This is a genomic window from Bradyrhizobium sp. SZCCHNS3052 (assembly GCF_032484495.1).
In the GTDB taxonomy this organism is placed as follows: Bacteria; Pseudomonadota; Alphaproteobacteria; order Rhizobiales; family Xanthobacteraceae; genus Bradyrhizobium.
In genome coordinates this window covers 1-56616 of sequence record NZ_JAUETB010000019.1, presented here as the reverse complement: position 1 = coordinate 56616, position 56616 = coordinate 1, and the positions used below count along the sequence as shown (strand labels likewise).

General features: G+C 66.6%; 52 protein-coding genes, 1 tRNA gene and 1 other RNA gene (1 of these 54 only partly in view). 19 read left to right on the top strand and 35 right to left on the bottom strand.

The genetic code is table 11. From position 1 onward, the window contains the following. The 3 genes from hrpB to QX073_RS33140 all read left to right on the top strand — a co-directional run. Positions 1 to 192: the 3' portion of an ATP-dependent helicase HrpB gene (hrpB, locus tag QX073_RS33150; RefSeq protein ID WP_316227036.1), read on the top strand. The gene continues 2283 nt to the left of window position 1, outside the view; only the last 192 of its 2475 coding nucleotides appear in the window; its start codon lies beyond the left edge, outside the window; its stop codon occupies positions 190 to 192. A 161-nt stretch (positions 193 to 353) separates the two neighbouring features. Further along, a complete protein-coding gene (locus tag QX073_RS33145; protein WP_315799204.1) occupies positions 354 to 854 on the top strand; it encodes a TIGR02281 family clan AA aspartic protease in 501 nt (166 codons plus the stop codon). 224 nt (positions 855 to 1078) lie between these two features. Then, complete coding sequence (locus QX073_RS33140) at positions 1079 to 2578, top strand: phosphomannomutase/phosphoglucomutase (RefSeq protein WP_316227026.1); 1500 nt, start codon at positions 1079 to 1081, stop codon at positions 2576 to 2578. Positions 2579 to 2641: 63 nt separating this feature from the next. Here QX073_RS33140 and QX073_RS33135 read toward each other — a convergent pair whose 3' ends face one another. The 5 genes from QX073_RS33135 to QX073_RS33115 form a co-directional block, all read right to left on the bottom strand. Beyond that, a complete protein-coding gene (locus QX073_RS33135) occupies positions 2642 to 4108 on the bottom strand; it encodes a methyl-accepting chemotaxis protein (protein WP_315825863.1) in 1467 nt (488 codons plus the stop codon). A gap of 20 nt (positions 4109 to 4128) precedes the next feature. Continuing rightward, positions 4129 to 4458: a hypothetical protein gene (locus tag QX073_RS33130; RefSeq protein ID WP_316227025.1), complete on the bottom strand. Its 330-nt coding sequence runs from the start codon at positions 4456 to 4458 to the stop codon at positions 4129 to 4131. A gap of 112 nt (positions 4459 to 4570) precedes the next feature. After that, entirely contained in the window at positions 4571 to 5071 is a 501-nt protein-coding gene (locus tag QX073_RS33125; RefSeq protein WP_315715344.1) for an Lrp/AsnC family transcriptional regulator, read from the bottom strand. 130 nt (positions 5072 to 5201) lie between these two features. Beyond that, a complete protein-coding gene (gene nudC / locus QX073_RS33120) occupies positions 5202 to 6146 on the bottom strand; it encodes an NAD(+) diphosphatase (RefSeq protein WP_316227024.1) in 945 nt (314 codons plus the stop codon). Positions 6147 to 6149: 3 nt separating this feature from the next. Beyond that, entirely contained in the window at positions 6150 to 6569 is a 420-nt protein-coding gene (locus QX073_RS33115; RefSeq protein ID WP_316227023.1) for an HIT family protein, read from the bottom strand. A 145-nt stretch (positions 6570 to 6714) separates the two neighbouring features. On the opposite strand from QX073_RS33115, the gene ffs reads away from it, so the two are divergent. The 5 genes from ffs (at position 6715) to QX073_RS33090 (ending at position 10276) form a co-directional block, all read left to right on the top strand. Next, an RNA gene (gene ffs / locus QX073_RS33110) (signal recognition particle sRNA small type) lies at positions 6715 to 6811 on the top strand. A gap of 131 nt (positions 6812 to 6942) precedes the next feature. Beyond that, positions 6943 to 8781, top strand: a complete 1839-nt coding sequence (locus tag QX073_RS33105) for a DNA polymerase III subunit gamma/tau (RefSeq protein WP_316169602.1) — start codon at positions 6943 to 6945, stop codon at positions 8779 to 8781. A gap of 103 nt (positions 8782 to 8884) precedes the next feature. After that, positions 8885 to 9205 carry a YbaB/EbfC family nucleoid-associated protein gene (locus QX073_RS33100; RefSeq protein ID WP_315715348.1) on the top strand — a complete coding sequence of 107 codons (321 nt, stop codon included), beginning with the start codon at positions 8885 to 8887 and terminating at the stop codon, positions 9203 to 9205. A gap of 25 nt (positions 9206 to 9230) precedes the next feature. Beyond that, a complete protein-coding gene (gene recR / locus QX073_RS33095) occupies positions 9231 to 9830 on the top strand; it encodes a recombination mediator RecR (RefSeq protein WP_315715349.1) in 600 nt (199 codons plus the stop codon). Between the two features lie 20 nt (positions 9831 to 9850). Continuing rightward, on the top strand, positions 9851 to 10276 hold the full coding sequence (locus QX073_RS33090) for a hypothetical protein (RefSeq protein WP_315715350.1): 426 nt from the start codon (positions 9851 to 9853) through the stop codon (positions 10274 to 10276). A 159-nt stretch (positions 10277 to 10435) separates the two neighbouring features. On the opposite strand, the gene QX073_RS33085 is transcribed toward QX073_RS33090, so the two are convergent. Continuing rightward, a complete protein-coding gene (locus QX073_RS33085) occupies positions 10436 to 11821 on the bottom strand; it encodes an AmpG family muropeptide MFS transporter (RefSeq protein ID WP_316167268.1) in 1386 nt (461 codons plus the stop codon). 117 nt (positions 11822 to 11938) lie between these two features. Beyond that, entirely contained in the window at positions 11939 to 13174 is a 1236-nt protein-coding gene (locus tag QX073_RS33080) for a DNA recombination protein RmuC (protein WP_316227022.1), read from the bottom strand. 169 nt (positions 13175 to 13343) lie between these two features. Here QX073_RS33080 and def point away from each other — a divergent pair, with 169 nt between their 5' ends. From def to truA, 3 genes are all read left to right on the top strand, one after another. After that, a complete protein-coding gene (def, locus tag QX073_RS33075) occupies positions 13344 to 13871 on the top strand; it encodes a peptide deformylase (RefSeq protein ID WP_316227021.1) in 528 nt (175 codons plus the stop codon). 141 nt (positions 13872 to 14012) lie between these two features. Next, the gene (gene fmt / locus QX073_RS33070) at positions 14013 to 14948 is read left to right on the top strand and encodes a methionyl-tRNA formyltransferase (RefSeq protein ID WP_316227020.1); all 936 of its coding nucleotides are present in this window, start codon (positions 14013 to 14015) and stop codon (positions 14946 to 14948) included. Positions 14949 to 15068: 120 nt separating this feature from the next. Continuing rightward, positions 15069 to 15806, top strand: a complete 738-nt coding sequence (truA, locus tag QX073_RS33065) for a tRNA pseudouridine(38-40) synthase TruA (protein WP_316227019.1) — start codon at positions 15069 to 15071, stop codon at positions 15804 to 15806. 83 nt (positions 15807 to 15889) lie between these two features. Here the strand turns inward: truA and dapE are convergent, their stop codons facing one another. The 11 genes from dapE to rpmH form a co-directional block, all read right to left on the bottom strand. Continuing rightward, complete coding sequence (dapE, locus tag QX073_RS33060; protein WP_315825868.1) at positions 15890 to 17044, bottom strand: succinyl-diaminopimelate desuccinylase; 1155 nt, start codon at positions 17042 to 17044, stop codon at positions 15890 to 15892. 17 nt (positions 17045 to 17061) lie between these two features. Beyond that, the gene (locus tag QX073_RS33055) at positions 17062 to 17712 is read right to left on the bottom strand and encodes a DUF805 domain-containing protein (protein ID WP_316167274.1); all 651 of its coding nucleotides are present in this window, start codon (positions 17710 to 17712) and stop codon (positions 17062 to 17064) included. A 68-nt stretch (positions 17713 to 17780) separates the two neighbouring features. Then, on the bottom strand, positions 17781 to 18626 hold the full coding sequence (gene dapD, locus QX073_RS33050) for a 2,3,4,5-tetrahydropyridine-2,6-dicarboxylate N-succinyltransferase (protein WP_015669883.1): 846 nt from the start codon (positions 18624 to 18626) through the stop codon (positions 17781 to 17783). A 215-nt stretch (positions 18627 to 18841) separates the two neighbouring features. Further along, positions 18842 to 19534: a pyrimidine 5'-nucleotidase gene (locus QX073_RS33045; RefSeq protein ID WP_316227018.1), complete on the bottom strand. Its 693-nt coding sequence runs from the start codon at positions 19532 to 19534 to the stop codon at positions 18842 to 18844. A 220-nt stretch (positions 19535 to 19754) separates the two neighbouring features. Next, complete coding sequence (locus tag QX073_RS33040; protein ID WP_316186630.1) at positions 19755 to 20819, bottom strand: DUF1036 domain-containing protein; 1065 nt, start codon at positions 20817 to 20819, stop codon at positions 19755 to 19757. Between the two features lie 80 nt (positions 20820 to 20899). Further along, on the bottom strand, positions 20900 to 21796 hold the full coding sequence (argB, locus tag QX073_RS33035) for an acetylglutamate kinase (RefSeq protein WP_012047096.1): 897 nt from the start codon (positions 21794 to 21796) through the stop codon (positions 20900 to 20902). Between the two features lie 75 nt (positions 21797 to 21871). Further along, a complete protein-coding gene (locus tag QX073_RS33030) occupies positions 21872 to 22243 on the bottom strand; it encodes a DUF423 domain-containing protein (RefSeq protein WP_316167277.1) in 372 nt (123 codons plus the stop codon). Next, positions 22240 to 22899, bottom strand: coding sequence for a ribosome biogenesis GTP-binding protein YihA/YsxC (yihA, locus tag QX073_RS33025; protein WP_315715361.1), 660 nt, complete (start codon positions 22897 to 22899; stop codon positions 22240 to 22242). The genes QX073_RS33030 and yihA overlap by 4 nt, the downstream gene beginning before the upstream one ends. Before the next feature lie 145 nt (positions 22900 to 23044). Next, a complete protein-coding gene (gene yidC, locus QX073_RS33020) occupies positions 23045 to 24910 on the bottom strand; it encodes a membrane protein insertase YidC (RefSeq protein WP_315715362.1) in 1866 nt (621 codons plus the stop codon). A 22-nt stretch (positions 24911 to 24932) separates the two neighbouring features. Beyond that, entirely contained in the window at positions 24933 to 25343 is a 411-nt protein-coding gene (gene rnpA, locus QX073_RS33015) for a ribonuclease P protein component (RefSeq protein ID WP_315715363.1), read from the bottom strand. Between the two features lie 31 nt (positions 25344 to 25374). After that, entirely contained in the window at positions 25375 to 25509 is a 135-nt protein-coding gene (gene rpmH / locus QX073_RS33010) for a 50S ribosomal protein L34 (protein WP_006609582.1), read from the bottom strand. Positions 25510 to 26022: 513 nt separating this feature from the next. Between rpmH and QX073_RS33005 the strand changes: the two genes are divergently transcribed. The 3 genes from QX073_RS33005 (at position 26023) to hisC (ending at position 29007) form a co-directional block, all read left to right on the top strand. Continuing rightward, positions 26023 to 27498: a HAMP domain-containing sensor histidine kinase gene (locus tag QX073_RS33005; RefSeq protein ID WP_315715364.1), complete on the top strand. Its 1476-nt coding sequence runs from the start codon at positions 26023 to 26025 to the stop codon at positions 27496 to 27498. 271 nt (positions 27499 to 27769) lie between these two features. Then, a tRNA-Arg gene (locus QX073_RS33000) sits at positions 27770 to 27846 on the top strand. A gap of 93 nt (positions 27847 to 27939) precedes the next feature. Next, complete coding sequence (hisC, locus tag QX073_RS32995) at positions 27940 to 29007, top strand: histidinol-phosphate transaminase (protein ID WP_316227017.1); 1068 nt, start codon at positions 27940 to 27942, stop codon at positions 29005 to 29007. A gap of 87 nt (positions 29008 to 29094) precedes the next feature. Here the strand turns inward: hisC and draG are convergent, their stop codons facing one another. The 10 genes from draG to QX073_RS32945 all read right to left on the bottom strand — a co-directional run bounded on the left by draG (position 29095) and on the right by QX073_RS32945 (position 40969). Beyond that, on the bottom strand, positions 29095 to 29985 hold the full coding sequence (gene draG / locus QX073_RS32990) for an ADP-ribosyl-[dinitrogen reductase] hydrolase (protein WP_316227016.1): 891 nt from the start codon (positions 29983 to 29985) through the stop codon (positions 29095 to 29097). A gap of 12 nt (positions 29986 to 29997) precedes the next feature. After that, positions 29998 to 30822: an NAD(+)--dinitrogen-reductase ADP-D-ribosyltransferase gene (locus QX073_RS32985; RefSeq protein WP_316172746.1), complete on the bottom strand. Its 825-nt coding sequence runs from the start codon at positions 30820 to 30822 to the stop codon at positions 29998 to 30000. A gap of 64 nt (positions 30823 to 30886) precedes the next feature. Next, positions 30887 to 31708: a TIGR04222 domain-containing membrane protein gene (locus QX073_RS32980; RefSeq protein WP_316172745.1), complete on the bottom strand. Its 822-nt coding sequence runs from the start codon at positions 31706 to 31708 to the stop codon at positions 30887 to 30889. A 2-nt stretch (positions 31709 to 31710) separates the two neighbouring features. After that, positions 31711 to 32265 carry a hypothetical protein gene (locus tag QX073_RS32975; RefSeq protein WP_315752198.1) on the bottom strand — a complete coding sequence of 185 codons (555 nt, stop codon included), beginning with the start codon at positions 32263 to 32265 and terminating at the stop codon, positions 31711 to 31713. Between the two features lie 93 nt (positions 32266 to 32358). Continuing rightward, the gene (locus tag QX073_RS32970) at positions 32359 to 33441 is read right to left on the bottom strand and encodes a M48 family metallopeptidase (protein ID WP_316227015.1); all 1083 of its coding nucleotides are present in this window, start codon (positions 33439 to 33441) and stop codon (positions 32359 to 32361) included. Beyond that, positions 33442 to 34632, bottom strand: coding sequence for a vWA domain-containing protein (locus tag QX073_RS32965; protein WP_316201546.1), 1191 nt, complete (start codon positions 34630 to 34632; stop codon positions 33442 to 33444). Next, positions 34629 to 37007, bottom strand: a complete 2379-nt coding sequence (locus QX073_RS32960; protein WP_316227014.1) for a DUF5682 family protein — start codon at positions 37005 to 37007, stop codon at positions 34629 to 34631. The genes QX073_RS32965 and QX073_RS32960 overlap by 4 nt, the downstream gene beginning before the upstream one ends. 1 nt (position 37008) lies before the next feature. Beyond that, positions 37009 to 38112, bottom strand: a complete 1104-nt coding sequence (locus tag QX073_RS32955; protein WP_315825874.1) for an AAA family ATPase — start codon at positions 38110 to 38112, stop codon at positions 37009 to 37011. Positions 38113 to 38141: 29 nt separating this feature from the next. Next, entirely contained in the window at positions 38142 to 39536 is a 1395-nt protein-coding gene (locus QX073_RS32950) for a DUF5691 domain-containing protein (RefSeq protein ID WP_316227013.1), read from the bottom strand. Positions 39537 to 39538: 2 nt separating this feature from the next. Next, positions 39539 to 40969: an SWIM zinc finger family protein gene (locus tag QX073_RS32945; protein WP_316227012.1), complete on the bottom strand. Its 1431-nt coding sequence runs from the start codon at positions 40967 to 40969 to the stop codon at positions 39539 to 39541. A gap of 895 nt (positions 40970 to 41864) precedes the next feature. On the opposite strand from QX073_RS32945, the gene QX073_RS32940 reads away from it, so the two are divergent. Further along, the gene (locus QX073_RS32940) at positions 41865 to 42188 is read left to right on the top strand and encodes a hypothetical protein (protein WP_315715405.1); all 324 of its coding nucleotides are present in this window, start codon (positions 41865 to 41867) and stop codon (positions 42186 to 42188) included. Positions 42189 to 42290: 102 nt separating this feature from the next. Here the strand turns inward: QX073_RS32940 and QX073_RS32935 are convergent, their stop codons facing one another. Further along, positions 42291 to 43844, bottom strand: coding sequence for a glycosyltransferase family 39 protein (locus QX073_RS32935; RefSeq protein ID WP_316227011.1), 1554 nt, complete (start codon positions 43842 to 43844; stop codon positions 42291 to 42293). A 414-nt stretch (positions 43845 to 44258) separates the two neighbouring features. On the opposite strand from QX073_RS32935, the gene QX073_RS32930 reads away from it, so the two are divergent. Then, positions 44259 to 44930 carry a response regulator transcription factor gene (locus tag QX073_RS32930; protein ID WP_315715407.1) on the top strand — a complete coding sequence of 224 codons (672 nt, stop codon included), beginning with the start codon at positions 44259 to 44261 and terminating at the stop codon, positions 44928 to 44930. After that, positions 44927 to 46375: a HAMP domain-containing sensor histidine kinase gene (locus QX073_RS32925; protein WP_316172737.1), complete on the top strand. Its 1449-nt coding sequence runs from the start codon at positions 44927 to 44929 to the stop codon at positions 46373 to 46375. Before QX073_RS32930 ends, QX073_RS32925 begins: the two co-directional genes overlap by 4 nt. Before the next feature lie 31 nt (positions 46376 to 46406). On the opposite strand, the gene QX073_RS32920 is transcribed toward QX073_RS32925, so the two are convergent. Next, positions 46407 to 47570, bottom strand: coding sequence for a hypothetical protein (locus QX073_RS32920; protein ID WP_316172736.1), 1164 nt, complete (start codon positions 47568 to 47570; stop codon positions 46407 to 46409). 289 nt (positions 47571 to 47859) lie between these two features. Beyond that, positions 47860 to 48810, bottom strand: coding sequence for an aldo/keto reductase (locus tag QX073_RS32915; protein WP_316227010.1), 951 nt, complete (start codon positions 48808 to 48810; stop codon positions 47860 to 47862). A gap of 252 nt (positions 48811 to 49062) precedes the next feature. On the opposite strand from QX073_RS32915, the gene QX073_RS32910 reads away from it, so the two are divergent. Next, positions 49063 to 50298: an NF038122 family metalloprotease gene (locus tag QX073_RS32910; RefSeq protein WP_316227009.1), complete on the top strand. Its 1236-nt coding sequence runs from the start codon at positions 49063 to 49065 to the stop codon at positions 50296 to 50298. Between the two features lie 216 nt (positions 50299 to 50514). Here the strand turns inward: QX073_RS32910 and QX073_RS32905 are convergent, their stop codons facing one another. Next, the gene (locus tag QX073_RS32905; RefSeq protein ID WP_315715412.1) at positions 50515 to 50673 is read right to left on the bottom strand and encodes a hypothetical protein; all 159 of its coding nucleotides are present in this window, start codon (positions 50671 to 50673) and stop codon (positions 50515 to 50517) included. 383 nt (positions 50674 to 51056) lie between these two features. Between QX073_RS32905 and QX073_RS32900 the strand changes: the two genes are divergently transcribed. Continuing rightward, complete coding sequence (locus tag QX073_RS32900; RefSeq protein ID WP_316186635.1) at positions 51057 to 51497, top strand: hypothetical protein; 441 nt, start codon at positions 51057 to 51059, stop codon at positions 51495 to 51497. A 246-nt stretch (positions 51498 to 51743) separates the two neighbouring features. Here the strand turns inward: QX073_RS32900 and QX073_RS32890 are convergent, their stop codons facing one another. The 3 genes from QX073_RS32890 to QX073_RS32880 all read right to left on the bottom strand — a co-directional run bounded on the left by QX073_RS32890 (position 51744) and on the right by QX073_RS32880 (position 55703). Next, the gene (locus QX073_RS32890) at positions 51744 to 51959 is read right to left on the bottom strand and encodes a hypothetical protein (protein ID WP_315769653.1); all 216 of its coding nucleotides are present in this window, start codon (positions 51957 to 51959) and stop codon (positions 51744 to 51746) included. A 38-nt stretch (positions 51960 to 51997) separates the two neighbouring features. Beyond that, positions 51998 to 53185 carry a TCR/Tet family MFS transporter gene (locus QX073_RS32885; RefSeq protein WP_316193326.1) on the bottom strand — a complete coding sequence of 396 codons (1188 nt, stop codon included), beginning with the start codon at positions 53183 to 53185 and terminating at the stop codon, positions 51998 to 52000. Between the two features lie 448 nt (positions 53186 to 53633). Next, the gene (locus QX073_RS32880) at positions 53634 to 55703 is read right to left on the bottom strand and encodes an acyltransferase family protein (protein ID WP_316186638.1); all 2070 of its coding nucleotides are present in this window, start codon (positions 55701 to 55703) and stop codon (positions 53634 to 53636) included. Positions 55704 to 56616: the final 913 nt, after the last annotated feature.

Below are 56616 nucleotides of genomic sequence, written 5' to 3'. Positions count from 1 at the left end.
GTGCCCCTGGTGCTGGAGCTGCTGTCGCCGGCGCAGCGGCCGGTGCAGGTGACGCGCGATCTGCCCGGCTTCTGGCGCGGTTCCTATGCCGCGGTCCGCACCGACCTGCGCGGCCGCTATCCGCGCCATCCTTGGCCCGACGATCCGGCCCATGCCGAGCCGACCCGGCGGGCCAAGCCGCGGGGGACGTAGCTCATGCAAATTGTACCGCCGCCGTCGTTGTCGTTAACGCTTCACTCATCGTTTTCGCCAAAATGGCGGCGGCAGCCGGTCGCTCGCAGTCGCCCGTCAGCGGCTTTGATGGTCAAATCGGTTGCGGGGTAAAGTCGGGCGTTTGCGTCATGCGTAACATAATGATCTTCGCGGCCGTTCTCGTCGGTCTCGGCACCTTCATGGCGCAACTGGCCGATCGCCTGACCCCCGCGTCGGCATCCGCGACGCCGTCCGCGCGGGTTGCCACGGCGGAACCGTCTGCTGCGGGCCAGCGCAGCCTGAGCATTCCGACCGACCGCCGCGGTCACTTCCGCGCCGATGGCCGCATCGACGGTCAGCGCATCAGCTTCATGGTCGATACCGGCGCCTCGATGGTCGCGCTGAACGAGAGCTCGGCCGCCCGTTTCGGCCTGCGTCCGGCGCGCGGCGACTACACCGCCACCGTGACCACGGCGAACGGCACCGTGAAGGCCGCCCGGGCCAGGCTTGCGATGGTCGAGCTCGGCGAGCTCACCGTGCGTGACGTCGATGCCCTGGTGCTGCCCGATACGGCGCTGTCGGAGAATCTGCTCGGCCTGTCCTTCCTGTCCAAGCTGAAGCGTTTCGCCTACGCCAACGGCCAGATGGTGCTGGAGCAGTAGGCTGCACCGAAGCGGAATGTTGTTTCGCGCGTCACCGGCCCCCACATACCGGCAGGCAGGCCGATCCCGAGTCGCAGTCATTGAATAGTTCGTCGGGTGGCCTGCTCGAGCGGTCCTGCCCGATTGTTGCCTGCATTCCTCTGCCTTCTGACACTGTTGTCTGACGTCGTGCTAAGCACGAATGCCTTCTTCCATTGATGTGATATTGCCGAGGCCGTCTCCTGATGTTTCCGAAACCCAAGCCCGTCCTGGTTCCCAATACCTACGCCTTCGAATCCGAGCCGATGGTGAAGCCGACGGGCTTCCGCGAATATGACGCGCGTTGGCTGTTCAACAAGGAGATCAATCTGATGGGGGTGCAGGCGCTCGGCATGGGGCTGGGCGCGCTGATCGCCGAACGCGGCGTCAAGCAGGAGATCGTGACCGGGCACGATTTCCGCGGCTACTCCGCCTCGATCAAATACGCCCTGATCTCGGGCCTGATGGCCGCCGGCTGCAAGGTGCATGACATCGGCCTTGCCGTGACGCCGATGGCCTATTTCGCCCAGTTCGACCTCGACGTGCCCTGCGTCGCCATGGTGACCGCCTCGCACAACGACAACGGCTGGACCGGCGTGAAGATGGGGGCCAACCGCCCGCTCACCTTCGGCCCCGAAGAGATGACCCGGCTCAAGGAGATCGTGCTCGAGGCCGCGTTCAAGAATGGCAGCGGCGGCTCCTATCAGTTCCATGAGAATTATCCGGCGCGCTACATCGCCGACCTCACCAGCCGTCCCAAGCTGAAGCGCAGGCTGAAGGTGGTCGCGGCCTGCGGCAACGGCACCGCGGGCGCGTTCGCGCCGCAGGTGCTGGAGGCGATCGGCTGCGAGGTTGTCCCGCTCGACACCGAGCTCGATCACACCTTCCCGAAATACAATCCCAATCCCGAAGACATGGAGATGCTGCACGCCATCCGCGATGCCGTGCTCGCGCACGAGGCCGATGTCGGCCTCGGCTTCGATGGCGACGGCGATCGCTGCGGCGTGGTCGACAATACCGGCGAGGAGATCTTCGCCGACAAGGTCGGCGTGATGCTGGCGCGCGACATGTCGGCGATCCACAAGGACGCGCAGTTCGTCGTCGACGTGAAGTCAACCGGCCTGTTCATGACCGATCCGGTGCTGCAGGCGCAGGGCGCGAAGACCGCCTACTGGAAGACAGGCCATTCCTACATGAAGCGCCGCACCAACGAGCTCGGTGCGCTCGCCGGCTTCGAGAAGTCGGGGCACTTCTTCTTCAACCGCCCGTTCGGGCGAGGCTATGACGACGGTCTGGTCTCGGCGATCGCGATCTGCGATATGCTCGATCGGGCGCCGGGCAAGTCGATGGCCGACCTGAAGGACGCGCTGCCAAAGACCTGGTCGTCGCCGACCATGTCGCCGCATTGTGGCGACGAGGTCAAATACGGCGTCGCCGACGCTGTCGTGAAGCACTTCCAGGCGCTGCAGCAGAAGGGCGGCAAGGTGGCGGGGCAGAAGATCCGCGATCTCGTCACCGTCAACGGCGTCCGCGTCACCGTCGAGGACGGCAGCTGGGGTCTGGTGCGAGCGTCATCCAACAAGCCCGAGCTCGTGGTGGTGGTCGAAAGCCCGGTGTCCGAGCGGCGCATGCACGACATGTTCGAGGCGGTCAACGAGGTGCTGCGGACGCATCCCGAAGTCGGCGCCTACAACCAGACGATCTGAGGCCGCGCTGATGATGTCCCGCCAGGGCCGATGCTCGCGCTGATCCCATCCTACTCGATGGGATCAAGCGGCCCTCAGGGAGCTCAGGAACTGATCGACCTCGGATTTGAGCCGGGCCGATTGAGAGGTGAGTCCGGTCGCGGACTCCAGCAGGCGCGAGGCGGCGCTGCCGGTCTCGTCGGAGGCACGGGTCACGCTGCCCATGCTTTGGCTGACCAGCCGCGTGCCTTCTGCCGCCTGCTGCACGTTGCCGGAAATTTCTCCGGTGGCGAGGCCCTGCTGCTCGACCGCGGTGGCGATCTCCTTGGAGATGTCGTCGATCTCGGCAATCGTTCCCCCGATCGCCTGGATGGCGGAGACGGCGTCACCCGTTGCGCTCTGGATGCTCTGCACCTGGCTGGAAATTTCTTCGGTGGCCTTCGCGGTCTGGTTGGCGAGCGCCTTGACCTCGCTTGCCACGACGGCAAAGCCCTTGCCGTGCTCGCCGGCGCGCGCCGCCTCAATGGTGGCGTTCAGCGCCAGCAGGTTGGTCTGGCTGGCGATCGTCTGGATCAGCGTCACCACCTCGCCGATCTTCTGAGTGCCGGCAGCCAGGCTCGCGACCACGGTGTTGGTGCGGCGAGCTTCGTCCGCCGCTTTCGCGGCGATCTCCGCCGACCGCGTCACCTGCTGTGAGATACTGTTGATGGACGCAGTCAGCTCTTCCGTTGCGGCAGCGACCGTCTCGACATTGGTCGACGCCTGTTGCGAGGCGCCGGCCGCGGCCGACGTCTGGCGCGAGGACTCCGCGCTGCTCCGGCTCATCGACGAGGACAGGCTCTGCATCTCGTTGGCGGCGACGGCCACCGCCTCGACGATGCCGCCGATCTTGCGCTCGAAGCCTTCCGCAAGCTCGCGACGGGCAAGATCAGCCTGCTGCTTGACGCGTTGCTCGGCCTCGAACCGCTCGGCGGTGGCGCGCGCCTCGGCAGCGATCGCCGATTCGGCTTCCGCGGTCTTGCGCGCGCTGGTTTCGAACAACTGCGTCAGCTTGAGCGCAAGGGCGATGAGAACACCGGCCTCGATCAGCAGGATGACCGCATGCAGCACAACGCGGCCGAAATCAGCGCCGCCCGGGTAGATCGCTGCAGGAAAGACGAAGTTCAGGACCAGATGGTGAAGCGCGACGGCGACGGTGCCGGCCAGGATCGGCCGGTAGTCGCAATATGCGACCAGACAGGCGAGCGCGGCGAAAAAATACATGTGCATGTCGATCTGCCAGGCATGTCCGGACATCTGGTAGACAAGCACAGATACACCGCCCATGACGGCGACCGCGACCGTGAGCTGGGTCGACAAGGTGTCGCCGGCGCTGCGCCAGGAAAGGGTCGCCACCACCGCCATGACGACCATGAGCATGGTCGGCATCAGCCAGTCGCCGCGCGACAGCCCGATGATGAGGGAGAGCGGAACGTGAACCCAGAGTACCGCCAGCAGAAGCTTGCTGGTCGTGTGCCGGAGGGTTGCCAGATCGCTGGTCTCGACGTTCATTTCCGATTCCCCCAAAGAGATCATTTTGCAAGGCAGGCGGAGACCGCCTGCGGATCGATGATGAGCCAGGCTCCGGCCTCGCGCAGCCGCGCCGAGCCGTCGTGTTCGCCGGGACGAACGACCAGCAGCGATGAAATGGTCGTTGTGCGCACGAGCGCGGCGTCAGCCGAAGCCGCAGCGAGCATCGCGTGGTGCGCGCTCCACCAAGGTGGGAAAGCGACGGCCACGATTTCGCTCCCCGCGCGCACTTGGAGTGACAGCGCTGCGACCGCGACAAAGCTCGCGATCAGAAGCGCCGTGGCATTGAGCCACGGGCGCGAAGACTGAGGTATGGTTGCACCGGACGTCATCACATCCAAGAATAGAGGGATGGGAATAACTTCCGGTAAACGTTCGTTAGGGATGACGACTGGAGTTCGGGACGCCGGCGCTGCAACGTCCAAGCGGCCCGGAATGCTCGGCTCAGACCGGCGGCACCGGCAGCGCCGTGACCGACTTGATCTTCTCCATGGCGAAGCGCGAGGTGACGTTCTTCAGGGGCACCGCGCTGATCAGCTTCTTGTAGAAGACATCGTAGCTCTGCATGTCCGCAACGACGACGCGCAGCATGTAGTCGACGTCGCCAGCCATTCGGTAGAACTCCATCACCTCCGGCATCGAGCTGACCGCCTCGGCGAATTTGCGCAGCCAGGCCTCGGAATGGTCCGCACTCTCCACCGACACGAACACGGAGATGCCGAGCCCGATCTTGTTCTGATCGACCAGGGCCACCCGGCGCAGGATCACGCCATCGGCCTCCAGCCGCTGGATGCGCTTCCAGCACGGTGTCGACGACAATCCGACCCGATCGCCGATCTCGGCGACGGACAGCGATGCGTCCTCCTGCAGGACCATCAGAATCTTGCGGTCAATGGCATCGAGCCGGCGATTGGCCTCGGAGCCTTGGGCGGCGACATCGGTCATGGAGAAACTTGTTCCATAGGAAGGCTATAAAACCCTCATATAGAGAAAATCGTTCCAAGGCAAGGATCGGCCGTTCAGCCCTTTGCGGCCGGGTCTGGCCGTTTCCACAGAGGGCCGGGCTGGTTTCCTGTTACCGCTCGTCGTTCTCCTTCAGCCAGCGGCCGACCAGATGATGAGCAATGGCGAACGGATGCGGTCCCGCCAAGCCGTCCGGATGCTGCCGCAGTAGCATCTGCCGGGCCTCGTCGCGGCTGAACCAGCGCACGTCCTCGAGCTCGGTGCGGTCGATGACGATGTCTTCGTTGAGCGCCCGGGCGCTGCAACCGATCATCAGCGACGACGGATAGGGCCAAGGCTGGGTCATGTAATAAGTCACGTCGGTGCAGCGAATGCCCGATTCTTCGAACACCTCGCGCCGGACGGCGTCCTCGATCGTCTCAGCCGCCTCGACGAAGCCGGCGAGGCAGGAATACATGCCGGCCGGAAACTGCTTCTGCCGCCCGAGCAGGCACTTGTCGCCGGAGGCGACCAGCGAGATCACGACCGGATCGGTGCGCGGGAAATGCTCCGTCTTGCAGCTCGGGCATTCGCGCTTCCAGCCGCCCTCGCGCATCGCGGTCTTGGCGCCGCAATTGGCGCAGAAGCCGTGGCGCTGATGCCATGATACCAGGGACTTCGCCATCGCGATCGTCGCCAACTGGTCGACCGGGATCGCGCCCTGCATCGCCATCCCGCGCAGCTCGGTGACGGCCACATCGTCGCGCCCGGCGAGCTTCTCGACGGCCGCCGGCGAGATGCCCATGCCGAACATCGCCGCTCCGTCCTGCAGCCCGAGGAAGATCGTTCCCGGATTGGCGCCGAACTTCAGCGCCTCGTCGATCGACAGCAGCGCGCGCAGCTTGTCGCCCTCGCGCTTCAGCACCAGCGAATCGCGATGCACGACATAGGCCCGCGTCGACGGCTTGCTTTCAAAGGCGATCAGCTTGTCGTCATGGAAGCGCAGATGGGCGGCGCGATCGATCGGATGGCCGACGAAGGCCGGCTTGCCCAACGGAAACAAGTCGAATGGCGACATCTCTCACCCTAGCCAGATCTTGCGCCTGATAGCGCTGATGAACTGCTGCACCTCCTGCGCATCGTGGGGCACAGGCGGCGCGGCGCCCCACACCGGTCGCGGCCAGGCCACGTCACTTGTGCGTCGCGCGATGATGTGGACGTGCAACTGCGGCACCATGTTGCCGAGCGCGGCCACGTTGAGCTTGTCGCATTTGGTGATCTCTTTGAGCGCGCGTGACGCCCGCGTGATCTCGGTCATCAGCTGCGCCTGCGCGACCTCGTCGAGATCGATGATCTCGACCGCGTCCTCGCGCCGCGGCACCAGCAGCAGCCAAGGATAGTTCGCGTCCTTGATCACCAGCACGCGGGACAGCGGCAGGTCGCCAATGTCGATCGTATCCTTCGCAAGTTGCGGATGCAGCGACCAGGCTGATTCGGGCATGCGGCGGTTCCTGGCGGATGGTCAGGTGGGGAGCTCGCGGGCACCTAAAGCCTTTCCGAGCTGCGGCACAAGCCCGCGGGGCGGTAGACTAGGCCGGCGAAGCTCGCGCTTGCTTTCCGGACCATTTGGCCCCAAATAGGCAGCGGGAGATTGGCGGTGGACGAGCCACTCGCCAACCGGGTCAGGTCCGGAAGGAAGCAGCCCTAACGAGGTCCGGATCGGGTCGCTCGTCAGTCTCCTACCTGTTTTCTCGAGCGAATCGCGCAAAGATGGCGGGGACCCCGCGCAGGGCGGGCGCTCGACCGCGCTCCGGCTGATTGCGTCGACGATCGCGATCGATGCCGGCCTGGAATGCTCACTTGCGGATCGCTCGATGACCGACGCTGGCGCCCCACCTGTTCCGCCTGACAGCGCCGACGCTCCCGCCAAGCCCTACCGGGTGCTGGCGCGCAAATACCGCCCCTCCAGCTTCGCAGATCTGATCGGCCAGGAGGCCGTGGTGCGCACGGTCTCGAACGCGTTCGAGACCGGCCGGATTCCGCAGGCCTGGATTCTGACCGGCGTCCGCGGCGTCGGCAAGACGACCACCGCCCGCATTCTCGCCCGCGCATTGAATTACGAGCTGCCGGACGGCTCGGTGAAGGGGCCGACCATCCATATGCCGGTGCTCGGCACCCATTGCCAGGCGATCATGGAAAGCCGGCACATGGACATCCTCGAGATGGACGCGGCGTCCCATACCGGCGTCGACGACGTCCGCCAGATCAATGACAGCGTCCGCTATGCGCCGGCCAGCGCGCGCTACAAGGTCTACATCATCGACGAAGTCCACATGCTGTCGACAGCGGCGTTCAACGCCTTCCTGAAGACCTTGGAGGAGCCGCCGGAGCACGCCAAGTTCGTGTTTGCGACCACCGAGATCCGCAAAGTGCCGGTGACGGTGCTGTCGCGCTGCCAGCGCTTCGATCTGCGCCGCGTCGAGGCCGACGTGCTGATGAAGCATCTTTCGGGCATCGCGACCAAGGAAGGCGTGACGATCGAGCCCGAGGCGCTCGGCATCATCGCGCGCGCCGCCGAAGGCTCGGTGCGCGATTCGTTGTCGCTGCTCGATCAGGCGATCGCGCACAGCGCCGGCGAAGTCCGCGCCGACGATGTCCGTCAGATGCTGGGCCTCGCCGACCGCACCCGCGTGATCGACCTGTTCCACCATCTCGCCAGCGGCGACATCGCCGCCGCCTTCAAGGAATTCCGCGAGCAATATGACGTCGGCGCCGACCCCGTGGTCGTGCTGTCGGATCTGGCCGAGTTCGTGAATTTCGTCACCCGGGTGAAGGTCGTGCCGGCCACGGCCGACAACGTCGCGTTCAGCGAGACCGAGCGGCTGCGCGCGCGCGACTTCGCCACCAAGCTGTCGATGCGGGTGCTGTCGCGGATGTGGCAGATGCTGCTCAAGGGCATTGCCGAGACCCAAGGTGCGACGCGCCCGGCCGCCGCCGCGGAAATGGTGCTGGTACGGATTGCCTACGCGGCCGATCTGCCGACGCCCGACGAAGCCATTCGGATGATCGACCAGAACGGCGGCGGATCTCCCGTTGTCACGAACGGCGGCGGAGCGCGTGCTGCGCCGGCATCCACCATGAGCGCGGGAACGCCGCCTGTGATGACGTCGGCGCCGATGCAGGCGCCGCGCGCGCAAGGCCCGACGCTCGCTGCGGTCGGCGGTTCGATGCGCCCGCAGGCGATGTCGTCACAGCCGGCGCCGGCAACACAGGACCAGCCCGCGCTGCGCATCGCGAGCTTTCAGGAACTCGTCGCGCTGGCCGGCAAGAATCGTGACCTGATCACCAAGAGCGCGCTGGAGATGGACGTGCGGCTGGTCCGCTTCGAAGAGGGACGGCTGGAGATCGCGCTGGAACGGACGGCGCAGCGCTCGCTTGTCTCGGACCTCGGCCGCAAGCTGGAAGACTGGACCGGCCGGCGCTGGACGGTGATCGTTTCCAACGAGCCGGGTCAGGCGACCTTGCGCGAGCAGAACCTGCGCGCCAAGAGCGAGCGAGAGGCGGCGGCGGAGGCCGATCCGCGCGTACAGGAGATCCTGGCGCGGTTCCCGGGCACCAAGGTGGTCGAAGTGCGCCGGCTCGCCCCCGAGCCGCCCGAATCGGACGCCAGTGCTGTCGAGCCGCCCGACGAGTCCGACGATGATGATTTCTAGAGCATGATCCGGAAAAGTGGAAAACGGTTTTCCTCGCGACAAACGCCAGAGGCGTTTGCGCGGAGATCATGCTCAACCAGATGGCTGATGATGAGGTGCTCCGATGGCTGACTTTCTCGGCATGATGAAACAGGCGGCGCAGCTGCAGACGAAGATGCAGGAGATGCAGGAGGAACTCGGCAACGTCGAGGTCGAGGGCATCTCGGGCGGCGGTCTGGTTGCCGTGCGCATGACCGCCAAGATGGACGTGAAGAGCATCAAGATCGATCCGTCGCTGCTCAAGCCGGAGGAGGCCGAGATCCTGGAGGACCTGCTGGTGACCGCGCATGGCGATGCACGGCGCAAGGCGGAAGCCGCGATGCAGGAGAAGATGCAGGCCATCACCGGCAAGCTCGGCCTGCCGCCCGGCTTCGGTTTTGGTTAGTTGACCTGATGACATTCGTGAACTGATGGCCGTCGCTGGTCCTGAGATCGAACGCCTGATCCAGCTGCTCGCGCGCCTGCCCGGCCTCGGGCCGCGTTCGGCGCGGCGCGCCGCCCTGCATCTGATCAAGAAGCGCGAGGCGCTGATGGTGCCGCTTGCCTCGGCGCTGCAGGTCGCGATCGATCGCATCCAGGTCTGCAAGACCTGCGGCAACATCGATACGCAGAATCCCTGCACGGTGTGCACCGATCCGCGGCGCGATCCCGCGATGATCGTCGTCGTCGCCGATGTCGCCGACCTCTGGGCGCTGGAGCGCGCCAAGGCCTCGAACGGCCGCTATCACGTGCTCGGCGGCACCTTGTCGCCGCTCGACGGAGTCGGTCCGCAGGATCTCACCATCGACGCGCTGGTGCAGCGCGCGCATGCGCCGGAGGTGCAGGAGATCATCCTCGCTCTGAACGCGACGGTCGACGGCCAGACGACGGCGCACTACATCACCGACCTCCTGCAGGAGGCGAACGTCAAGGTCACGCGGCTGGCGCATGGCGTGCCGGTCGGCGGCGAGCTCGACTATCTCGACGAAGGCACGCTCTCGGCCGCGATGCGGCAGCGGACCTTGTTCTAAGCACAGACGGAAGTGAATTGATGACGAAACGCGGATTCGGCAAACGGCTGGCTTTGGGCGCGATTCTGGCGGCACTCTCGGCGCCGTCGGTGCTGGCGCAGCAAAGCGAGGCACCGCAGAAGGCGGGGCGTCCGCTCAATGCCGGTGACGTGCTGTCGGGCGAGCTGACGGCGCTGAAGCTGAAAGGCGCCAAATCGGGCCAGCCCTCCGCCGCCTATCAGATCACCAGCGAGCCGCGCCGCCTGCCGCCGCCGAGCGGGCTGTGCAATCTCGAGACCGGACCGGAGACGTTCCAGCTCGTCACCGCGAACACGGCGCAGGCCTCGCAGCTCAAGGGCCTGCTCGGCAAGCAGATCGCGGTCAAGGTCGACGAGATCGCCTGCGCCCAGGATGCGGGGCAGATGAGCGAGGCGGTCGTGACCAAGTGGAGCTTGGTGAAGCGGTGACACTTGGGACGCTGCGAGCGCCGCCTCCTGACTTCTGCAGTCATCGCCCGGCTCGACCGGGCGATCCAGTACGCCGCGGCCCTCGGTTGATAGCTGACGTCTCTGGAATACTGGGTCATCCGCCTTCGCGAGTGACGACAGTTGACGGTGAGGCGGCAGCTACAACTTCACCGGCCCCAAATCATCGAAATGCCCACGCCGTTGCAGCCAAGCGAGCAGCACGAGGCTCGGGATCGCGACGAGCACGCAGATGACGAAGAATGCAGGCCAGCCGGTCGCTTTCGCCACATAGCCCGCGCCCGATGACAGATAGGTTCGTCCAACCGCGGCGAGCGCGGTGAGCAGCGCATATTGGGTCGCGGTGTGCAGCGGGTTCTGGCACAGCGCAGAGAGATAGGCGACGAAGATCACGGTGCCGATCGCGCTGGTGAGGTTCTCCGCAGAGATCGCCAGCGCCAGCGCCCACTGATTGACGCCGACGATGGCGAGCCATGAGAACGACAGGTTGGCCAGCGCCTGCACGATGCCGCCGATCCACAGGCTGATGGCGAGCGAATAGCGCCGCGCGACGAAACCGCCGGCAAAGCCGCCGGCGAGCGTGGCGGCGAGGCCGACGCCTTTCACGATCGCGGCGTAGTCGACCTTGCTGAAGCCGAGATCGATCACGAACGGCGCGGTCATCGTGCCGGAGAAGGCGTCGGTGAACTTGAACAGCACGACGAAGGCGAGCGCCGTGAGCGCATCACGTCGGCCGAGGAATTCGACGAAGGCTCCGGCAGCCGCGTGCATCACGCGGGTGAGCGCAGTGTCCGCACCCATCGCGGCCTCCGCCTGCTGCGACTGGGCCGGCTCGGTCGCCGCGAGGGCCGTGATCGTGCCGATCAGCACCAGTCCGGCCATCGCAACATAGCCCCACATCCAGGACGACGGACGCGTCAGCCCCGAGTTCTCGAATGCACTGACCACCACCAGTGCGCCGGCGGTCGAGACCAGCATGCCGATGCGGTAGGCGGCGACATACGCCGCCATGCCCGCGGCCTGCTCACTCTCCGGCAGGCTCTCGACGCGGAAGGCATCGACCACGATGTCCTGGGTCGCCGACATCGCGGCGACCAGCAGCGCGGCCAGCGCCACCATGAACGGCGCGTGCGCCGGGTCGGTCAACGCCAGCAGCAGGATGGCGGCGATCAGCAGCAGTTGCGCGAACACCAGCCAGCCGCGCCGCCGCCCGAAGGCGCGCGTCAGCAGCGGCACGTGCAGCGCGTCGACCAGCGGCGCCCAGAGGAATTTCAGCGTGTAGGGCGTGCCGACGAGCGCGAACAACCCGATGGTCCCGAGGTCGACGCCGAGCTCGCGCATCCAGATCTGCAGGGTCGAGCCGGACAGCGCCAGCGGCAGCCCCGACGAAAATCCGAGGAACAGCACCACGAGCACGCGCGGCTGCAGATAGACGGCCATGCTCTCGCGCCAGGTGGGGGCTTTTGGCGCAGCCTCGGGCTTTGCGCCGGTCGCGGTGATGTCGGAAGAAGCCTCAGGTACGGTCATGGATGGGTGGTAGCAGATTTGCGCAAGAAACGCTCCCCATCTCAGCTGTCATCGTCCGCGAGCCGGGCGATGACAGTCTTGGCAAAATTCAAGCTGCGACAAGGGCGAGCTACCCAATCACTCCCCCGCCTGCATGCGTCCCGCCAGCGGAAACAAATCGGGCGCGGTGCCCGTAGCTGGCGCGATGCGTGGCGACTCCACCGGCGTGTCTTGTTTGCTGAAGTCGAGCTCCTCGATCCGCGCGGCGCGCTTCTCGATCTTGTCGGCCGAGATGAGGATCTGGCGGATGTCCTCGCCGACATCGCCGAAATGCTTCTGCAGCTTGAGCACGCGCTCGCGCAAGCGGCCGAGATCGTCCCCGAGATGGATCACCTCGTTGCGGATCTGGTCGGCGGCGTCGCGGATGCGTGCGTCCTTCATGATCTGCTGCATGACCTGGATCGCGAGCATCAGCAGCGACGGCGACACCAGCACGACGCGCGCGCGATACGCTTTCTGGATGACGTCGTCGAAGCCATCATGGATCTCGGCATAGACCGATTCCGACGGCACGAACATCAGCGCGGTGTCCTGCGTCTCGCCGACCACCAGATATTTCTCCGCGATGTCGTTGACGTGACGCAGCACGTCGGTACGCAGGCGCTGTGCGGCGGTGCGCTTCTCCTCGTCCGTCTCCGCATCATGCAGCGCGGTCACGGCTTCCAACGGAAACTTGGCGTCGATGCACAGCGGCCGCGCATCGGGCAGGAACACCACGCAGTCGGGTCGCTTGCCGCTGGCGAGCGTGTGCTGGAACGCGTAGCTGCCCTTCGGCAGTCCGTCCTGCACGATCGCCTCCATCCGCGCCTGGCCGAACGCGCCGCGCGACTGCTTGTTGGCGAGAACGTCGCGCAGGGTCGTGACCTGGGTCGTCAGCTCGCTGAGATCACGGTGCGCATTGTCGATGATGCCGAGCCGCTCGTGCAGCACGCGCAGACTATCCATGGTGTGCCGCGTACTCTGCTCCATCGACTGTCCGACGCGATGAGTCACCGCATCGAGCCGCTCGTTGACGCTGCGGGCAAGATCAACCTGCCGGCCGGCGAGCAGCTGCGCCATCGCGTCGACCCGGCCGGAGGCCTCGCTCTGGACGCGGATCATCTCGCTGAACCGTTGCTCGATCTCATCGCTGCGCATCGCCTGCTGGGCCGCGAGCTCGGCGCCGCGCCGGCCGGAACGCACCACGGCCGCCACGATCATCACGAGCAGCAGCACCACCAGCACGCCAAATCCGATCAGCGCATCGCTGGCGCGGACCGGAAGGTCGCCGATCATGATGACGACAGGATTGAGGGACTGGCTGGCGGCGGTCATCACGCCCGTCTATCCGATTCGCACAAGCTCGCGAACGAAGAGAGAACAATTATGGTTAAGGTCGGGTTAAGAATCATGGTTAACAAGGCATTGAAATTCATGGTTAGCGAAGTCTTAACTGCGAGCCATCACATTGACCGCGCCGGTTCCGCGGCTTAAATCGCGCGCCATGTCCCTAAGAGAAATCATCATTCTGCCGGACCGGCAGTTGCGGCTGGTGTCCAAGCCGGTCGAGAAGGTCACGCCGGAGATCCGGCAGCTGGTCGACGACATGTTTCAGACCATGTACGACGCGCCGGGCATCGGGCTCGCAGCGATTCAGGTCGCGCAGCCGCTGCGCGTCATCACCATGGATCTGGCCAAGCCCGACGCCAACGGGGAAGGCAAGCGCGAGCCGCGCGTCTTCATCAATCCGGAGATCGTTGCCAGGTCGGACGAGCTGTCGGTCTACGAGGAAGGCTGCCTGTCGATCCCCGAATATTACGAAGAGGTCGAGCGGCCGGCGCGCGTGCGCGTGCGCTTCACCGATCTCGACGGGCTGGTTCGCGAGGAGGATGCCGAGGGGCTCTACGCCACCTGCATCCAGCACGAGATCGACCATCTCAACGGCGTGCTGTTCATCGACTATCTGTCGAAGCTCAAGCGCGACCGCGTGATCAAGAAGTTCGCCAAGGCCGCCAAGCGCGCCAGCGAGTAACGATCAACTCTCTCCTCCGTCATGCCCGGGCTTGACCCGGGCATCCACGTCTCGCCGCGCGTTACAGGCAGCTCGACGTGGATGGCCGGGACAAGCCCGGCCATGACGCGGAGGATTCGGCCATGCAGGATCTTCCACCAGATGCCGCTTCGCCTGATCTTCATGGGGACGCCGGATTTCGCCGTGCCGACCCTGCTCGAACTCGCCGGCCACGGCCACGAGATCGCGGCGGTCTATACGCGCGCGCCCAAACCCGGCGGCCGCCGCGGCCTGGCGCTGGTGCCGACGCCGATTGAGACCGAGGCGCGCCGGCTCGGCATTCCCGTGCTCACGCCGAAGACGCTGAAGACCGAGGACGCGCTGGCTGCGTTCCGCGCCCATGAGGCCGATGCCGCCGTTGTCGTCGCCTATGGCATGATCCTGCCGCAGGCGATTCTCGATGCACCGAAACTCGGCTGCTACAACCTCCACGCCTCGTTGCTGCCACGCTGGCGCGGCGCCGCGCCGATCAACCGTGCCATCATGGCAGGGGACGCTGAAAGCGGCGTGATGGTCATGAAGATGGATGTCGGTCTCGACACCGGCGACGTTGCGATGGCCGAGCGTCTACCCATCACTGACGCGATGACGGCGTCCGATCTGCACGATCGCCTCTCGCGGATCGGTGCCGACCTGATGGTGCGCGCGATGGCGGCGCTGGAGCGCGGCGGGCTGACGTTGACGAAGCAGGCCGAGGAGGGCGTCACCTACGCTGCCAAGATCGAGAAGGCGGAGGCGCGGATCGATTGGACGAAGCCGGCGCATACGGTGCTGCGGCACATCCACGGCCTGTCGCCGTTCCCCGGCGCCTGGAGCGAGGTCACGCTCGATGGCGAGGCGGTGCGTTTGAAGTTCCTGCGCTGCGCGCTCGCCAGCGGCGCGGGCGAGCCGGGCGCCGTGCTCGACGAGCAGCTCACCATCGCCTGCGCCGACGGCGCGATCCGCATCACCGAGCTGCAGCGCGCCGGCAAGGGCCCGATGAAGGCCGCGGATTTCCTGCGCGGCACCCCATTGAATCGCGGTGCTCGTTTTTCGTAACGCTGTCATACCCCGCGAAAGCGGGGTATCCAGTACGCCGAGACGTGCATTGTCGCGCCGAGACGTCGGCGAATACTGGATCGTCCGCCTGCGCGGGCGATGACGGCAGCAATAGACCGAATGCCCCGCTACAAGCTCACCATCGAATATGACGGCGCGCCGTTCTGCGGCTGGCAGCTGCAGGAGACCTTGCCGTCGGTGCAGGGCGCGCTCGAAGCCGCGGTGCAGGCGACCTGCGGCGTGCCCACGCGTGTGCAGGGCTCAGGCCGCACCGACGCCGGCGTCCACGCCACCGGCCAGGTCGCGCATTGCGACATCGCCAAGGAGTTCCGCCCGGACAAGCTGCGCGACGCGCTCAACTCGCATCTGAGGCCGAACCCGGTCGCGGTGCTCGCCGCCGAGATCGTGCCCGACACCTTCGAAGCGCGGTTCTCCGCGCGCAGGCGGCACTACCGTTACCGGATCGTCAATCGCCGCTCCAACCTCGCGCTGGAGGTCGGTCGCGTCTGGCGGGTGCCGCAGCGGCTCGATTCCGATGCAATGCATGCAGCCGCGCAGCGGCTGATCGGCAAGCACGACTTCACGACGTTCCGCGATACCGAATGCCAGGCGAAATCGCCGGAGAAGACGCTGGATCAGCTCGACGTCGTGAGGGACGGCGATGCGATCACCATCCTCACCTCCGCCCGCTCCTATCTGCATAGCCAGGTCCGCTCGATGGTCGGCTCACTGGTGTGGGTCGGGCAGGGTCGCTGGACCGCCGATGATCTCGCCGCCGCGCTCGCCGCGCGCAATCGCGCCGCCTGCGGCGTCGTCGCGCCGCCGGAAGGGCTTTACCTCGTGAAGGTCGACTACTAATTGCGGCCGCTCCACTCGATATCGCTGCCGCGGAGACGTCCTGGATTCCTTCGCTGCGCTCGCAATGATGCGCAGATAGGGGGTCACGCGAAGTAGCGATCGAGAATGCCGCGATAGATCTTCGTCAGGGTGGCGATGTCGGCGACCGAGGCGCGCTCGTCGATCTGGTGCATGGTCTGGCCGACCAGGCCGAACTCGATCACCGGGCAGTAGCTCGAGATGAAGCGCGCGTCGGAGGTGCCGCCGGTGGTCGAGAGCTCCGGCTTGCGGCCCGTCACGCTCTCGATCGCCGCAACCGCGAGGTCGGTGAACGGTCCGGGCTTGGTCAGGAACACGTTGGAGTTCGACGGCAGCCAGTCGATGCGGGCGCGGATGCGATTGCCGCAGGCCTTCGTCAGCCGCTCCTCGACCAGCGCGCGCAGCGTCTCCTGCGTATGGCAGTCATTGTAGCGGATGTTGAACTTCGCCCGCGCCAGTCCGGGAATGACGTTGCTGGCGGTGTTGCCGACATCGACGGTGGTGAATTCGAGATTCGACGGCTGGAACTGCGCGCTGCCGTTGTCGAGCGGTTCGTCCGACAAGGCCACGATCAGGCGCGAGATGTCCGGCACCGGGTTGGAGGCGCGGTGCGGGTAGGCGACGTGGCCCTGCTTGCCCTCGACGATCAAGGTGCCGGACTGCGAGCCGCGGCGGCCGATCTTGATGCAGTCGCCCATGACCTCTTGATTGGACGGCTCGCCGAGCACGCAATGGTCGAACCGCTCGCCGCGCTCGGCCGCCCACTTCAACAGCTTGATGGTGCCGTTGATCGAGACGTCCTCCTCGTCGCCGGTGATCAGGAACGAGATCGAGCCCTTCGGCTGTCCGCTGTGATCGCGCAGATAGTCGAGTGCAGCCGCGACGCTGCAGGCGATGCCGCCCTTCATGTCGACGGCGCCACGGCCATAGATGTAGCCGTCCTTCACCTCGCCCGAGAACGCCGGCAGGCTCCACGCCGCTTCATCGCCGGGCGGCACCACATCGGTGTGGCCGGCGAACGTGATGTGCGGCCCGTCGGTGCCGATGCGGGCATAGAGGTTGTCGATGTCGGCGGTGCCTGCTTCGGAGAACGTCACGCGATGCGTGGTAAAGCCCGCGTCCTTCAGCAGGGCCTCGAGCACGCCGAGCGCGCCGGCATCGGCCGGGGTCACGGAGGGGCAGCGGATCAGGTCGCGGGTGATGGCGAGGGCATCGGTCATGCCTTTCGCTTAACATGCTATTTTGCCGGCGGGCTAGTGCTGCCGATTGCCGCTTCCCCTCGCGGCGGGCTCGCAACGTGCGGGGTGAACTCCAGCTCCTTGTGCTGGTTCCAGGCGGGCGCGGGCGGTCTTGGCTGGCGGGAGCGTTCGCTGGATCGGACCTTCGGCAACGGATTGGGCCCGAAGCGATTGGTCCAGGGATCGCCGGCAAGGCAGTACAATTCGATGAAGGCCCACAGCGAGAGCAGCGCACCAGCGCCGCCCACGATCGCGGGAATGACCGTCCCGGGAATGCGCTCCGCGTACTGGTTGACCAGCCCGGGCACGACGAAGAACGGAACCGTCCACCAGCCGCTCCTGTCGCGGTCATGCAGCCGCTTGATGGCGCCTGCGGCAAACACCCAGACGAACACGGGGGTGAGGATGACGTGGAAGGTGGCGTGGACGATATCGGCGCGGGTCAGGCCGCGAAAGGTGTCCGGGTCGAGGACCGCGAAGATGTCGGTCAGATTGAAGCTGAAGGCCGTCGGGCCGCCCAGCAGCCTGCTCGCGCCCGCCGCCAGCGCGGCGGCAAAGACCATCCAGCAGAGCACCACCAGCAACGACAGCCAGAGCTTGGCGCGGTTGATCCGGCCGTGGAAGCGAAACAGAAACCAGGTCCAGTCCATGGACGTCCTCCGGACCGATGGCTTGGCCGGCCCGGAGATTCGTTGCTGCGGCCGCAGCCGCGGTTCAATCAGTCGCGCAACAGCTCGTTGATCGAGGTCTTGGAGCGGGTGCGCTCGTCGACGCGCTTGACGATGACGGCGCAGGCGGTGGACGGGCCGATCTGGCCGTTCTTCATCGGCTTGCCCGGCAGCGCGCCCGGCACCACGACGGCATATTCCGGCACCTCGCCGACGAAAACCTCGCCCGTCTCTCGGTCGACGATCTTGGTCGACGCGCCCAGGAAAACGCCCATCGACAGCACCGCTCCCTTGCGGACGACCACGCCCTCGGCAACCTCCGAGCGCGCGCCGATGAAGCAGTCATCCTCGATGATCACGGGGCCGGCCTGCAGCGGCTCCAGCACGCCGCCGATGCCGACGCCGCCGGAGATGTGCACGCGCTTGCCGATCTGGGCGCAGGAGCCGACCGTCGACCAGGTGTCGACCATGGTCGCCTCGTCGACATAGGCGCCGAGATTGACGAAGGACGGCATCAGCACGACGTTCCTGGCGATGAAGGCCGAGCGGCGCACGATCGCGCCGGGCACGGCGCGGAAGCCGGCGTCGCGAAAGCGGTTCTCGCCCCAGCCCTCGAACTTCGACGGCACCTTGTCCCACCACGACGCCTGGCCGGGGCCGCCGGGGATCACGCTCATGTCGTTGAGGCGGAACGACAGCAGCACGGCCTTCTTGAGCCACTGGTTGACGCTCCACTTGCCGTCAGTGCCGCGCTCAGCGACCCGGGCCTCGCCCTTGTCGAGCAGCTCGAGCGCGCTCTCCACGGCGTCGCGGACCTCGCCCTTGGTCGTGGTCGAGACGCCATCACGGGCATCGAAGGCGCTGTTGATGGTGGATTCCAGGGCGGACAGTGACATCGGTCGATCCTCGCTTGGTCCCTGGGCAGAAAGCCGGGGACGGCCGTGTACGAGCATGGTGGGCAGGGCGGCTTTTTCGGGATTTGGACCCGGAGAGTCAAGGACGCATCGGTGGCGGGGGCCGTCCGCGCGGGAGGTGCGGCTTATCATGCTCCGTCATTCCGGGTTCGATGCTTCGCATCGTCCCGGAATGACAGCTCAATGCGTGGCGGGTTTCACCCCACCAGCCGCTGCAAGAACCCGGTCAGATCGTCCGTGACATGATCGACATGCGGATCGTCGCGCCCCGCCAGCTCCCAGTCCTCGCGCACCACCTCCTTGGTGCCGTCGGGCACTACCAGCACGGTCGTCATGCCGAGGTCGTGCGGGACGACGAGATTGCGGGCGAGATCCTCGAACATCGTGGCCCTGGCAGGATCGACGTCATGGAGCTTGAGGAATTTGTCATAGGTCTCGCGCGCCGGCTTCGGCGTCAACTCGGCGGCGATGATGTCGAATACGCCGTGGAAATGCGCGGCAATGCCGAGCCGCGCCAGCACCGCGTCGACGTGGTCGACCGAGCCGTTGGTCAGGATCAGCTTGCGCCCCGGCAGCTTCTCGATCGCCGCGCCCATCGCCGGGTTCGGCTCCAGCGGCGAGTGGTCGATCTTGTGCACGTAGGCGAGGAAGTCGTCGGCGTGCACGCCATGCTTGGTCATCATGCCGCGCATCGTGGTGCCGTAGCGGCGGTAGTAGTCCTTCTGGATGCGGCGCGCCTCCTCCGCATCGACCTTGAGCCAGTTGGAGACGAACTCGCCGATCCTGGCATCGACCTGCTGCCACAGATTGACGTGATGCGGATACAGCGTGTTGTCGAGGTCGAACACCCAGGTGTCGACGTGATCGAAGGCGCGAGGGGATTTTGTCATGTGGGCGTCGGTCCATCCTGCCTTCGGTCATCATGCCCGGCTAGGGCGGCATATTCCGCTGTCGTCCCGGCGAACGCCGGGACCCATACCGCGGAAGCTATCTTGCGGCATGATGGCTGATGCCGATGGCCCAAACCTCGGCCGGTGGTTATGGATCCCGGCGTTCGCCGGGATGACAGCTGTGGGTGTGGTGGCAACGTGGGCAACATCGCTATGCCCATCACGGCAACGCGAAGCGCAGCGTCTTGCCGCCGCGGGTGATGTCGACGGCGGTGAATCCGGTGGCGGTGAAGCCGCGGCTCGGGCAGTCGCCCTGCTCTGATGTCTCGAACTTGTTCTCGCGGGTGCAGAGTTGCACCAGCCCGCCCCAGTTCAGCGGCTTGTTCTTCAGTTTGATGGTGCGGTTCTCATCGTCGACCGCCTCGGCGAAGCTGTAGACCTTCTTCGGCTGCCCGGCGATGTCGGGATGCAGGCATTTGCCGGCATCGATGCGGTACCAGCCGCGGCTGACCACGGTGCGGCCGTCGTCGGTGCCGACCGCCGCCATGACCTTGTGCGGGGTGTCGTTGCACCAGGTCAGCCCGGTGGGGGAGGGCGTCTGCACCGCGTCCACCATGGTCGCGAAGAAATTCGGCTGCGACACGACGTCGGATGACAGCCCGCGGCTTTTCAGGAACGCCGCGAGCGCGGCTTGCGTCTTCGGCCCGTCGACGCCGTCGATCGGCGAGGCGTCATAGCCGGCGATGCCGAGCAGCCGCTGGATGCCGGCGAGCCGCGCCTGCTCGTCGTCATATTCTGCGCTCTCGGCGAGATAGGCGATCAGGGTGCCGTCGTCGGCCTTGCTCGGCGTCACCTGCGTGAACGCCGCCGGCGTCTGACCGGTGCGGCACTGGCGGGCGGCGGCGATGACGAAATTGTCCGCCGCCACGCACAGCTGATCGTTGCCGTTCTCGGCGAGCGGCGACGCGCCGTAGAGGCTGAGCGCGCGTGCATGCAGGAGAATGCGGTCGGCGGTCATCGTCCCCTGCAGCACCACGCGGCAGGTCGCCGGATCGAGCCGGAACCATCCGCGTGTCGCGGTTGCCGCCTTCTCGTCGATGCCGATTGCGGCCTCGACGACGTAGCTCATTCGGTTGCAGAGCTTGAGGTCGGCGCGGGCGGGGGTGAGGGAGGCGAACAAGGCCAGAAGGATCACAGTGAGGCTGAGCGGAGCGCGAGTCCGGAAGGGTTTGATACGCCCCGCTCTCTCCCCATCGTCATGCCCGGGCTTGACCCGGGCATCCATTTTTCTCGCTCCGAACTCGCCGAACAACGTGGATGGCCGGGACAAGCCCGGCCACGACGGCGAGAGATGGTGGTGGCTGCTCACTTGTGGATCAGCGTGCCCGTGCCCTGGTTGGTGAACAGCTCGAGCAGCACGGCATGCTGCACCTTGCCGTCCAGGATGACGACGCCCTGCACGCCCTGCTCGAGTGCGTAGATGCAGGTCTCGACCTTCGGGATCATGCCGCCGGAGATGGTGCCGTCGGCGATCAGCTTGCGTGCGTCCTTCACCGACAATTCCGGAATCAGCTTCTTCGACTTGTCGAGCACGCCGGGCACGTCGGTGAGCAGCAGGAGGCGCTTGGCCTTCAGCGCACCGGCCACGGCCCCGGCGAACGTATCGGCGTTCACGTTGAAGGTCTGGCCTTCCTTCGAAGTCGCAAGCGGTGCGAGGATCGGGATCAGCTCGTAGCCGATCAGCTGATTCAGCAGCGTCAGATCGACCTTGTCCGGCTCGCCGACGAAGCCGAGATCGACCACCTTCTCGATGTGACTGTCAGGATCGACCATGGTGCGGGTCGCCTTGACCGCGCGCACCATGTTGCCGTCCTTGCCGCACAGCCCGACGGCCTTGCCGCCGGCCTCGTTGATGTAGCCGACCAGCTGCTTGTTGATCGAGCCGGCCAGCACCATCTCGACGATCTCGATCGTCGCCGCGTCCGTGATGCGCAGGCCGGCGGCGAATTCGGAGACGATGCCGAGGCGCTTGAGCATGGTCGCGATCTGCGGGCCGCCGCCATGCACCACCACCGGATTGATCGCGGTCTGCTCCAGCAGCACGATGTCGCGCGCGAACGCTTTTGCGGTGTCCTCGTCGCCCATGGCGTGGCCGCCATATTTGATGACGATGGTTTCGTCGTCGTACTCCTGCATGTGCGGGAGCGCTTCGGACAGGATGCGGGCCTGATCGAGCGGGCTGATGGTGGTCGCGTCGGTCATGTCTGGGAGGTCTCGGCTGTCGGGGGCGTCGCGCCGCGTTCTAGCCGATTGCCGCCCGCGGCGCAAAGCGCCGGATCACGCCCGCCGCGGCCACAGCGCGCAGACCGCGAGTGCGAGCCAGCTCGCGATCTGCAAGCTACCGCCGATCGGCGCCGCGAACGGAAACAGCCGGTTGCCGGTGAACTGCCGCATCAGGAGGTCGCCGGCGAACAGGGCCGGGCCGAGCGCGAAGCCGATCGCCGTGACCAGGCCGATGCGCCGATGAACCACGCCGCGCTCTGCCAGAGCGATGGTGCCGAGCAGGGCGCAGGCGTGGAACAGCAGCATGGTGGAGGCGGTCGCGAGCCGCGCTGCGTCGGGCTCGTGCGCGGCCTTGGCCGCCAGCGCGACGCCGGCGGCGCCCATCAGCCCGGCCATTGCGGCCAGGATTCGCCACGGCGTCATCATGTGCTGCGCTCTTCCAGCAGCCGCACCATGGCGGCACGCAGCTCCGGCATGCCGGTGCCGGATCGTGACGACGTCGCCAGCACGTGAGGAAACGCCGCCGGATGCTTGGCGAGCGCGGCCTCGGTCTCGGCGATCCGGCTTGCGAGCTCAGCCGGCTTGATCTGGTCGGCCTTGGTCAGGACGAGCTGATAGCTGACGGCGGACCGGTCCAGCGTCTTGAGGATCTCCTGATCGACTTCCTTCAGCCCATGACGGGCATCGATCAGCACATAGACGCGGGCGAGAGAGGCGCGGCCGAGCAGGAATTTGTGGATCAGCTCGGTCCAGGACGCGACCTTGGTCTTCGCCGCGGCGGCATATCCATAGCCGGGCATGTCGACCAGCCGCAGCGGCGCATGCTCGGGCCCCTCGAAGAAGATCAGCTCCTGGGTGCGGCCCGGCGTATGCGAGGTGCGCGCCAGCGCGTTCTGGCCGGTCAGCGCGTTGATCAGGCTGGACTTGCCGACATTGGAGCGGCCGGCGAAGGCGACCTCGATCGCCCCCATCGGCGGCAGGCTTTCGATCGAGGGAGATGCATGGGTGAAGCGCCACGATTGGGCGAACAGCTTGCGGCCTTTTTCGATCAGGCGCTCGTCGGTGTCGTGGCTGGTGGTCATGACAAGGCCTCGCTCTTCGTCATGCCCGGGCTTGACCCGGGCATCCACGCCCATTGCGCGGGATATCAAAACGTGGATGGCCGGGACAAGCCCGGCCATGACGGTAGATGGTTGGTTGCTTCAGCGGCTCACGCCGCCTTACTCGTCACGCCGCTTTTTTTTTGAACGTGCCGCGGATGTTGTCGAACAACTCCACCTTCACGCCATTGCGGCGCATGATGAAGCCCTGCTGCAGCACCGAAAGCGTGTTGTTCCAGGCCCAGTAGATCACGAGGCCGGCCGGGAAGCCCGCGAGCATGAAGGTGAAGATCAGCGGCATCCAGTTGAAGATCATCGCCTGGGTCGGGTCGGGCGGCGTCGGGTTCAGCTTCATCTGGAACCACATCGTGATGCCCATGATGATCGGCCAGATGCCGAGCGCGAGGTAATGGCCGAACAGCGGCAGCTGGGTCGGATCGAACGGGATCAGGCCGAACAGCGTGAACAGATTGGTCGGATCCGGAGCCGAGAGATCCTTGATCCAGCTGATGAACGGCGCGTGCCGCATCTCGATGGTGACGAAGAGAACCTTGTAGAGCGAGAAGAACACCGGGATCTGCAGCACGACCGGGAGACAGCCGGCGACTGGGTTGATCTTCTCCTTCTTGTAGATCTCCATCATCTCCTGCTGCTGCTTCATCCGGTCGTCCGGATAGCGCTCTTTCAGCGCCTGGAGCTGCGGCTGGATCGCCTTCATCTTGGCCATCGAGGCATAGGACTTGTTGGCCAGCGGGAAGAACAGGGCCTTCACCAGCACCGTCACCAGCAGGATCGAGACGCCGAAATTGCCGAAGAAGCGGAAGAAGAAGTCGAGCGCCAGGAACATCGGCTTGGTCAGGAAGTAGAACCAGCCCCAGTCGATCAAGAGATCGAAATGGTTCAGCGCGAGCTTCTGATTGTAGCCGCCGAGGCCGCCGATCGGGAAGTTGATGCCGACCACGCCGGCTTCCTTGGCGCCGGCGAACAGCCGGGTGGAGACCGACGCCGAGCCGCCGGCCGGCACGGTCTGCGGGGTCTCGACATAGTCGGTCTGGTAGCGGTGCTGGTTGTCGACCAGCTTCGACGAATAGTTCGCCTGCAGCCGCGCATCGGTCATCGGCAGCAGCGCCGCCGCCCAATATTTGTCGGTGATGCCGAGCCAGCCATTGGTGACGTCGAACTTCGCCGCCTTCTCGTCGTCCATCTTCTTGTAGGTGAACTCCTGCAGGCCCTTCTCGCCGAGATAGCCGATCAGGCCTTCGTGCAGGATGTAATAGCCCGACACGTGCGGCGTGCCGTGGCGGGAGATCAGGCCGTAGGGATACAGCGTCACCGGTGCGTTGCCGGCGTTGGTGACGTCGTCCTTGATGGTGAAGAGATAGTGATCGTCGACGCTGATGGTGCGCTGGAAAGTCAGGCCGTCGCCGTTGGTGGTGGTCAGCTTCACCGGGGTCGACGGCGTCAGCGCATTCGAGCCGTCCTGCTGCCAGACGGTGTTCTGGTCGGGTACCTGCACCTTGGCGCCGGCGGCGTTCACCCAGCCGAACTCGGCGTAATAGGGCTCGGCGGTGTTGGACGGGGAGAACAGCACGATCGCCGGCGATTTCGGATCGACCGTCTCGCGGTACTGCACGAAGGCCAGGTCGTCGATGCGTGCGCCCTTGAGTGAGATGCTGCCGGTCAGCCGCGGTGTGTCGATCTTGACGCGCGGCGTGGCGGCGATGGCGGTGTCGCGCGGCATCACGCCGGTGCTGGTCACGGCGCCGCCCGGCGCGCTCGGGCTGCCGGTCGCGGCCGCGCCCGGCTGCGGGGTGGCCGACGGCGCGGCGCTGTCAGGCTGCGTTGCCGGCGCCTGCTTCTTGGCGAGCTCGGCCTGCATCTGGGCCTGCGCGCGCTGCTTCTCCATCTGCGGTCCGTTGTAGAAGACCTGCCAAAGGATCAGCACGAGGCCGGACAGAATGACGGCGAGGATGGTGTTGCGATTGTCGGTCATCGTTTTCTTATCGTCTCGTCGTTCAATCCGGTTTGCGGGAATGCGCGTCCGGTGCGGGAGCGTTTGGCTTGTCCGCATCCGACGGCTTGCGCGGCTGCGGCTTGGCCTGCGGCCGGTCGAGGCGGCGGAGCGTCGCCTGGAGATCGGCGAGCATGGTCTGGAAGTCGCGTGACAAGGCATCCCGCCGGCCGACCAGCACGTAGTCAGTGTGCGGCCGCATCGACAGGGGATCGAGCCGTTTCACAAGCTCGCGCAGCCGCCGACGGATGCGATTACGCTCCGTGGCGGTGCCATTCTTCTTGGTGACGGTAAAGCCGATCCGGACCGGGCCCCGGTCCGGCCGTTCCCGGCGCTGGACGACGAAGGCAGGGCTGTTCGCCCGCACGCCATCGGCAACGGCGAGGAAGTCCGCCCGCTGCCGTAGCCGATCCATGATGGAAATCTCCGGGACAGACGCCCTGGCTTCAGGCGCTGAGACGCTTGCGGCCCCGGGCGCGACGCGCGGCAAGGACCTTGCGGCCGCCGGTGGTGGCGAGGCGGGCGCGGAAGCCGTGACGGCGCTTGCGCACCAGTTTGCTGGGTTGATAAGTCCGCTTCACGGGTCGTTCTCCGCTGACGGGCAATTTGCCAGTTGACAACTTGCCTGCTTGAAATGTCGATTGATGTCCGGTGATGTTTCCGGGCCCGAAATGGACCGCTGCCGGCCCTGAAATCGAGCCGCTCCCGGGCGAGCCGGGTCATCGCGGACGGTTGGCGCGGCTTATAAGGGAGCGTCCTGCCTTCGTCAATCGCGGCAAGACGTCATAGGCGGTGCAGGGATCGACGACGCCGAGATCTCGTCAAGACCTTCGTCACCAGCCGTGGGTCAGCGTCGCGAACGACACGAGGCAGGACGAGAACGCAAGACCCTGCGCACAAGACCCTGCGCACACGACGAAGGCAAGAATGGCTTCGGCGCGGCGGGGTTGAAGACGTCAGAGGTCGTGCAGTTTCGGGTTCCATTATGAACGATTTGGAAACCGGAACATGAGCGATCCGTAATTTGACCGGACTCCGGTGCAGTCCCATCTTGCGGTCCCGTAAGGGTGGGGTGTCTCTTACAAGGGCGATACGTGACCGAGAGCGACAACCAGCCAATCCTGGAGCGCCTGCGACCGAAACGGTCGCGGCGGCTCGGCTTGTCTGGAAAGCTGCTGCTGTTGACCATTCCGCTGGTGATGATCGCGGAGGTGCTGATCTACGTGCCGGCGATCGCCAATTTCTGGACCAACCGGCTCAACGACCGCCTGGCGGCCGCCAATACCGCTGCCCTGGTGCTCGACGCCGCACCGTCCGGCATGGTGCCGGATTCGCTGGCGCGGCAGATCCTCACCTCCATCAACGCGCGCGGCGTCGCCATCAAGATGGGCCAGCAGCGCCGTCTGCTCGCGAGCGCCGACCTGCCCGCCTCGATCGACCACGACTTCGACATGCGCGACATGACGGCGTGGTCGTCGATCGTGAACTCGCTGACGATGATGACGGAGACCGGCGACCACACCATGCGGGTGATCGGACCGGCGCCCGGCCGAGCCCAGTTCATCGAGGTCGTCACCGACGAGAAGCCGCTGCGCAAGGCGATGTACCGGTTCTCGCGCAACCTGCTCGGCGTGTCGCTGCTGCTGGCGGTGCTGACCGCGGCGCTGGTCTATCTTGCCCTGCATTTCCTGTTCGTGCGGCCGATGCGGCGCCTCACCGCGAGCCTCGTCGGCTTCCACGAAAATCCGGAGAGCGTGGCGCGAATCATCGTGCCGAGCCAGCGTTCCGACGAGATCGGCGTCGCCGAGCGCGAGCTCGCCGACATGCAGCGCGACCTCGTCTCGATGCTGCATCAGAAGAGCCGGCTCGCCGCGCTCGGCCTCGCCGTGTCCAAGATCAACCACGATCTGCGCAACCTCTTGGCCTCGTCGCAGCTGCTGTCGGATCAGCTCGCCAGCGTGCCGGATCCGCGGGTGCAGCGCTTCGCGCCGAAGCTGATGCGCTCGCTGGAGCGCGCCATCGCGTTCTGCCAGTCGACGCTGTCCTACGGCAAGGTACAGGAGCCGGCGCCGGACCGCCGCATGGTGGTGGTCGAGCCCGTCGTCGCCGAGGTGCGAGAGACCGCCGGCCTGTCGCCGGATGCCTCGATCACCTGGATCGCGGCGATCGAGCGCGGGCTGAAGATCGATGCCGATCCCGACCAGCTGTTCCGCGTGCTGCTCAACCTGGTGCGCAATGCCGCCCAGGCCCTGGACAGCCTCGCGGCGGACGCCGGCGTGCGCCAGATCCGCATCACCGGCCGCCGCGAAGGCGGGGTGGCGATCCTGGAGGTCTCGGACACGGGTCCCGGTGTCCCGGCGAAGGTGCGAGAGCACCTGTTCGAGGCCTTCCGCGGTGCCGGTCGTCCGGGCGGCTCGGGGCTGGGCCTTGCGATTGCGGCCGAATTGGTCCGGGCCCATGATGGCGACATCCAACTGGTCGAAGGGACCCTGGGGGCGACCTTCCGAATCACGATCCCTGACCGTCCTGTCGAGCTGCAGACCTTCTGGACCGAGCGCGCCAGCGCCTGAACCCGACCGGCCTCACCCGCCATTCCCCCGGGCGACGCCGCAGGCGTCGAGCGCGGAACTCCTGGCGTGTCGGAACGAAGCCCGTCCGCTCCGGCCATGCCGAACCGCGCCGGCGCGTCCGCAGAAAAATGGTCGCAAAATGTCCCGCTCCAGCCTTGCCAAGCGGTCTCCGAGCCGTTAGTCAGGGGCCCTTCGCGAGGCCTGCCGGCGTTTGCCGCTCCGGCCTTCCGGGATCCGGCCCCTGGCCCGGAGCCTGCCAAATGCGAAAAACGCGCCCGTAGCTCAGCTGGATAGAGCATCAGACTACGAATCTGAGGGTCGGACGTTCGAATCGTTCCGGGCGCGCCATTTGCCGATGATCCACACCACGTTCAGTTCGCACGTCCATCGCTTCCGATCGATGCGTCGATCGGCGGATCTCGGGTGCGCAGGAGAACAATCTTGAGTCGCTTCTGGTCCGAGCTCGTTCATCGGCTGTCGCCCTATGTGCCCGGCGAGCAGCCGCAGATCCCGGGCCTGGTCAAGCTCAACACCAATGAGAGTCCGTTCGGGCCCTCGCCGAAGGCGCTCGGGGCCATACGGGCCGCCGCGGCCGACACCTTGCGCCTCTATCCCGATCCCCAGGCAACGAGGCTGCGCGAGGCCCTCGCGGCCTATCACAAGGTCTCACCCGAGCAGGTGTTGGTCGGCAACGGTTCGGATGAGGTGCTGGCGCATGCCTTCGCGGCGCTCCTGAAGCAGCCGGCGCCGCTTCTGTTCCCTGACGTGACCTACAGCTTCTATCCGGTCTACTGCCGGCTGCTCGGAATCGACTACGCGACCGTTCCGCTCGATGCCGAGATGCGCGTGCGTATCGACGATTATGTCGGCCGTCCCGGCCCGGTGATCATCGCCAATCCGAACGCACCGACCGGAATTGCGCTGTCGCGTGCCGAGATCGCACGGCTGGTTGCTGCCCGCAGCGACGCGGCCGTCGTCATCGACGAGGCCTATGTCGATTTCGGCGCCGAGACCGCGATCCCCTTGATCTCCGAGCATCCCAACCTGCTGGTGGTGCAGACGATGTCGAAATCGCGCGCGCTCGCAGGACTCCGCGTCGGCTACGCGATCGGCGACGCCGCGCTGATCGAAGGCCTGACGCGGGTCAAGGACAGCTTCAACTCCTACCCGCTCGGCCGCCCCGCCCAGGCCGGCGCGATCGCCTCGATCGAGGACGACGCCCATTTCCAGCAGGCGCGCTCGGTCATCATGAAGAACCGCGCGGACCTCACCGCCGCGCTGGTTCTTTTCGGCTTCGAGGTGCTGCCGTCCAGCGCCAATTTCGTCTTCGCCCGGCATCCGGACCATTCCGGCCAGGCGCTGTCCGCAGCGTTGCGCCAGCGCGCCGTGCTCGTCCGCCATTTCACCGCCCCGCGGATCGCGGACTATCTGCGTATCACCATCGGCTCGGAGACGGAGCTCGCGCGGCTGACGGACGCGCTGCGCGAGGTGTTGGCGCAGAATGGTTGAGGGCCGTGGCTGAGACGACGATCGGTCGGAGCCGATCCGCCACGGCCGGCACACTTTGCGACGTCTGGATGCCATTGCTCCAAGACATCAGGCCCGAGTCGCGCGCGCAATCGCCAGTAGCCGCGGCACCTGCACCTCAATGTCCGCCGTCACCTCGCGGTCGAGCCTGTCGCGCCAGCGCGCAGGAATCGCCGCCAGCCCATGGGTGGCGCCGGCCAGCATGCCCGCGAGCGCACCCGTCGTGTCGGCATCGCCGCCCTGGTTGACGGTCTGCACAAGGCATTCGGTGAACGAGTCGGCGGCAAGATAGTGGTGCAGCACGGTCTGCATGGTGTCGACGACGAAGGCCGAGCTCCGCCCCGGATAGGGGACGAAGCTGAAGGCGCGGTGCTTGCCGATCAGAGCATCGGCTTCGCGGCGGACGGCGTCCTGGCCCTCCCCCAGCAGCAAGGCGTGAGTCATGCGCACCAGCGCGATGCAGGCGTCGTCCGACAGCGGATGATGGTGCGTGGCGCGTGCCTGCGCCAGCGTCCAGGTCTCGGCGTTGTCCGGTGCCTCGAGCGTCGCGAGCGCCACCGGCAGCACGCGCATCGCCGCGCCATTGCCGGCGTCGCCTTCGGCGTAGACGCCTTCGACCGTGCCGTGCATGACGTAGCGGCGGATGCCGCGGCGGCAGGTGTTGCCGACATCGGCCGGCCCGGTCCGGAGCCAGGCGGCAAACTCCTCGCAGACGTCGCGCGCGTCGAAGCCGCGCTTGCGGATCAGCGAGCGTCCCAGCGCCAGCGACATCTCGGTGTCGTCGGTGACCTCCCCCGGCCTGAGCTTGAGCCAGCCGCCGCCGATGATGTCGCGATGCACGCCGTATTGCGCGACGATCTCGCCTCGGGTCATGAACTCGACGGTGGCGCCGAGCGCGTCGCCGATGGCAAAGCCGAGATAGGCCGCGAGCGCGCGTTCCTCGACATCGGGTGCGGTCATGCTGCGATCCGCTCATACATAGTCGACGCTCACGCGGTAGTCGCCGCCGATCACGAGGTATTCGCCTTCGCCCTTCAGCGCATGTGACGACAGCAGGCCGTTGAAGAACACGATCTTGCTGACGGGAATCCGCGCGGTGAGGATCATGTCGCCGAAGCAGCCCGCAGTGTCGCGGTCGGAGGAGAACGAGACGAGGTTGTTGAGCCGGACCACCGCCTCGCGCCGCGTTGTTCGCGCCACGATCCAATGCTCGTCGAACGAATTGACGCCGCGATGCAGCGTCAGATGCGTCTCGCCTGGAAAGGCGAAGCGGCGGATCGCCCATTGGCAGAATTCGAACAGCAGATCGAGCTGCACCCAGATCGCATTGTTGTGGAAGCGGCTCGACATCTTCTCCTGGACATAGGTCGTCCAGGCCCGGCTTGCCACGCGTTCGATGATCTCCTTGTGGTAGGACGGACCGAGGCCGAACCGGCTCTCGACCCAGCCCTTGAGCACGGCGCCTTCCGGGCCGTTGCTGTCGAAGCCCCAGCCCTGGATCAGCCGCAGGAAGGACGAGCGGAAACGCCGCTGGCCGCCGGACGTCGCGGCGCGTTGCTCGGGATCGAGGCCGAACATCGCCATCATGTAGGCCGAGAAGGCCTGGCCGGCCTCGTTGAGATGCTCCGCCTGCGCGAGCATCGTGAACAGGCTGGGGTTCATCTCGGTGACGCCCCAGATGTGCAGCGGCGCCGCGCTGTCGTTGAAGGCGCAGCTCGCCAGCCATTCCGAGGGACGTCCCACGAGATTGGTCGAATGGCCGATGCCGCGCCGTGCTTCGTCGTTCATGACGCGCATGATGCCGCGTCGGATGCGAACAGGAAAGTCTACGGCGGTGACACCGGCGAAGAGCGATTGATTGTCAGCTGCAACCGCCGCAGCCGCCTCCACCACCACCTCCGCAACCGCCACCGCCGCAACCACCGCCACTGCTGCTCAGCGCCTTGGATGTTGCCAGCACCGAAGCGTAGGCGGTGCCGGACAGCACCGCCGCGCCGGTCAGTGCGACGGCCAGTAGCAATTCATGCTCGCGCGGGGCGCGGGCTGCGCGCGCATGCGTCGCCTGATAGCTCCGCAGCACCTCGTTGCCGGCGTATGTGCGGGAGGGCGCCTTTGCGATCATCGCCGCGCCCAGCGCCGTAAGACCGAGTAGTAGTATTAGAAAGCCTACGTCGTGTTGCCGCGAAGCGCCGACGAGGACCTTGATCAGTCCGAACAGGATGAGCGCGCCGACGAATGGCAACACGGCCTTGCGGAATGCCACCATCTGGCTGTCGGTCGGTGCATAGCCGAGAGCCTCCAGCCGCGCCTGAATGCGCGCCGTAAGTGGCGCAAGCGCCTGCTGGAATTCCTGCCGTGTCATCTCCGGGCGGAATGCAAGCCGCGGCGGACGGTCCATCAGCGCCGCCAGCGACGTCTGATCAGTCACTGTTATCTTGTGATCGCGGGCGGTGAAGGTTGCTGCGCCGTTCGCAGCGAAGCCGAGCAGCACGGTATCGCCGAAACGTGGCGCGCCGCCGGCGAGATAGGCCAGCTCGAGCTCGTTCAAAGGCGGCTGGGGCTTGGCCGCGGCCGGGCCGATCGTTCCGCGTAGGGCGAAGGCCTTGAGGAAAATGATGGCGCCGAGAACGATGTAGACGAGTAGGAATGGGCCGGCCGTCCAGTCGAACGGATTGAGCGCCATATTCATCTCCTGAACAGCCGCCGCAGCCATGCGCGTGGCCGGGGCAGAATGAGCCAATGGGTGAGGTCGGTGACGTGATAGCGCGGGCCGGCGAAACGGATGTGTGTCGCAGGCCACAGATCGGGGCTGGGCGGACCGAAGAAGCGTTCATGCAGTGCCAGCGTCTCGGCATATTGCCGGCGGTAGGTCATCTGCGCCTGCGGTCCGCCGGGCGTCGGATCATGATGCAGCGGGGCCTGGAGCCGTTCGCCGCACCAGATCACCCAATAGTCGCGCGAATAGATCAGATGCTGGTGCCAGACCTCGTCAACCACCTCGCTGGGCGTCACCGGCGTGGGCGAAACCATCGCGAGAAAGCAGAAGCGGCGATAGGCCTCGATCGCGGCCCGGGCCTCATCGAGGCTCCAGCCATGGTCGCGCGCCAACCGCTGGGTGAAGTTGAACGGCGTATCCGGCTCGAAATCATGCGCGGCAATGCGCTGCCATAAGTCCTGTCGCGCAGGTGCCCAGTCCGGCTCGTCGGCCTGGACATCGACCTTGACCTGCGCGCGTCGCACCGAAGGCTCCCGGAGATCGTGCACGGCAGCACCTTAGCATAGATGCGCGCCGAGTTCCACGGGGGCAGGCGTCGCCGGCAGGCATGCTGAATATCAGCCTCCAAGACGGACCCGGATCTGTGCCAATTTGCGCCACTCGGCATCGAGCCCGGCCGACAGGTTGGGCGCGGCATGCGGTGAGAGCAGTCGCTCGATGGCCGGGGCCTCGATCGGATCGACTGCGGGGAGCGTGGCATAGCCGAGATTGGCAAGGCTCGCACGGAGCGGCGGGTGGGTCGAGTTCGGGTCCTCCATGGACTCCTCCTCGATCGTCTTGGCCGCAGCAGCGGTGAGCGCATCATGGTCGCGGATGTCGACGAGATGGGTCGACATGCGCTGCAGCGGCGTCGCCGGCAGGCTGATGGCGCCGAGCATGTCGGTCTCCAAGGGAGAGAACACCAGCTCGCGCAGTCGTGCCACGCCACCGGCGATCAGCACGAGCGATCGCGCCATCTCGGATGGTCCCATAAGCGCGGCCGCGCGCCGGTCGGCGGCCAGCTCATTCTGACGTGAGAGTGCGAGATACTCCCTGTTGACCCATCCAAGCACGGCACGCAGCAGCCGTGCTGCAATCCGGCCGGTGATGGTGCGATCGGGGTTCGCATAATGCAGAACGTTCTCGCAGGCGCGCAGAAAGTCGAACAGATTGCCGGCCCCGGTGATGTGACGCAGCTCGGCATGGGCAACCTCGTGGGCGATGGTGGCGCGGATTGCCCGCTCGTCGAGGATCATCAGCAGCGGCAGTCCGACGGTCATCGTGACGTGCTGGCGGAAGATGCCGGCATAGCCGCGCGCTTCGCTGATCGACGCATTGAACTCGGCGTCGAACCGCAGCGTGCGCGTCGGCTTGGCGAAGGCTGGATCGAGCTCCTGCCAGATCCGCCAGAGCGCGGGCGCCATTGCTTCGTCCAGGACGTTGCTCCGCTCGCGCCGGGCCGGCACGAAAAGAATTCCGAGCGCCAGCGCGACGGCGGCCGCGACCACGCAGAACATGATGGGGGCGGTGATGAGCGCAACTCTCGTGTAGTCGTCCAGCGAGATCAGCCAGATGAACAGCAATCCGGCGGCCAGCGCGACGACCGGCAGAACAGCGTAGCGCCCGAGCAGCAGGATGCATGACAGAACGAGACGCTTCATTTACACGCCAGGTACGCCGTCCTCGGGCCGCACCAGCTTGATGTCCTGTGCTGCGGCCCACGACCAGATGTCCTGGCGCTTCAGCGCGGTTGCCATCAACTCCGGAAACTGATGCGGCGTGCAGGCGAACACCGGACAGCCGAGCGCGGCCAGGATCGCGGCGTGCTTGGCGTCGTAGGCCGGGCGGCCGTCGTCGTTGAGCGCGAGCAGCACGATCAGGTTGACGCCCGACGAGACCAGCGCCCTGGCGCGGGCCAGCATCTGCTCGGCGATGCCGCCCTCGATGAGGTCGCTGATCAGCACCATGTGCGTGCGCGCCGGCTCGCGCACCAGGCGCTCGCAATAGGCCAGCGCCTGGTTGATGTCGGTGCCGCCGCCGAGCTGCACCGAGAACAGCACCTCGACCGGATCGGCCAGCTCCTCGGTGAGGTCGATGATGTTGGTGTCGAACACCACGAGCTTCATCGCGATCGCCGGGATCGAGGCCAGCACCGCGGCGAAGATCGAGGAGTAGACGACGGAGGTGCCCATCGAGCCCGACTGGTCGACGCACAGGATCACCTCCTCCAGATTGGTCCGGCGCGCGGCGCGCGCGTGCCCGATCAACGTCTCCGGCACGATAGTGCGATGCTCGGCCTGCCAGTGGCGCAGGTTCTTGCCGATCGTGCGCGGCCAGTCGATGTCGCCGGCGCGCGGTCGGCGGGTGCGGCGGCGGCGGTCGACCGCACCGCGGATCGTCTCGGTGGTGCGGGCATCGAGCTTTTCCATCAGCTCCTTGACGACCTTGGCGACGACTTGGCGCGCCGTCGACTTGGTCTTCTCCGGCATCACCGAGCGCAGCGCCATGAGGTCGGCGACGAGATGCACGTCGGCTTCGAGGGCTGCGAGAAACTCAGGCTGCAGCAGCATCTCCTTCAGGCCGAGCCGCTCGAACGCGTCCTTCTGGATCACCTGCACGACCGGTGCCGGAAAGAACTCCCTGATGTCGCCGAGCCAGCTCGCGACGCGCGGCGCCGAGCCGCGGAGACCGCCGCGTCGGCCGCCGCCGCGCTTGCCGCCGGAGCCGGCGTCATAGAGTCCGGCCAGTGCCGCATCGAGGCGCCGATCGCGATCGGACAGGCCGGCCTGGTCGTCGCCGCCAAGCACGAGGCGCCAGCGGCGGTTGCGCTCGGCATCAGCGTCGTCGCTCATCGATTGGCTTCCTTGATCGGCCGGTCGGCGCCGAGGATGGTCAGCAGCAAGGGCAGGGCCGCGTCGAAGCCGGCGGCGGTGGCCGGCAGCGGCGCGGGCAGCAGCGGGCTGGCGTCGGAGGTGGAGCCGACGGCCAGCGGCCGCTGCCTGGCCAGTTCGTCCAGCAGGCGCCGCCGCTCGTTGCGGTCGAAGCTCGCGAAGGCACGGCGCATCACCGGCAGCAGGTTGTTGAACGCCTCGTCGTCGATCGCAGCCAGCCAGCCGTCGATGATCCGGCGCAGCATCTGGTCGTGCAGCAGCACCTGGCCGCTCTGGCCGAGAAACCCGTCGAGCCAGTCGCCGGCCTCCAGCGTCGGCACGCTGTGGGACAGCGCGCGCGACAGTGCCAGCGCGGTCTGCTCCGGTGACACGATGCCCTGATCGTACAGCACGCGGTTCGCCAGGCCCTTCAACAGCGGATGCGCCGCCGCATCGGCGGCGACGTGCAGCAGCGCGCGGCTCCAGCCGTCGCGCAGGCCGCGATCCTCGATCAGTCCGATCGCGACGTCGAGCCGCGCCAGCCTGCCGCGGAGATCGGCGGCGACGTCGGCCTGCAGGCTGCGGCAGGCATAGACGAGGCCGGCACAGATCGCCTCGACGAGGCTGGTCACCAGCAGGCGCAGCGCCTCGGTCGGCAGCGCCCGTGCGGTGCCGTAACGCAGGATTTCGGCGAGCGGCGGCACGGCCTCGGTGAGATCGGCAACATCGCTTGTCGCGGCCGAGCGCTGCTGCAGCAGCGCGATCGTCGTCTCGGCCGCCTCGCTCAGACCCGCTTCGAGACAGCCGCGCACGATGGCCGCGACGGTGTTCAACGAGGTCGCCGCCTGTGCGTTGGTGACGGCGGCATTGCCCGCAGCCTGCGCGACGGTGGTGCCGTGCACCAGCGCCTCGACGAGACGCACCGAGAATTCCGGCTCCCAGCGCAGGCGCCAGTTCTCGCGAAAGGTGCCGCGGCTCTGTCCCGATCCCTGCAACCGTCCCCACGGCACCTGGATCAGGCCCAGCCGGTGCAGGAGCTGCGACTTGGCAAGCCCGGCCTCGCTGCGCAGGTCGAGCGCGATGTCGGTGTCGAGCGCCTCGGGCTTCAGCTTCAGCTTGCGCTGCCAGCGCGCGAGATCGGCGGCGAGCGGCATCTGCGGCACGCTGTCGTCGATCTCGCCGACACGTTGCCCGATGATGAGCTGCTGCTCGATCAGGCGGAACGGCGCCGTCTCGCCCTCGCAGAGCGTTGCAAGGCTCGCCTCGCGCATCTCGGCCAATCCCGGCAAAGCGACGTCGCGCAACGCGGCCAGCGTGATCGCGAGCCGGGACGCCTCGATGACAGATGCCGTCGATGCCGGCCGCCCGTGCCGCCGCAGCAGCTCCGCAACACGGGCCTGCCAGCGGGTCGTGAAGCCGGTGGCGTCGAGCGCGGCGGCCTGGCCGTGCTGCAGTCCCTGCCACAGATGCGCGTACCAGCCCGGCGAAATTACGCCGGCGCCATAGCCGGACGCGGCCGCGAGGCGCGTCTCCGTCCACGGCACCCAGGTGGCGGTGACCTTGACCTGCGGCAGCCCCTTCAGCAGCGCGCGATCATCCTTCTGCGCCACTTTCCGCCGCAGTGCCGGCACGTGCCAGGCGCCGCAGATGACGGCGACGGCCCCGTCCTGCTCGCCGAGCGCCGCCGCGATTTCCAAGCGCATATGCGCTTCGCGGCGCAGCTCGCGCCGGGCTTCATCGGCAGGCTGGTAGGGCAGCGGATCGATCTTGTCGCGCAACGCCGCGATCGCGGCTTCCAGCGCGGCAAAAATCTCCGGACCATGCGCCCCTTGTTCGACGATCGCATTCCACCAGGACTCGCTGTCGTCATAGCCGGCAAGGGTGGCGAGATAGGCCAGCGGATCGCGCCGGATCTGCGCCAGCTCAGGATCGACCGTGTCCGGCTCATCTGGCGCAGTCGCATCGGCGTCCTCCGGCGCGTCCTCGCTTTCATTGCCCTCCGGCTGCTTCAGCTTGGCCCGTTCGGCGAGGCGGTAGGACGCCGGCAGGTCGATGAAGCGGACCGGCCGTCCCCTCGCCAGCGCCCAGCGGATCGCCTGCCATTCGGGCGAGAACAGCGCGAACGGAAAGAAGCTCGCATTGGCGGCATCGTCCTGGGCGTGGACCAGCAGCGCGATCGGCGGCGCCATCGCGGGCGAGGCGGCGAACGCGATCAGCTCATCGGCATCCGGCGGCCCTTCGATCAACACCACGGCCGGATCGGCCGCGTCGAGCGCTGATAGCACGGCGCGCGCCGAGCCCGGCCCGTGATGCCGGATGCCGAGCAGATGCAGGCGATCGGGCTGCGGCGCGGCCATGTCAGATCACGTCGCGGATTGCGCCATAGAGGTCGGCCCACGGCTTGCGCTCGCGCACCACCGTTTCGAGATATTCCTGCAGCACGACCTTGTCCTGCACCGGATCCTTGACGATGGCGCCGACGAGGTTCGCCGCCATGCTCTGCGCATCGATCACGCCGGAGCCGAAATGGCCGGCTTCCGCCCAGGCGCCGATGGTCACCGCGATGGCCTCCGCCGTCGACAGCGAGCCCGACGGCGACTTCAGCTTGAGCCGGCCGTCGAGCGTCTGGCCGTCGCGCAGCTCGCGGAACACCGTGACGATGCGCATGATCTCCTGGTCGGCCGGCGCGATCTTCGGCAGCTCGAGGCCGCCGCCGATTTCGCCGACGCGCTTGGTGACGATCCTCACCTCCTCATCGAGGTCGGCCGGCAGCGGCAGCACCACGACGTTGAAGCGCCGCTTCAGCGCCGAGGACAATTCGTTGACGCCCTTGTCGCGCGCATTCGCCGTCGCGATCATGTTGAAGCCGCGCCGGGCGTGAACGGCGTCGTTGATCTCCGCGATCGGCATCAGCTTCTCCGACAGCACCGTGATCAGCGTGTCCTGCACGTCCGACGGCATGCGGGTCAGCTCCTCGAAGCGTACGATCCGCCCCGCTTCCATCGCGCGCATCAAGGGCGTCGCCACCATGGCCTCGCGCGAGGGGCCCTTGGCGAGCAGCAGCGCGTAGTTCCAGCCGTAGCGGATCTGGTTCTCGTCGGTGCCGGCCGTGCATTGCACGATCAGCTCGGACGAGCCGGAGATCGCGGCGGCGAGATGTTCGGAGACCCACGACTTCGCCGTGCCGGGCACGCCGAGGATCAACAGCGCGCGGTCGGTCGCGAGCGTCGCCACCGCGGTCTCGATCAGCCGGCGGTTGCCGATATATTTCGGCGTGATCTCGACGCCCGATTTGGTGCGGCCGCCCATCAGATAGGTCACGACCGCCTGTGGCGACAGCCGCCATTGCGCCGGCCGCGCCCGCGTGTCCTCCTGCGCCAACGCCTCGAGCTCGTGGGCATGCAATGCTTCTGCGGAGCGGCGCAGCTGGCCGTCGCTTGGGCTCGCATCAGCGTTTGTCATGGGCGTGCTCCGGACTGTTTGATGGTGCGTTACGTCGGCAACGCGAGAACGAGGTCGGTGAAATCCTTGGCCGCGCGCGCGGTCGCGGGGGACAGCGGGGTGAGCGTGGCGACGAAGGCGGGCATCGTCGCGCGCGGCATCAGCGCAGCCATGAGCACCAGCCGGCCGTCGTCCTTCTGCGCCGCCGGCGTCGTCGCGTCGGCGAGGTCCTGAATCGCCTTCTGCCAGGCCGGCGATGCGAGCACGCGTTCGGCGACCTGCGGCGCGAGCGGCTGGCGGGCCTTCGCCGCCAGGGACATCAGCGCATATCCGTGCAGTGCGTCACCGCCGCAGAGGCGCGCGCCGATGATGCGCAGCACGGTGTCGTCATCGCCCTCGGCCGCGGCGGCATCCATCAGCAGCGTGAGCACGCGGTGCTCGGACGGCGGCAGTGAAGCGATCAGCGCCTCGGGCGGCGCGCTTACCGCCGTGGCGAGCGCGGTGAGCCGCAGCCCGCCGAACAGCCGCTCGCGCAACGCCTCGGCCTCCTGCCATTTCAGGCCGTCGGCCGGCAGCTTGAAGGTCACTGTCGACGCCGCGCCGAGGCCGATCTTGGCCAGCAACGAGCCCGCGCGCTGGAAGCACCGCGCGGCCTCGGTCAGCCGGGCGCCGTGCTCGGTGCGTTCGGCGATCCGGGTCAGGAGCTGTGCGGCGATCTGCTTGACGCTGTCGGCGCGATCGGCGCTCAGGCTCTCCAGAAACGGCCGGTCATCGGAGCCGAGGCCGACCATCAGTGCATCGAGCAGCGCAGCGCGGACCGGCGCGGGCTCGCTCTTCCAGACCGATTCGATCAGCGCGCGGCCGTCGGCGGGATTGTTGCGGCGCTGCTCCGCCACGAAGGCGCGGCGCTGCGTCTTCGGGAAGGTGGTCCAGTTCTCCATGGTGATGCGTTCGAAGAACAGGCCCTTGGTGGCATCGTCATCGGCGTCGGAGGCGATCAGCGCCAGATAGGCGCGCTCGGCGAGGCCCTGGTCCTCGGCATTGGCTTTGATGTGCGGCACGAAATCCGGCAGATCGAACGGATGCAGCCGGCAGCCGGCGGCCTGGATACGGCGCAGCGCGAGCGGCAAGGCGCTCGACGCCAGCGACTTCTCGACGCTGCGCGCCAATGCCTTGAGCGCGCGCCGCGCCGCCTCGGGCAGGATGGGCCGCGCGTCCTGGTGCAGCCGCAGGGCGGCGTCCGGGACGGGATCGGCGACAGGCGCCGCGGCGCCGGCGAAGCGCTGCCATTGCGCGGCCAGCGCAAGGAGTGGCAGCGCAGGCTCGCGTCCGTGTGGCAACAGTTCGGCCAGCGCCGGCGGCGTCGTCAAGGGCCGCCGCGCCAGGCCAAGCAGGAAGGATTGGCGCAGGCGGGCATGGCTCTGGGGATCGATCGCGCTCGCCATCGTCAGCCCTCGTGATGCCAGCGGCCGAGCGCCGTTTCGGCGGCCAGCACCTGCGCAATGCGGCCGTCCCACAGACACAGCAGCGACAGGTCCTCGAGGCCGAGCAGCGGCGTCAGTTGGTCGAACTGGCCGCGCTCCACCGCGATCGCAGCTCCGGCCTTGTCGGCGATGACGAGCGCACCCTTTCCCGCGGTGTGAAGCGTGACGCCCGCGAGCAGCAGCGGCCAGCGATCGAGCCACGGCAGCGCGGCGAGCCGCGCCGTGTAGTCCTGCAGCGCTGGGGCGAGCCCCGGCAATGGCTGCGGCCAGGTCGCGGTCGCCGCCGTCTTGCGGCTCGCCAGCAGCCCGCGCAACGGCGCGGCCGACGGATAGAACACGACCTCGCCGTCGATGATCTCCCCCGGCGCGAACGGAAATCCGGCGCCGCCGCCGGACACCGGCACGAAATCGATCAGCACCGCGGCGCGCGGCTGGCCGGGGTCATCGCCCGTGTTGACGAGCCACGTCTCCAGCCTGCGCAGCTTGTCCGGCTGCACTTCGGACAGGTTGGCGACAACGATCCACACGCTGCTCGCGCGCGGGGCCGTGGCGTCCGCCAGCAGCTCCTCGCGGCGCAGCGACCAGCCGACCGCGCGTCGAGCATCCTCGCGCAGCGGTGCCGGCAGCCGGCCCTGATGCCGGTAGGCCGAGGCGATCAGGGACATGGTGCCGAGCCGCTCGATGGCGAGATCGGCGCGGCGATCCTCTCCGACGCGAAACAGTTCGGATGAGAGCTGGTCGAGCCGCGCAGCGAGGCCGCCGGCCTTGGCGTCGACCAGTCGCGTCGACAGCGTGCGCGCGGCGGACGCGGCGCGGGCGGCGAAATCGGCAAGCCCGTGGTTGAGCTGATCCGCGATCCAGCGCTCCAGCTCGTCGAGTCCGGCGAGGATCGCCGCCTCGCGCTCGGCCCTGATCCGCTCGCGCTGCGCCTCGGCGCGCGCGGCAGCCTTTGGGTCGGCGGGAGCAATCGTCGCGGCCTCTGCCAGGGCAGCATCGAGCGACGGTGGCGCGCCCGCATCGTCGCCCTCCGGCTTGTGCTTGCCCGGCGCGCGGCCGCTCGCGCCGCGCCGCCGCGCGCTCCAATCCTCGACCCATTGCGGCGGGCTGGTGGTCTCGAACCGCTCGGGCTTGTCGACCCGCTGCCACAGCACCGCCAGCACGTGCTTGCAGGGAAACTTGCGGCTCGGGCAGGTGCATTTGTAGCCGCTGCCGTCGGCCGCGGCGACCACGCGATACGGCGTCGCGCCGGAGCCCTGGCATTCGCCCCACAGCACCTCGGCATCGCTGCTCGTGGCCAGCATTGGCCAGTTGGCAGGCTTCACGAGCTTCAGCGCTGCGGCGAGTGAGGCCTGATCAGGCGCGAGCCCTTCGATTCGTTCGCGTGTCAGAGACACCCACTCTCCCAACCGGCTGATCGCGCGATGCCGCACTCCCTAGCAGATGGCGGCGGAGCCGCACAACAATTCCAGCGCGATGCCTGCTGATTTCGCTTCGCGTCGCGGGGGAAAGAAACTGAGCGATCTGCGAAACGCTCGTCGCGTCGCGCGCACGCCGGCGGAACTGCGGAGTTTCCTGGGCGGGCATGAGGCGGGTGCGATATCTCCGACGCCGCGGCGAGCTCGCGCACCGGACGCTCTGAAATCGCCGCCGCTCATACGGAACTACATCGCCGTTTCGCCGTCGGAACGGCTCGTCCGTGAAGCACATCAGCGCGCTGTCGGGCCCGTTGTCGTCCATCACATCGAACCCCGCTGCTCGCGCGCGCTGTGTTCAGCACGGAGGCCATCAGCATGGCCGCCCTTGGAATTTTTCCCGGCCATGCACTGGTGAGATGCCCGGATCATCCGCGTCGTACTGTAATCCTGCGGTAAGGCCGTGACGCTAGCTTCAACGCGTCCTTGATCGAGGTCAGATCGGTTTGCCATCGACAGCGTGTCATGATGAGCCATTGCTCGCCGTCTCTCGATGTGGCGTTCGATCGGAAGGACATTGGAGCGCCGCCGCAGACCCGAAAGCCCGGCCTGATCAGGTCGGCTCCGTCCCACCTGCGGCACCTTCCATCATGATCTGGCGCCGCATGGCTTCGAACGTCGTCGGAGTCCAGTGAGCAGGCCGTTCGGTTTGTGTCCCAGCCCCACACGTCCGAACGGCCTGCGATGATGGAGCTCGGGGCGGTGCTCGCGCTCACATGTTCGTTGTGCATCTGCCATCCGCCGTCTGTAATGATGCGGTAAGCGGCAGCCACGAGGCTCTCGCAGCGACGGCCGAGCCGATCGCAAGGAGAACCCAATGAAACGAATTTGCGCGCTTATGATCATGGCCTCGACCATCGCAGGCACGATCGCCACGCCGGCCAACGCTGGCGGGAATCGCGGAGCGGCGGTCGCCGCCGGCGTCGTCGGAGGTCTGGCGATCGGAGCCCTGATCGGTTCGGCGGCAACCGCCCGTTCCGCGCCCACCTATGTCTACAGCTACGACGACTATCCGCCGCCGCGGGTCGTCTATCGTCGTCACCGCGTCTATGAGTACGACGCGGAATACGGCAACTATGGCGACGGCTATTTGTCCGGCTACCGGGACGGCTATTCCGACGGATCCTGGGACAACGACTGAGACCGCCGCCCGAGGACAAGGTCCCGCCAATACGGGACCTTGTCCTTGGTCCGAATGTTCGGATCCGCTGACGAGGCTGCCGCGTCCGGCGTTGCCTCAATCCTATGGTTCCTTCGGCCGCGTCACCAGGAATGCCACCACCGTTCGTTTGCATCCTGTCCAGCCGAGCAGCCGCGCCTGCACCGCGAACTCGCGCTTGACGTAGGTGCCGGATCGGGCGGCCGCCGCTTCCGCGGCGCCGATGCAATCCGCCTGGTCGCGGAAGCACAGCGAAATCCAGCCTTCGCTGCCAGAGTCCGCACCGGTCTTGTGGATCGAGACGGGTAGACCGTAAGCGGGATGATCAGCGCTGTAGAAGGCAGTTGCGAGCGCGAGGCTCTCGGTGCCGCCGACATGCTCGAGCGGCTTGCCCGTCAACTCCCGCCATTGGCGCGTCGCTTCCCGCGCGGTCTGCTGGTAGAAGGTGCGGCCTTCCTCATAGCCGTGCCTGTTGCGGTAGAAGGCGTGGAGCGGCGCCGCGACGATCGCCGCCAGGACGGCGATCCCGGCCGTCAGCACCGCGATGTTGACGGTGTGGAAGCGCGCGATCGGATAGCCTGCGCCGCAGACGATCACCACGACGAACAGGAACAGTCCCTGCAGTGCCCATAGCGATGGCAGGTCGGTACCCATGATCAGCGCGTTGATGACGGGCAGACCGACCGTGCCGATGGCGATATAGGACAACAGCCGGAGGCCGCCGTTCAGCGCGGCCATCTCCGTGGTGAAAGACCTGATCCTGGCGCCGGCGACGATCAGCCAGGTGGCAGCCGGCACGGCCATCGCGGCCGCGAGCCCCAGCAGGAAGAACAGGGAATCCCGCGACGACGTCGCCAGGGTGGAGCGCGCGTGCATCAGCGCATGCTGGATGGGCGCGTCGTGTCCGACGAGCCAGTCGAGATGCATCGACAGTGCGGCGAGGCCTGCGGCCGTGGAGATCCATGGCGACGCCGAGGTGAAATAGGCGCGTCGCTGCGGATGCGCCATGGCGGCGAATGCGAAGCTCATCACCAGAAAGATCGAGTAGTACTTGCCGAGCAGCGCGAGCGCGGCCGTCAGGCCGGCGGCCGCCGCCCAGGGCATCGTTCGCGTTTCGAACGCGCGCAGGAAGCAGTAGGTGGCGAGCGGCCACGTCGCCAATTGCACCGAGTTCGCGTTGAAGCGCTGCGCGTGAAACTGATAGGCCGGCGTCAGCATCAGCAGCAGCAGCACGATCACCCGCTTGTCCCCGACGACGAAGCGGCGCGAAATCAGGTCGACGAACCACAGCGCCAGCGCCGCATTGGTCATCGCCATCAGGTGGAACGACCAGTCGGAAAGAGGGAAGACGGCGGTCCAGGCGCCGGCGATCCAGCCCATCAGTGGCGGATGCTTGTCGTAGCCCCAGGCGAACTGCCGTCCGAATGTCCAGGTCTCGATCACGTCGGGATGCAGGCCGGCGCCGGCATAGGCGATCGAGAGATAGGCCGTCCACACGGCCACGAAGCACACCAGCAGCAGCGGCACGGCCCAGCCGGCCTCGATGCCGTCGAGCCAGCGCAGGAACGGACGGCGCCAGGCCGCCGGATGACAGTCCGACCGTTCGGCGACGGTCGAGAACGCAAAGCCATGGAACATGTCGGTGTTGATCAATGATGAGGCGACGGATGTGACGCGCGATCGGCAGCCGCGGCCGACAAAGAATGGCGGATCGCCCGGTATGTCCGGTCGATCATGCGGCAGGCTTCATGCGGGCGAATCCTCGGCGCGTATTTGAATGCCAGTCTAGGCCGAGACGATTACGAAAGGCTGACGTCGAAAATCGTATCATCGCGGCATGGCACGTCATACCACCGCAATCGCGCCGGCCGAGAAGTCGTTCAGCTTGCAACTGAGATATCGCGATGGAGGCTCGATCAGCCCTGGCAGATCGGGTCGACTTCGATTGAGCGCTGAAAAAAACAACGGTATCAAAATGCCGCCGACGTAATCCTATTGTAATCCGTCTGTAATGATAGGAACAGCCGATTGTCGATGTTGCGGGAGGATGGCGTGCGCGTTCTGGTCGTTGAGGACGATCCCCAGCTCGGGCTCTGGCTGCGGGATGCACTCGCGACGGCGTTCGGCTCGTCGGACATCGTCACGACGCTCGACGAGGCGCGGGCGGCGATCGCGGTGCGCAATTTCGAGCTCGTGGTGATTGACCGCGGACTACCGGACGGCGACGGGCTGGCGCTATTGCCGGACCTGCGGCAGCAGAAGCCGAGCCCCGCGACCGTGGTGCTGACGGCGCTCGACGATCCCGCCGACATCGCGCGTGCGCTCGACGAGGGCGCGGACGACTACGTCGCCAAGCCGTTCGAGCCGATCGAGCTGGTGGCACGAGCGAGGGCGGTGCTGCGCCGGCTGTTTCTCGACCGCGGCGCGATGGTCTCGATCGCCAATCTGGGCTTCGACATCGTCAATCGCGCGGTCTGCGTCGACCAGGCGCCGATCGTGGTGCCCAGGCGCGAACTGGCGATCCTCGAGGCGCTGGTTCGCCGCAGCGGGCGGGTGGTGCTGCGCGAGACGTTGGAGACCGCGGCCTACGGCTTCGAGGACGAGATCCAGTCGAACGCGATCGAGGCCCATGTGTCGCGGCTGCGCCGCCGCCTGCGCGAAGCCAATTGCAGGGCGACGATCAGGCCGGTGCGCGGCCTCGGCTATCTCCTGAGCGGCGAGTGACGCAGGTGAGGTGGCAGAAGCTCAGCCGTATCCGCCGCTCCATCACGCTGCTCTCCGCGACGCTGATTGCGGTCGTTACCACCATCATGCTGATCTGCGCCGCTGCCTTGCTGATCCGCTTCGGCGGCGACGATGACGGCACGTGGGGTGCGGCCGACGTTGCCGACGCGCTGAAGGAGGCCGTGGCTCGCGATGCTGGCGGCCAATTGCTCGTGAAGCAGACGCCCCGCCTCGACACGATCATGCAGGACTTCCCGACGTTCTGGTACGTCGTCTCCGACAAGAGCGGCGAGGTGAGCTACGGGCCGATTCCGAAATGGCGGCCGCACAAGGGTCCGTCGTCGCAGAACGGCACCAGCTTCCTGGCCTATGCGATCGACGGCGAGACCCGGCGCCTGAAACGGATGATGGCGGTCCGCAATACGCCGGTCGGCGAGGTCTTGATCGAGACCGGCGGCGTCGCCTACACGTCGACGCAGCTGATGACGGGCACCTTGACCGACGCGACCATCGTCGCGCTTCCGATCATCCTGGTCCTGGTCGCGACGGTGCTGGCGGCGCTGTTGTTCGTGCCGACGCTGATCGCCCGCCCGGTGCGTGCGGTCGCACGCGCGGCCGAGATGATCGACGGCGTGCCCGACGGCCGAAGGCTGCCCGAGCGGGACGCGCCGGCCGAATTGCTGCCGCTGGTCACCGCCTTCAACCGCGCCTTGTCGCGCATCGACCACGCCGCCGAGGCGCAGCGCAACTTCCTGTCCAATGCCGCCCACGAGCTGCGGACCCCGCTGACCAACGCCCGCACCATGCTGGAGGCGGTGCCGGATGCCGGCCTGCGCGCGAAACTGGTCGGCGAGAACCAGAAGCTGTCGTCGATCGTCACCATGCTGCTGCAACTGGCGCGGATTTCGCTGGAGCCGGACGAGCTGGGCGAGATCGACCTGGTCGCGTTGGCGCGGCGCGTCACCGCCGAGCACGTGCCGATGGCGCTGCACTCCGGGCTCGAGATCGGCTTCGCCGGCTGCGATGCGCCGGTCCGGATCCGCGGCTCGGAGCCAGCGATCGCGGTCGCGCTCTCCAACCTGATCAGGAATGCGGTCGCGCATGCCGGCGCGGGCGGTCCGATCCTCGTCGAGGTCGACGCCGCGGCGCGCCTGCGCGTGATCGATTCGGGGCCCGGCCTGCAATCCGATCAGCCCGAACGCCTGCTGCGGCCGTTCGAGCGCGGCCACGCTCGCGGCGAAGGCATGGGGCTCGGGCTTTCGATCGTCTCGCAGGTCATGGCGACGCATCAGGGCGGCGTCGCGCTGCGCGAGACGCCGGGCGGCGGCACCACGGTCGAGCTCAGCTTCGCGCGCGCCGCGCCTTCGCAAGGCGGCGCTGCGGATGCGACATTGCCGGCCGTCCGGCGCACGGCCGAGCAGGCGGGATTGCCGCCGCGCTCCTGATGTCGAGACATTCCTTCCGGCGGTTCGGCGCTCAGCGCGGCTCCCTGCTCCGCTGCCACTTCAGGAAGTCGCTGTAGAGTCGCGCGGCCTCGTCCGGCGACATCCTCGCCTGCGCCTTGCGCTCGTCGAGAAACTTGCGGAATTCGGCCGGGTTGGCATCCTGGCCCGGCGACTGCATGGCGCGAGCGCCATCGAGCCATTCCTGCGCCGCCTTGAAGCGGACCAGGCCCTGCACCGGCGCCGACAGCACGGTATCGCGCCATTTCGGATGCCGCGGCGGCGATTGCAGCACCTGGATCTTGCCGAACAGCGCGTCGACGAACCGCGCCGTGCGGCGATAGCGCTCGCTGTTCTCCGGCCAATTGTAGACCATCAGCACGGTCGAGGCGGCGACGGTCTCGACCTTGGTGCCCGGCGGCACCAGGTTCGGATATTCCTCGGACGAGAACGACGACGGCAGATAGATGTCCTGCAGCGCGTGGTCATAGGGGATCGTCAAGAGATGCAGCCGGCCGCCCTCGTTCTTGATGCCCTTGATGATCGGCGCGTCCTTCGACACCGAGGCGATCCAGGCGTCGCCCTGGCCGTCGATCAGCTTCTGCAGTCCGCCGGTCGGATCGGTCTGGGAGTCGATGTCGGCGCGAATGCCGAGCCGGCGGAAGATCGTGCGCGCCGCCGGCAGGCCGATCGAGCGCTCGGCGAACACCCGCCGTCCATTGAGATCCTCCAGCGAGCGGATCTCGCGCCGCGCGACGATGTGGACGTCGTTGTGGAAGAGCTGCGCGATGTAGCGCACGCGCTGGGCAATGTCTGGAATGTTGTATTCCGTCTTCACGAATTCCAGCGCGTCGGTGGTGACGAAGCCCATGTCGATGTTCTTCAACATGATGATGTCGATGAGGTTCTGCGCCGAGCCCCTGCCGAGGATCGGCAGCACGCGCAGGCTCTCGCCCTCGTCGAGCACCGCGGCCATGTCGGAGCCCATGACCGACATCGGCCCGCCGATCGGCGCGGTGATCACGGTGACGGTGCCGGAGTTCAGCGCCTCGCGGTCCGGCAGCGTACCGACGGCGCCGCCGGTCGGCGGGCGCTGCGGCAATTGCTGCGCTCGGGCGCTGCCAGACAGCGCCACGAGGGATGACAGAACACATGCAAATACGAATGCGCCAACAGTTACGCGCGCGACACGATTCACCGAACGCTTCCTCGATACATTCTAAATTGACAGTGGACTTAGCAGTTCGATCCCGGCCGAAGTTTGGCCGTGAGGTGGCGATCCGCGAGATGCTGCAAAGTCGCCCGGCCCGCTTCACCGCTGTGCTGAAAATGCGGTGCAGGAGCGTGATCGAGTGTTGCGATCGAGGACCGGCGCTGAGCGCGCCGAATCCTCGATCACAGGCCGTGTTCGGTGGAGAACGACCGTCCTGCGTGCGTGTCGAAACGTCGCACGCTCGGCGCTGAATGGTGGCGCCGCGCGCCGGCGCTCACGCGCTCGCCGCGTCGAGCCGCGCGACCTGGTCCGCGGTCAGCGCGAGCTCCGTCGCCGCCACCAGCGTGTCGACGTGCTCGGGCCTGGTGGCGCTGGCGATCGGCGCCGTCACCGAGGGCTTGGCCAGCAGCCACGCCAGCGCGATCGAGGCCTGCTGCGCTCCGGTCTCCCTTGCGACCGCGTCCAGCGCGGCGAGGATGCGCATGCCGCGCTCGTTCATGTATTTCGGGATGCCGCGCTGTCCGCGCGGGCTCTTGCCGAAATCGGCCTCCGAGCGATACTTGCCGGTGAGGAAGCCGGCGGCCAGCGAGAAGAAGGTGATGACGCCGACGCCGTAGTTCTCGCAGACGCGTTGCAGCGCGCCTTCGTAGGATGCGCGCTCGGCGAGGCTGTATTCCGGCTGCAGGCTCTCATAGCGCGGCAAGCCGCTCTTCGCCGACAGCTCGAGCGCGGCCTGCAGCCGCTCCGCCGAGAAGTTCGAGGCGCCGATGACCCGCACCTTGCCGGCCTTGATCAGCCTGTCATAGGCCGCCAGCGTCTCCTCCTGCGGCGTCGTCTCGTCGTCCTTGTGCGACTGATAGAGATCGATCACGTCGGTCTGCAGCCTGCGCAGGCTGTCCTCCACCGCGCGCGCGATGTAGTCGGCCTTCAGCCCGACCTTGCCGTCGCCCATGTCCATGCCGACCTTGGTGGCGAGGATGATGCGATCGCGGTTGCCGCGCAGCTTCGTCCACTTGCCGATGATGGTCTCGGACTCGCCGCCGCTATGGCCGGGCACCCAGCGCGAATAGACGTCCGCCGTGTCGAGGAAGTTGATGCCGGACTCCAGCACCTTGTCGAGCAGGCGGAACGAGGCCGCCTCGTCCACCGTCCAGCCGAACACGTTGCAGCCGAAGCAGAGGGGCGGAACGTTGAGGCCGGAACGGCCGAGCGGGCGCATCTTCATGGGAGGCTCTCGATCTGAATGATGTTGGCTGCATCCGTCGCGGACGCCTGCCGCAGATTGCCGTCATTCGTCGCGCGAGACCAGCGCGGCAGGAGCATGGCGGGCCCGCCCGGCCGCATCCAAACCGTGGCACGGCTGCCCCGAAGTGGGTCCGGCAGCGTCAGACTTTTCACTCACTTGCCGATGATGGTCGCAGCCTGCGAACGCCTCGCAGCTGGAGACGCGGGGGGCCATGATCAAGGAGTCCGTCTGATGAACACGCTGACCCATGACCAGCTCGGGCTGAGCTCAGATGGCCTCATGATGCCCGATCCGGCCGCGGCGGCGAAGAACACGACGACCAATATGGCTGCGGCTGCCTCGCCTGTCGTGCTGCCGCCCGGCGCGGTGTCGGATCCGGTGGTACACGCCGACGGCTCCGAGACCGTCTCGGTTCACACCGGCGGGCTCACCTTCAACCTCACCTTCGATGCCGCCGCCGCGGCCGCGCCCGAAAGCTTCCGCGCCGGCGTCGAGCAGGCGGCGGCGATCCTGTCCTCGGCGATCACCGATCAGGCCACGGTCAACCTCGCGATCGATTTCGCCGGCACCGGCGGCGGGGCCGGCGCCAATGTCTCCAATGGCGTGCTCACCAGCTACGCGCAGCTCCGAACCGATCTGCAGGACCACGCGGCGGCCGGCGACACGGTGTTCGACAACCTGCCGACGGGGCGGGCAGTGCAGGGCCATTCCCAGGTGTTCGTCGCCAATGCTCAGGCCAAGGTGCTCGGGCTCATCGATCCAAACAGCACGACTGAGGACGGCTTCGCCGTCTTCAACACCGACATCCCGACGCAGTCGCTGGTCGGCGTCGCGCTGCACGAACTGTCGCATGCGCTGGGACGGGTGCCGTCGCCGGGCAATCTCGACATCTTCGACCTGTTCGACTTCACCAAGCCGGGGCAGCATCTGATCAACAACAGCATCAGCTCGGCGCCTCCCGCGTATTTCTCGCTCGACGGCGGGCTCACCAAGATCGCCGATTACGGCCAGATGTCGGACCCGGCCGACTTCCTCAACACCGGCATCCAGGGCGCCCGCGATCCCTTGAACGAATTCTACAATCCGACCACGTCGCAGACGCTGTCGCCGATCGATCTCGTGGTGCTGGAGACGCTCGGCTACAATATCTCGACTCCCGACACGCAGGCCCTGCTCGCCCAGATCCCGCACGCCGCCGGGGTCGCCGCACCGGTGCAGACGCCGCAGCAGGCCGTCGCGATCGCCTCCGCGGTGGCCGCCGAGACGGCCGCCAGCCTCACCAAGCTGGGTGATGCCGCCGGCGCCGCGCAGGTGCTGGCGAATGTCCAGGCCGACGCTGCTGCGCTGAATGGCGCCGATGCCGGCGCGAACCATGACCACGCAACGGCCCATGCGTCCTATTCCGCCGAGCCGCACCACGATCCGATGATGCTCGCGATGCATCTGCACGCGATCAGTGCGAACTGAGGCGGTCGCTACCAGCAGAGGATTGATTGGGCGCGAGAAGGCCATCGCGTAGTCGATCTAAGTCATGCCCGCCATTTCATCGTCGTCATGGCCGGGCTTGCCCCGGCCATCTCCGTCGCACTCGCCTGAACTGAAAGGCGTGATGTAGCCAAGCGATCGGGCGGATCGGAGGTGCGGTCCGCTCACGATCGATCGCCATGTGTCCGACGCGACAGGTCAGGATCGCTCGCGGTCGCGTTGTCGGTCGAGTTGACGCAAATAGCTCAAGCCGCAGACGGTCAGCCGGCCGGGATCATGCACGCCCTGATCGGTCATCCCGCGCATGTGCCGCGCCAGCGCGCGCCGCGTCCCCTGGTCCAGATCGTGTCTGGTCATGCGGCGATAGATCTGCATCGCTCGCGAGAGCGGCTTGGCAAGTTCGATCCGAGGCATCGAAGTCAACGGAAGCTGGCGGCGATCGTTCCGAATGCCGGCCCATCATCGGAGCCAACTGGTGCGCCGCTGATTTTCGCCCACGCGCAAACGATGCGGATGGTCCTCGCGTTCGGCTCCTACCGATAGACGACGATCGCTGCAGGCGGGTTGACCTCAACCTCGGTCTTCGACCGCCATGTCAAGACATCTCCGGGGCAAAAGCACCAAGTCTCGACGCGTCGCATATTGCACGGTTCACGGGAACTCGCGTATCTTTCAGGTAGCGCGAATACGACGGTGATTACTCGGGGGCGAGGCGATCGTTGGGCGCTGGGGGATCGTTCATGGAAATGAAGTTCGCTTTGCGTGCGGCGCTGACGGGGGCTGCCATTGCGCTGCTCGGTGGATGTGCGATGTCGCCGGAGGGCCTGAATTCGCGCGACGTTGCCGACAGCAAAAGCTTTTCCGAAAGTTACGAGGAGATCTACCGCCGCTTGAGCGAGACCGGCAAGCGCTGTTATCCGCCCGTGCGGGTCTTTGGCAATCCGGGCAACCCGGGCGGGGGACAGATCGAATCTGAAGGCGAGCTACACCGCGACCGCGGCTTTGCGGAGTTTCGCCTGGTCGCAGGCAGCTATGGGGTCCGGATGAACTACTTCGTCTCAGCGCGCATCGAAAAGTCCGGCTCCGGATCGCGCGTGACCATCAAGGTCAGCAACCCGATGGGAGCGGGCCCCCTTAGCGACCGTATCTACCGCTGGGCCGGTGGGGACTCGAGCTGCTAGCTCCGAGCTTCAAGAGCTGCCGTAATGACCAAGAAGCTCGAGCCGATGCATCCCGGAGAGGTTCTGCGCGAGGAGTTCCTGGTTACGCTCGAGATGTGAGCGGGCGCTCTCGCCAAGATTCCGGGCGGCTTGAGGACCGGAGGCTTGGCGTGTCCGCGGGCAGGGGGATCTCAAGCTTCGTGCACTGTCACCGTGACCGCGGGGCGGCGAGCTGGCCGATCGCCCGCCGCGTCCCGGCACGGCAGATCAGGATTGGTCGGAGCCGCGTTGTCGGTCGAGCTTGCGCAGATAGCTGAGGCCGCACACGGTCAGCCGGCCGGGATCATGCACGCCTTGTTCGGCCAGTCCGCGGATATGCCGCGCCAGGGCGCGCCGCGCTCCCTGGTCCAGATCGTGTCTGGCCACGCGACGATAGATCTGCATCGCTCGAACGAGCGGCTTTGCGAGTTCGATCTCAGGCATCCGGGCCAACGGGCGGCGACGGCGATGGTTCCGACGCATCAGGGCGCAGACGCCGGCTTGGCCGGGCGCAGCGTGACGACGACGGGAATGGCGATCGCGTAGATGGCGACGACCGACAGCCAGATCGCCCCGGGCCATTCGTCCCTGACGGCGAAGTAGAGGCTCGAGAAGCCGAGCGGCGCAACGATCGAGGCGAGGCTGACCGTGGCGGCGAGCACGCCCTGGAACTGGCCCTGCAAATGTGCGTCCACCTGCCGGGTGGCGATCGACTGCAGGGCCGGCATGCCCATGCCGCCGAGCGCGAACAGCGGCATCGCGCCAAACACCATCCAGCTCTGGTTGGCGAACGCCATGGCGGTGAGGGCCGTGCAGACACAGGTCACTCCGGTCAGGATGGCGCCGCGCTCGGTCAGCAATCTCACGGCCGGACCGGGAAGGAATATTTGGGCCAGCATCTGGCACACCCCGAAGGTGCCGAGCGACAGGCCGATCCAAAGACCGCTCCAGTGGAAGGCGTCGCCGCCCCACAGCGCCCAGCAGACGCCATAGGCCTCGCCGGTCGCGCTGAACAGGAAGAAGAGGAGAACGACCGGCAGCAGGCTCTTGACGGCGAACACCCAGCGCAGTGGCCGCAGCGGGTTCAGAACTGCGATCTCGATCTTGCCAGGGTCCGGCGGTCGCGATTCCGGCAGCATCAGCAACGCCAGCAGGACGTTGCATCCGTTCAAGGTCGCCGCCACGACGAACGGCAGCCGCAGCCAATGGTCGCCGAGCGCGCCGCCGAGCACGGGCCCGATGATGAATCCCATGCCGAACATCGCATTGAGGAGGCCGAAGCGGCGGGCCCGCTCGTCCTCGCGCGAGACGTCGGTGATGTAGGCCGTGGCCACCGAGACGTTGGCGCTGGTGACGCCGGCGATGGCTCGGCCGAGCAGGAGCATCCAGAGATCGGGCGCAGCCGCCAGGAACAGGTAGTTGACGATGGCGCCGGCCAGCGAGACCAGCAGCAGCGGGCGCCGGCCGAGCCGATCGCTCAGCGAGCCCAGCACCGGGGCGCAGATGAACTGCATCGCGGCGTAGAGCGCCGTCATGACGCCGAGAAGGAACGCCACGTCGCCGGTGTGGGTCACGTCGTGCAGCAGCGCCGGCAGGATCGGAAAGATCAGCCCGATGCCGGCGGCATCGAGCACGATGGTGAGATAGATGACGGCAACAGCCCTGGTCATGGCGCGCTCCGGTCCACGCGAGCCGATGGCGCAAACACGCGCGACCGCTCGCTGGAGCCTGACGATCCGTCAGGCGATTGATGTGTGGGAGACGCTGGGCCGGTCCATGCCAGAAAGGCAGATGGACGGCTTGTACTCGGCCGCAGGCAACGGCCGCTTTTCGCGACAGGCGCCGTCTATACGTGACGAACGGCCGGCGCAAGCCGCTTTTTCCGAACGACGATCGGCGCATTCAATGCATATTCATCGATCCATCGCCGAAGCTCTGCCTCAATCTGCCGACCGACTACGACGTCCGCGAGGCGCGATCTCGGCAAGATTCTCGATCGCATCGAGACGGTGAACAAGCCGCGGGCGGTTTTGAGCGGACAGGTCGGGCGATGGCAGGCGGACGTGGATGGGCTGCGCGGGACGTCTCGTGATCCGCCCCCGACAATGCGCCGTATCTTCACTGCGCTCCTGGCCGGTCATCGAGAGTCCCCGTCCTGCCACCATGCGGCGGCGCGTCGTCACGCGTCCTCGGCGGACGGACGTCGCGTTGGATCAGCGGGGTGAGCAGGTGCTCGGCGAGGTAGAGGGACGCAAGCGGTCGCAGGTGCGCATTGTCGAAGCTGACGAGACCCTCGCGCCGTTTGCGATCGAGATAGATGAGGCAGCCTTCTCGATTGCAGAAGAAGTCATGAAGGCTCTGGTACTCGAACGGTTCGTTGGCCTGGAGCTCGTCTCGAAATGCCTTGTCGATGCCAAGCGCATGCTGGTCGAGGTGCGTCGAGATTCGTGCCGGTGTGAACTGCCAATAGTGCTGCATGACCACCTTGAAGAGGAACGGTTCCCAATGAGGCGCCAGTCCGAGCACGATCACCCGTTTCACGCCGATCCGTTTGATGTCCCGAGACACCTCGCGCAGGTACTCCGTATCGAAGGAATTGTTGAATGAGATGACCACGACATCAGGAACGACCTCTTTGATTGTCGACAGCGCAAAGGAGTTGGACATCTCGCAGTAGTCGGTCGTCAGTCTGGTCAGATCGATCGGGTGTGGACGGCACCCCGACGCATAAACGAGCAGCAGGGACGTATCGGACGGAAGCGTCTTCCGTAAGCCATGGAAGAGATGCGCCGAATGAGAGTCGCCCCAGAGCAGCACCGCTCTGCGAGAGTGGCTGGTGTAGCAGTCCGGGCTGATGCCGTCCCGAGGGACGCGCGTGGGAAGCGCACTCTCGAAGTTGTAGAAGTTGCATTGGTTCTGATTGATTTCCACCAGCTCTTCCCGAGCTGGCGACACGCCCGTGCGGAAGGAATCGAAATAGGCTGCGTAGCTGTTCAGATCGCCCGGCTTGAAGGTCCAGCCGTAGGTCATGGTCAGGGCGCCGATTCCCGCGAGCGTCGCCGAGGCACCGCAGAGCAGTGGGACCGACCGCAAGGGCGATTGCCCAAACCGGATCGGACGTTCCAGAAATCGATAGGTGATCCAGGCCAAACCGGCGCTCAGCGCGATGACGCCGGATCGAAGCGGTGCGGAGCCTGCCTCGCCCATCCAGGCGCGAGTCAGGACGAGCAGAGGCCAATGCCAGAGATAGAGCGGGTAGCTGATCAGCCCGATTCCAACCAGGAAAGGATGCGAGAGAATGCGTCGAGCGACCCAGCTATACGGCCCGGCGCCGACGAGCATGCAGGTCGCTGCGACAGGCAGCAGTGCTGCCCACCCGGGAAATGGCGTATTTCTCGAAATCAGGATCAGGCTCGCCGCCAACAGGACTATTCCCGACGCCGCGAGCCGATCGGAAATGGGTGATCGATGCCCCGCGTCAGGGACAGCGCCGAAGAGCGGCCTGGTGTATGGGGACGACGCGATCGCCAGCAGGCCGCCTGCAAACAGCTCCCATGCGCGCGTGAGCGGGGAGTAGAAGGCCTCGGTCGGGCTGGTGCCCATGGCTTTGATGTTCAGCAGAAATGACCCGACGAGCAGCAGCCCCACGAGGTACGGCAGGGCGCGCTTCCTTGTCCGCCAGCACAGCCACAGCAGCAGCGGCCAGAGGATGTAATATTGCTCTTCGATGCCCAGCGACCATAGGTGAAGCAGCGGCTTCGTTTCCGCGGCCAGGTCGAAATAGTTGGCCTCCTTCCAGAACAGCAGGTTCGCGGCAAATCCGGCGCTCGCCGCAACTTGCTTGCCGAGCTCCTTGTATTCGTCGGTGTACAGAAGAAAGCATCCGAGCAGGAGGGCGGCGAGAAGAACCACGATGAGGGCGGGGAAGATGCGCTTGACGCGACGAGCGTAGAAGGTCCGAACACGAAATGATCCGTTCGCCAGATCCGCAACGATGATCGAGGTGATCAAGAACCCGGATATGACGAAGAAGATGTCGACTCCTATGAAGCCGCCGCGAAGCACATGCGGAAAGGCGTGGAACACGACGACGGACATGACTGCGACAGCTCTCAGTCCGTCGATATCCGGCCTGTAGGCCGTGCCGACCACGGGAACCGGTTTCGAGCCGGCCACTGGCGCGTGCATGTGCGCTCTCTCCCCAAAAGAACGTTCGGCTTCTAATCGTCTTGGCTGCAATCAAACCCGCGAAAATGTCTGTTGTACAATTATGGCGGACAGTGCGGGGCAAACGCAATCATGAATGAGCGTCGTGAGGAGGTGGTCGCCATCGGTGGCGAACGTCGGCCCGTCCGTGCTCATCAGTTCTCTGTCGGCCCGACGGGCAATTCCCGCATCCCCGTCATGCGCAGATTGCCCGTCGAGCCAGTTTGTCGCACGCTGTTCGGCTTGCATCGTCGGGCAAATCAGAACGATGTTTCCGGCCATCCCGCTCGCGATGAAGAGGGACGTTTCGGCCGATCGTCACGGAGCGTAGCAAGCGGGGAGCGATGGACGTGTCGGGTTCGGGGCTTTCGCGCAAGCGGGCCGACGAATGAGCCTGGTGCGTACGGTCAAGTCGCGTGGTCCTGGCCTCCCGATGCTGAGGTCAAGCCGGTCGATGATGCGTCAGACGCGTCTCGCCGGTGATGGGGGCAAGACAGCCCGGTCCCCAGGGAGATCGCGAAGCAGCCGTTAAAACCAGCGCGCGGGGAAGGCCGGGTCGTCCGGCTGGACTCGTGGTACCTGCCGCCTGCATTTTTTTCTGCAGGCGGGCCACGGGCCTCAGTCGAGGTCCGGTCTTCCCCGCGCCCTCTCGTTTGTCGAGGGCGTTGTCGGCAGCATGACCTGGGCGCGAATGGCGTCGCGGGGCTGCGGTGGGCTGTTTGGAGAAATCGTGCAGTGGATGTGGTGCGTGGGCGCGGATACGTCGCGCTCGCGATGCTCATCACGCCTGTGAGGTGGAACGGCCATGCGACACACTGAGTGTCGTCCCGGCCTTGAGCCGGCAACTGTTATGTTGATGGAGTGATCGCATAAGGTTTTCGGTCGCGCATCATGG

What these genes read in the sequence shown, in the direction of transcription:
- QX073_RS33145 (WP_315799204.1), top strand. Translation starts at nt 354, where the DNA reads ATGATCTTCGCGGCCGTTCTCGTCGGTCTCGGCACCTTCATGGCGCAA.
- QX073_RS33140 (WP_316227026.1), top strand. Translation starts at nt 1,079, where the DNA reads ATGTTTCCGAAACCCAAGCCCGTCCTGGTTCCCAATACCTACGCCTTC.
- QX073_RS33135 (WP_315825863.1), bottom strand. Translation starts at nt 4,108, where the DNA reads ATGAACGTCGAGACCAGCGATCTGGCAACCCTCCGGCACACGACCAGC.
- QX073_RS33130 (WP_316227025.1), bottom strand. Translation starts at nt 4,458, where the DNA reads ATGACGTCCGGTGCAACCATACCTCAGTCTTCGCGCCCGTGGCTCAAT.
- QX073_RS33125 (WP_315715344.1), bottom strand. Translation starts at nt 5,071, where the DNA reads ATGACCGATGTCGCCGCCCAAGGCTCCGAGGCCAATCGCCGGCTCGAT.
- nudC (WP_316227024.1), bottom strand. Translation starts at nt 6,146, where the DNA reads ATGTCGCCATTCGACTTGTTTCCGTTGGGCAAGCCGGCCTTCGTCGGC.
- QX073_RS33115 (WP_316227023.1), bottom strand. Translation starts at nt 6,569, where the DNA reads ATGCCCGAATCAGCCTGGTCGCTGCATCCGCAACTTGCGAAGGATACG.
- QX073_RS33105 (WP_316169602.1), top strand. Translation starts at nt 6,943, where the DNA reads ATGACCGACGCTGGCGCCCCACCTGTTCCGCCTGACAGCGCCGACGCT.
- QX073_RS33100 (WP_315715348.1), top strand. Translation starts at nt 8,885, where the DNA reads ATGGCTGACTTTCTCGGCATGATGAAACAGGCGGCGCAGCTGCAGACG.
- recR (WP_315715349.1), top strand. Translation starts at nt 9,231, where the DNA reads ATGGCCGTCGCTGGTCCTGAGATCGAACGCCTGATCCAGCTGCTCGCG.
- QX073_RS33090 (WP_315715350.1), top strand. Translation starts at nt 9,851, where the DNA reads ATGACGAAACGCGGATTCGGCAAACGGCTGGCTTTGGGCGCGATTCTG.
- QX073_RS33085 (WP_316167268.1), bottom strand. Translation starts at nt 11,821, where the DNA reads ATGACCGTACCTGAGGCTTCTTCCGACATCACCGCGACCGGCGCAAAG.
- QX073_RS33080 (WP_316227022.1), bottom strand. Translation starts at nt 13,174, where the DNA reads ATGACCGCCGCCAGCCAGTCCCTCAATCCTGTCGTCATCATGATCGGC.
- def (WP_316227021.1), top strand. Translation starts at nt 13,344, where the DNA reads ATGTCCCTAAGAGAAATCATCATTCTGCCGGACCGGCAGTTGCGGCTG.
- fmt (WP_316227020.1), top strand. Translation starts at nt 14,013, where the DNA reads ATGCCGCTTCGCCTGATCTTCATGGGGACGCCGGATTTCGCCGTGCCG.
- truA (WP_316227019.1), top strand. Translation starts at nt 15,069, where the DNA reads ATGCCCCGCTACAAGCTCACCATCGAATATGACGGCGCGCCGTTCTGC.
- dapE (WP_315825868.1), bottom strand. Translation starts at nt 17,044, where the DNA reads ATGACCGATGCCCTCGCCATCACCCGCGACCTGATCCGCTGCCCCTCC.
- QX073_RS33055 (WP_316167274.1), bottom strand. Translation starts at nt 17,712, where the DNA reads ATGGACTGGACCTGGTTTCTGTTTCGCTTCCACGGCCGGATCAACCGC.
- dapD (WP_015669883.1), bottom strand. Translation starts at nt 18,626, where the DNA reads ATGTCACTGTCCGCCCTGGAATCCACCATCAACAGCGCCTTCGATGCC.
- QX073_RS33045 (WP_316227018.1), bottom strand. Translation starts at nt 19,534, where the DNA reads ATGACAAAATCCCCTCGCGCCTTCGATCACGTCGACACCTGGGTGTTC.
- QX073_RS33040 (WP_316186630.1), bottom strand. Translation starts at nt 20,819, where the DNA reads ATGGATGCCCGGGTCAAGCCCGGGCATGACGATGGGGAGAGAGCGGGG.
- argB (WP_012047096.1), bottom strand. Translation starts at nt 21,796, where the DNA reads ATGACCGACGCGACCACCATCAGCCCGCTCGATCAGGCCCGCATCCTG.
- QX073_RS33030 (WP_316167277.1), bottom strand. Translation starts at nt 22,243, where the DNA reads ATGATGACGCCGTGGCGAATCCTGGCCGCAATGGCCGGGCTGATGGGC.
- yihA (WP_315715361.1), bottom strand. Translation starts at nt 22,899, where the DNA reads ATGACCACCAGCCACGACACCGACGAGCGCCTGATCGAAAAAGGCCGC.
- yidC (WP_315715362.1), bottom strand. Translation starts at nt 24,910, where the DNA reads ATGACCGACAATCGCAACACCATCCTCGCCGTCATTCTGTCCGGCCTC.
- rnpA (WP_315715363.1), bottom strand. Translation starts at nt 25,343, where the DNA reads ATGGATCGGCTACGGCAGCGGGCGGACTTCCTCGCCGTTGCCGATGGC.
- draG (WP_316227016.1), bottom strand. Translation starts at nt 29,985, where the DNA reads ATGACCGCACCCGATGTCGAGGAACGCGCGCTCGCGGCCTATCTCGGC.
- QX073_RS32985 (WP_316172746.1), bottom strand. Translation starts at nt 30,822, where the DNA reads ATGCGCGTCATGAACGACGAAGCACGGCGCGGCATCGGCCATTCGACC.
- QX073_RS32980 (WP_316172745.1), bottom strand. Translation starts at nt 31,708, where the DNA reads ATGGCGCTCAATCCGTTCGACTGGACGGCCGGCCCATTCCTACTCGTC.
- QX073_RS32970 (WP_316227015.1), bottom strand. Translation starts at nt 33,441, where the DNA reads ATGAAGCGTCTCGTTCTGTCATGCATCCTGCTGCTCGGGCGCTACGCT.
- QX073_RS32965 (WP_316201546.1), bottom strand. Translation starts at nt 34,632, where the DNA reads ATGAGCGACGACGCTGATGCCGAGCGCAACCGCCGCTGGCGCCTCGTG.
- QX073_RS32960 (WP_316227014.1), bottom strand. Translation starts at nt 37,007, where the DNA reads ATGGCCGCGCCGCAGCCCGATCGCCTGCATCTGCTCGGCATCCGGCAT.
- QX073_RS32955 (WP_315825874.1), bottom strand. Translation starts at nt 38,112, where the DNA reads ATGACAAACGCTGATGCGAGCCCAAGCGACGGCCAGCTGCGCCGCTCC.
- QX073_RS32950 (WP_316227013.1), bottom strand. Translation starts at nt 39,536, where the DNA reads ATGGCGAGCGCGATCGATCCCCAGAGCCATGCCCGCCTGCGCCAATCC.
- QX073_RS32940 (WP_315715405.1), top strand. Translation starts at nt 41,865, where the DNA reads ATGAAACGAATTTGCGCGCTTATGATCATGGCCTCGACCATCGCAGGC.
- QX073_RS32935 (WP_316227011.1), bottom strand. Translation starts at nt 43,844, where the DNA reads ATGTTCCATGGCTTTGCGTTCTCGACCGTCGCCGAACGGTCGGACTGT.
- QX073_RS32915 (WP_316227010.1), bottom strand. Translation starts at nt 48,810, where the DNA reads ATGAAGATGCGCCCGCTCGGCCGTTCCGGCCTCAACGTTCCGCCCCTC.
- QX073_RS32910 (WP_316227009.1), top strand. Translation starts at nt 49,063, where the DNA reads ATGAACACGCTGACCCATGACCAGCTCGGGCTGAGCTCAGATGGCCTC.
- QX073_RS32905 (WP_315715412.1), bottom strand. Translation starts at nt 50,673, where the DNA reads ATGACCAGACACGATCTGGACCAGGGGACGCGGCGCGCGCTGGCGCGG.
- QX073_RS32900 (WP_316186635.1), top strand. Translation starts at nt 51,057, where the DNA reads ATGGAAATGAAGTTCGCTTTGCGTGCGGCGCTGACGGGGGCTGCCATT.
- QX073_RS32890 (WP_315769653.1), bottom strand. Translation starts at nt 51,959, where the DNA reads ATGCCTGAGATCGAACTCGCAAAGCCGCTCGTTCGAGCGATGCAGATC.
- QX073_RS32885 (WP_316193326.1), bottom strand. Translation starts at nt 53,185, where the DNA reads ATGACCAGGGCTGTTGCCGTCATCTATCTCACCATCGTGCTCGATGCC.
- QX073_RS32880 (WP_316186638.1), bottom strand. Translation starts at nt 55,703, where the DNA reads ATGCACGCGCCAGTGGCCGGCTCGAAACCGGTTCCCGTGGTCGGCACG.